Origin of the sequence: Ferrimonas marina (genome assembly GCF_900129905.1) — a bacterium.
Classification (GTDB): Bacteria; Pseudomonadota; Gammaproteobacteria; order Enterobacterales; family Shewanellaceae; genus Ferrimonas; species Ferrimonas marina.
Genome location: NZ_FQXG01000001.1, coordinates 397,617 through 454,689 on the forward strand (window position 1 = coordinate 397,617; position 57,073 = coordinate 454,689).

Consider the following 57,073-nt stretch of genomic DNA (forward strand, 5'->3'; position numbering starts at 1 on the left):
TACTCGCATGGCATTGCTTTACATAGTTTTTTGCCTTCATGTCGGCCGCATCATGCAGCCCGAAAGCGAAATTGTGGCGCAGATCAACACCGCGCAGGCCGTTGAACAAGTTTAGCGAGAGTCTGCGCCCTTGGCCGACGAAATCCTGTCTGAACCTGTCGCTCTAAGTCACGGTCGTGTCTGACCATTTTGTCCCTGTGCCAAGCAAGCTATAATGCGCCATTGCTTTTGATGTCTTGGATTGAATAGAACTACATGCAACGCACCGATCTGGTCTCCGTTTTAAAAGAGGCGTGGCAACTGACCCGTCAAGGTTTACAACCCGTGCTGGGCGCTTTCCTGGCGGCCATGGCCGTGGCCCTGCTGGTCACCTGGCTGGGACTGACCCTGGTGGCGTCCTGGTGGGACCTGGACCTGAACGACAGTGAATCGCTGATGGAGGCGATGCAGCCGCTGCAGTTGCTGTTGCTGGCGGTCATGGCACCCTTCGAGGCGGGACTTGCCTACCTGGGCTGGCGCCGAGCTACCGGTCAGGAGGCTCGCATCGGCATGGTGTTCAACGCCTGGTCGCTGGCGGCGCCGCTGGTGCTGATCGCTTTGGTGTCCAGCGTACTGGCCAACCTGGGTCTGTTCCTGCTGATCCTGCCTGGGATCTACGTGATGGCCGTGCTGAGCCAGGCCAACCTCTACTACCTGTTCCACCGCGGCTCGCCGATTAAGGCGATGATTGAGTCCGCCAAGGTGGTGCATAAGCACCTGCTGCTGGTGCTGCCGTTCTACGTGGTGATGTCACTGTTGCTGCTGGTCTCCCTGGTCCCCATGGGCCTGGGCCTGGTGATCACCATCCCGCTGTTCTTCTATGGTAAAGGGGTGCTGTTTAGAGAGCTGTTCCCCGAGTTGTCGCCGGCCGAAGAGACCCAGGCGCCGAGTCAAAGCGGTGAAAGCTTCGAGGCGTAACCATGAAAACTGGACGTGTTGGACGCTTTACCCTGTCGCTGGCGCTGGTCGCCGCTGGCTTACTGTTTATCCAGACCCAACAGGGCAGTCGTGAAGGGGCAGAGCTGAATCTGCCGCTGAAGAAGAACCCGCCGGTAAGCCATGCACCGAATTTCGCGAGCATTACCGACGTGACTGACAAGAAGGTCGCCTTCTTCGATTACCTGCGGCCGATGATCGAGGAGGAAAACCAGCGGATCCTGCTGCAGCGCTCCCTGGTGGAGGTGCTGTACGAGCGGTTGCAACAGGGCCAATCCCTGGATGAGACCGAGTTGAGCCTGTTGGGTAAGCTGGCCCAGGAATACCGGCTGGAGCTGCGCGCTGTCACCGAGCAGAGCCTGGTGGACCTGCTGGAGCGTATCGATGCCATCCCGGCGGAGATGGTGCTGGTGCAGGCTGCCAACGAGTCCGGCTGGGGTACCTCGCGCTTTGCCCTGGAGGGCAATAACTACTTCGGCCAGTGGTGCTTTACCCGCGGTTGTGGCCTGGTCCCCAACTCCCGAAGCAGTGGCCTCAACCACGAGGTGGCCCGCTTCGATTCGGCCCAGGCGTCGGTGGCCTCCTACCTGCGTAACCTCAATACCAATGCGGCCTACAAAGAGCTGCGTACCCTGCGTCGCTGGTACCGGGAAGCCAATCAACCCGTCACGGCGGAGGTGTTGATCCCCACCCTGGTGCGTTACTCCGAGCGCAAGGAGGAGTACGTGGCTGAACTGCTGCAGATGCTGGAAAACAATAAGGCGTATCTATAACCATGTGGTCTCGAGTTGTACTTTTGGGGCTGGCGCTTTTGCCGGCCCAGGCATTGGCATTGATGCTGGATTACGGCGGTTTTTACGACCGTATGCGGGTGGTCAACAAGAACGATTACCCGCTGGTGACCCTGGCGTTCTACCTCAATCACCGTGGCCAACCCGGCCCCTGCCAGATCCAAAGCGGCAGCCTTGTCCACAAGGATACGCGTCAGCCGGTGGTGATCACCCCGGATAACGAGATCCATCTGCCCTTTGATGCCCAACTGAAGACCGATAAGGCGGTGCTGGACCTGGTGGTGGAGCAGGAGGCCCAGTGCGACTTTGCCATGCAGCTGCGTTACGCCGATCCCACCCAGGCCCAGTTTGCCCAGGCTGAGCTGACCGCCCTGGTGGGCCAGTTTGATGATGTGCTCAAGCGCTTTGCCGGCTTTCCCTTTCGCTTCCTGCAGCCAGACGTGACTGGCGTGGTGATCGCCCTGGACCAACCGGAGGGCATCGAGGTGTCGCCGGCGCAGAGCCTCAACCGGGATGAACAGGGCAGGGTGGTACTGGATGCCGACAGCCTAAGCCAGCTGGAGTCCATTCGCTTTGCCGCACCGCCGCGCTGGATCAGCCCCTACATCGAACGGGATTAATCCCAATAAGCGCAATAACAAACAGCAATAAAAAACGCCGCCCCAAGGGGCGGCGTTTTTGTGCCTGGCCGATTACGGCTGGTAAACGTTGACCACTTCGATGGCCTGCTCGGCTTTATCCAGCTGCTTATCGAGCTGGATATGGCCGGAGTTGGCGACGTCGAGGAAGTCGAAGGCGGGTAGATCCGCCTCGGCAACAGAGCCCTCAAACTTGGCGTTGGGGTCGCGCTCCAGGCTGATAAAATCGAACTGCTCTCTGTCCACCATCTGCGACGGCGCAACGTTCTGCAGTGCGGTGAAGATGGTCTCGATACGACCGGGGTGCTGGCGGTCCCACTGATTCAGCATCTGCTTCACCTCCTTGCGCTTGAGGTTCTCCTGGGAGCCACACAGGTTGCAGGGGATGATGGGGAAGGCCTTGAGCTCGGCGTATTCGCTGATGTCCTTCTCGCGGCTGTAGGCCAGCGGACGGATCACCAGATTGGCACCGTCATCGGACAGCAGCTTGGGCGGCATCGCCTTGAGCTTGCCGCCATAGAACATGTTGAGGAACATGGTCTCGATGATGTCGTCGCGGTGGTGGCCCAGGGCGATCTTGGTGGCACCGATCTTCTGGGCAAAGCCATAAAGAGTGCCACGACGCAGGCGAGAACACAGCGAGCAGGTGGTCTTGCCCTCTGGGATCTTCTCCTTCACCACCGAGTAGGTGTCCTTTTCCAGGATGTGATAGGTCACGCCCAGGCTGTCCAGGTAGGCCGGCAGGATATCTTCCGGGAAGCCCGGCTGCTTCTGATCCAGGTTGACCGCCACCAGCTTGAAGTTCACCGGGGCGCGGTGTTGCAGGTTGAGCAGGATATCCAGCAGGGTGTAGCTGTCTTTACCACCGGACAGGCAGACCATCACCACGTCGCCCTCTTCGATCATCTTGTAATCTTCGATGGCACTGCCCACTTCACGGCGCAGCCGCTTCTGCAGTTTGTTAAGGCGTGTCTTCTGCTTTTGGCTCAGCTCTTCCACCCGGTTGCTCCTCACTGGCTAATACGATCAGGGGCGGCATTATTCCAGCCCCGGGCGTCAGGGTAAAGTCGCGGGCACAAAAATGGGGCCCGCAAGGGGCCCCGTTATTGGCACGGAGTTCGGCTAAAGCTCAGATCTTGATAGGAGACTCGAAGTCATCCGGCTTGTCCGCCAACAGGTCGCACTGGATCTGGTCAATGACGTGCTCGGCGGTGTTGCCAATCAGCGCCGCTGACAGGCCGGTACGACCAATGGTGCCGATCATCACAAGCTCGGTATCCAGCTCCTCCGCCAGCTCGGGGATCACATCCTCCGGCAGCCCTTCGAGCACATGACAGCGGTCGGCGGGGATCTCAAACTCCGCAGCCAGCTCCGCCACCTTGTCCTGATGGTGGCTCTTCAGGGACTCGTTGTAGGCGTGGGCATCGAAGTCCGGCAGCTCAATGGCGATATTCACCGGGGTGCCGGGGTAGCCGTTCACCAGGTGGATCTCGGCGTTGATCTTGGCCGCCAGTGCCTTGGCCTTGCGCAACAGCTTGCGGTTGAGGTTGAGGTGATCGTCGTCTTCTGCCGCCACGTTAACCGCCACCAGGATGCGACCATCGGTGGGCCACTCATCCGCCTTCACCAGCAGCACCGGCATCGGCGCTTTACGCAGCAGGTGCCAGTCGGTGGGGGTAAAGATCACCGACTTGAGCTTGTCGTGTTGATGGGTGCTTTTGATGATCAGGTTGCTTTCGCTGCGCAGGGCCTGCTCGATGATGCTTTCAAACGGCCGGTTGTGCCAGTTCACACTGGTGTCCACCTGGACACCCTGTTCCCGCAGCGGCACGGCCAGGGCCTCCAACTGGGTCTGGCGCTGCTTGATCAAGCCATTGCGCAGGTTTTCCCGGTCTTCCGCTGAGAGCAGCGAGGTCATCTCGTAGGAGAAGTCGAAGATATTGAGGGTCAAGGTCAGCTGGCCCCCGTTCTTTTTGGCCAGGAACGCGGCGCGTTCCAGCGCGGGCTGGGTTTCCCGCTCGGGATCGATCACCACCAGGATTCGTTGATACTCGCTCATAGTCCTCTCCTGTTTGCCGGGGGGCTCAGTTATGATCGTGGCAGAGCCTGCCAAAATTTCCTTGCTTGAGATCAGCTTCCTACCGCAAAGAAAAACGCCTGACCGAGGTCAGGCGTTGTTTCATCGTCCGATGCGGGCATTACCGGCCAGCTGGTTGAGCTGCTCGATGTCGGTAATGGCAATGTACTTACCCTTCACCTCAATCAGCCCCCCTTTCTGGAACCGACCCAGCAGGCGGCTGATGGTTTCGACGGTCAGCCCCAGGTAGTTGCCGATGTCGCCCCGGGTCATGGTGAGGCGATACTCCTTGCTGGAGAAGCCGCGGTTGCCGAAGCGCTCTGCCAGGTTGCTGAGGAAGGCGGCCAGGCGCTGCTCGGCGTTCTTCTTGGAGAGCAACAGGATCATCTCCTGGTCCCCCATGATCTCATTGCTCATCAGACGGAAGATCTGGTGGCGCAGTGAGGGCAGGGTGGCGGACAGCTTATCCAGGGTATCGAAGGGGATCTCACAGACCATGGAGGTCTCGAGTGCCTGCGAGAAGCTCTGATGGGTCTTGTTGTGGATGCCATCGAAGCCCACGACGTCACCGGCCAGATGGAACGCGGTGATCTGTTCCTCGCCGCTTTCGGTGATGGTGTAAGACTTGATGGAGCCGGAGCGGATGGCGTACAACGCCTTCAGGGGCTGGCCGGTTTGAAACAGCAGATCGCCCTTATGGATCGGGCGTTTACGCTCGATGATGGAGTCAAGTTTATCCAATTCACTGTTGCTCAGCGTAAACGGAATGCAGAGCTCCGACATGCTGCAGTTGTGACAGTGAATGGCGCAACCTTGGGTCATAGTGCCTTCCTTCTCGCCCGACGTTAGCGCCCGTTTCCGGGCTGCCCTTTCCTTAGATTAACACCCAATTGCAAAAGGGCTATAAAACTTGATTTAGCGCAATATATGACATTTGTGCGCCATAAGCAATCAACACAAATCCGCTAAAAATCTTGACCTTTTTGTTGTCCAACAACCGCTTAAGCTGGGTGGCTGCGGCCCCCATTGCCACCAGCGTGGGCAGGGTTCCCAGGCCGAATCCCGCCATGATCAATCCGCCCTGGACCGGGTCCGCCGCAGCCAGGGCCCAGGTCAGGGTGGAATAGACCAAGCCGCAGGGCAGCCAGCCCCACAAGGTACCCGCCAGGAACGCCTTGCCCGGGGTGTGCAGTGGCATCAGCCGTTGTGCCACCGGGGCAATCTTGTTCCACAGGGGTTTACCCGCACGCTCCAGCCACAGCAACCAGTGAGCCAGCCTGGCCACGTACAGCCCCATCAGGATGAGCATGATGCCGGCCAGCAGCTGCAGTGCACTGAGCAGGGGGTCCAAGGCAAACATCAGCACCAATGCTGAGGAGGCCGCCGCCACGGCGACCCCCATCAGGGTGTAGCTGCTGATCCGTCCCAGGTTATAGGCCAGCACAAAGGCCAGGCGCTGCTGCAATGACAGCACCCCTTGGCTGGGCAGGGCCTGGCTGAAGGCGCCGACCACGCCACCACACATCCCCAAACAGTGGGCACCGCCAAGCAGGCCCACCAGCATGGCGGCGTAGAAGTTGTAGTCGGTCACTTAGGGTCCTTGGGCGGGGTCTTATCGTCGTCGAACAGGATGGAGTAGCCCTCCCGGTCGAGGTCTTCGTACTGCCGGCTCTTGACCGACCAGAAGAACAGCGCCACCGCCAGACAGACAAAGAGGATAGCGATGGGGATCAGGATATAGATAATGCTCATCGTGGCACCTTCAAGAGTCTGAGGCTGTTGGCCACCACCACCAGCGAGCTGAGGGACATGCCGGCAGCGGCCAGGTAGGGCGGTACATGGCCGGTGACGGCCAGGGGCAGGATCAAGGCGTTATAGCCCAGGGAGATGGCCAGGTTCTGGCGGATCACCCGGTTGGTGAGCTTGGCGGTGTCGATCCCGGCCAGTACCGGAGCCAAGCGATCACCCAGCAGCACCAGGTCAGCGTGGCATTTGGCCAGGTCGGTACCGCTGCCCATGGCAACGGAGACGTTGGCACCGGCCAGTACCGGCCCATCGTTGATGCCATCACCGAACATCGCCACCACCTCACCCTGTTGCTGCTGCTCGCTGAGGTAGGCCAGCTTCTGCTCCGGGGTATGGTTGTAATGGGCATCGTCCAGGCCCAACTGCTCGGCCAGGGTAACGGCCTTGGGGTTGGGGTCACCGGACAGCATCTCGCAGCGTAAGCCGGCTTGCTTGAGGGTGGTGATGGTCTGCGCTGCATCGTCCCGTACCCGGTCGGTGAGGAAGAAGCTGGCGATCACCTGGCCATCCCGGGCCAGGTAGAGGCGATCAGCCGGCCGCTCCGGCGCATCGACAAAGCTGGGCTTACCGATCTTCAGCTCATGGCCGTCGATGATGCCGGATAGCCCTTTGCCGTTGTGCACCTTAACCTCGTTGGCCTGGAGGCGAACATCCCGATGGGGACGAAACGCCTGGGCGTAAGGGTGGGTCGAGTGGGCTTCCAGTGCGGCGGCCAGCGCCAACACCTGGGCTTCGCTCTGCTCCGGCTGCTCCAGCACCACCCGCTCCAGGCTGATCTTGCCTTCGGTCAGGGTGCCGGTCTTATCAAACAGCAGGGTGCTGATCTTGGGCAGTGCCTCAAGCACCCGGGCGCTTTTCACCAGCAGGCCCTGCTGCTGCAATCGATTGGTGCCGCAGGTGAGTGCCGCCGGGGTGGCCAGGGCCAGGGCGCAGGGGCAAGTTGCCACCAGCACCGACAGGGTGATCCAGAAGGCGTCTTCCGGTGCCAACTGCATCCAGGCCAGGTAGGTCATCAGGGCAATGAGCAATATACCGGGGACAAAGTAGCCGGCAACCCGATCGGCAAACTGGGCGATCTGGGGCTTGTTGGCCACCGCCGCCTCCTGCAGCCGCATCAGGGTGTGCAAGCGTTGCTGTGCCCCGACTTGCACCACTTCCAGCTCCAGGGTCTGGTCCAGGTTGACGGTACCGGCATAGAGCTCGGCCCCTTCGCCCTTGGTTACCGGCTCCTGTTCGCCGGTGAGCATCGACTCGTTGACCTGGCTTTGGCCTTCAACCACCCGCCCATCCACCGGAATGCGCTCACCCGCCAGGACGCGACAGCGCTGACCGATCTTGAGGCTGCGCGCCGCCACCTGGGTTACCTCTCCCTGTTGCACCAGCCAGGCGGTGGCCGGTACCAGCTTCTGCAGGTTGGAGGCACTCTCCGAGGCCTTGCGTCGGGCCCGTTGTTCGAACAGTCGACCCAGCAGCAGGAAGAAGGTGAACATGGAGATGGATTCGAAGAACACCTCGCCGGTGCCTTTCACCGTCGCCACGCAGCTGGCCACGTAGGCCAGCAGGATGGCGATGGAGACCGGCACGTCCATGTTGACCCGCAGGCTCATCAGGGCGCGCAGGGCACTGAAATAGAATGGCTGTGCCGAGTAGAGCACTACCGGGGTTGCAAAGATCAGGCTGACCCAGCGAAAGTAGTCGCGAAACTCGGTTTCCAGGTCATAGAAGTAGCCGGTGTAGAGGGCAACGGCGAGCATCATCACCTGCATGGTGGCCAGGCCCGCCAGGCCCACCCGCAGCAAAAACGCCTGGCTCTCCTTGGCGTTCTTGGTCTCTTGGGCATCCACCTGGAAGGGGGCAGCCTGGTAGCCGATGCTGGCCATGGCGGCGAGCAGATCCGACAGCTTTTGTTGGCTGCCATCCCAGCGCAGGATAGCGCGCTGGGTGGTGGTGTTGACGCTGATGTTGGCGACACCGGGCAAACGGGCCAGGTGCTTTTCAATCAGCCAGGCACAAGCGGCGCAACTGATCCCCTCAATGGAGAGCATCACCTCTTTCAGATCGCCCTTGGCGGCGACGAACTCCTGCTGCACCTCGTCCAGGTCGTAGGCGACCAGTGACGCCAGTTGCGGCGGGATCGCTTGCTGCTGGCCGGTCTCGGTGCGGTAGCGGTAATAATCGGTGAGACCCGCCGCCATGATGGCATCGGCCACCGCAGCGCAGCCGGGGCAGCACATCGCCTTGGCTTCGCCGTCAACGGTGGCGACAAAGTGGCTGCCCTCAGGAATGGGCTCGGCGCAGTGGAAACAGAGCGCGGCTTGCATGCGTGCTCCTTACTGCAACCAAAGGGTGTCTTCGGAGGGCAGGGTGAGTCGCCCCTGCAGGCGCCAGCTCTGATCAAAAGCGTCGATCTGCACCAGCCAGTTGCCGGTCAGGTCTTCTTCCCGCTGCAGGCGATAGATGCCGTGACCATCCTGGGTCAGCATGGTGACAAAGTCCCGCTCCGCCAGGGTAGCGTGGTGGAACTCCAGCTCAATGGCGGTACCGAGGGGATCACCGCCGTGTTGGCGGATGCGGATCTCGCCGTCAACCACGTCGACGGAGAAGCTGAGGCCAAGGTTCTTGGCGGCTCGGATACGGGAGAGATCCTGGTTGATGCCTTTGCCTTCCTTGTAGTAATCCTCAGACACCATGGAAAAGGGCGTGGTGGACGCCATGTAGAAGGTCGCCACCGATTTGATGACGGCGTACATGGGCAGGAGAATCAGGAACCAGGGCCAAAACTGCTTATACCATGGTTGTGGAGTCATTCTTTTTGTACCTTCCGTTGGGAGCAGTGTCTCATTCTACTTTGCGCTGTGATTGAGATCTATCTGGGGGCCGGTTGTGGCGGTCTGCTTGGCCACTTGTTGTACGAAATGCAACCACCCGCTAGTGCAACCCACCCGCTGCAGCGCTCGAACGTCGATTCTGCGCCGAAAAACAATAAGGCCCCGCAACAGCGGGGCCTTACAGAGAGTGTTTCGATAGCGAAACCGGCGATCAGTCGTTGCTGAGGCTGTAGACGTAGCTGCTGATCAGGTGAACCTTGTCCTCACCGAGGATGTCCTTCCAGGCCGGCATTACACCGCTGCGCCCGTTGATGATGGACTCGGCCACCGCACCACGGCTGCCGCCGTAGAGCCAGTTGCCGTCCTTCAGGTTCGGCGCGCCCAGCAGTTGGTTACCTTCACCGCCCATACCGTGACAAGCGAAACAGCCCTTCATGTAGCTGCCCTGGCCACGCACTGCAGCCTCCTTGTCGTGATCCCGGTTGGACAGGCTCAGCACGTACTCCACCAGGTCCGGCACCTCTTCGTCGGCGATCGGCAGGCCACCCTTGGGCGGCATAAAGCCGTTACGGCCGTTCATCAGGGTCAGCTTGATGGTGGCGGCATCGCCGCCGTACATCCAGGCGCCGTCGGTCAGGTCAGGGAAGCCCTTACCGCCCTTGGCGTCGGAGCCGTGGCACTGGGAACAGTTCTGCAGGAACAGGCGCTGGCCAATCTTCTTCGCTTCCTCGTCCAGCGCCAGATCCTCAATGGACTGGGCGGCGTAGGCGGCGAAGATGGGGCCAAACTGGGCGTCGGCCTGGGCCACTTCCCGGTCGTACTGAACCAGCATGGTGGCGCCGTCGCCCTTGGCCGCTTCGGCCGCAACGCGAGACTCCTCCAGGTTTAACACCTGCTTGTTGGCAGAGGTCCAGTTCAACAGCCCGGCGAAGTTGCCCATACCGGGATAGAGCGCCAGGTAGCCAACACCAAACACAATGGTGATGACGAACATGTAGCTCCACCACTTGGGTAGCGGGTTGTTGATCTCTTCAATGCCATCGAAGACGTGTCCCATCGACTCGCCTTCCTCTTTGCCCATCTTGTCCTTCTGACACCAGATCAGCAGGGCCCAACTGCCCGCCAGCACGGCAACAACGCAGAAGATGACGATGATGCTTAGAATGGTACTCATCCGTGTTTACTCCTTTACGGCGTCCTTTGCCTTTTCATCGTCTGCGAACACCAGGTTGGCGGCCTCATCAAACGACTTCTTGCGTCGTTTGGAGTAGGCCCAACCGATGATGCCAAACATGCATACCATCAACACGATGGTGTAGATGCCATGAAAGGTTCCGTAATCCATAGTTCAATCCTTATTTGAGCGCAGTGCCCAAAACCTGCAGGTAAGCGATCAGGGCATCCATCTCGGTCTTACCCACCACGCTTTCGGCGTCTTTCTTGATCGCTTCGTCGTCACCATAAGGTACGCCGAAGTTGTCACGGAAGATCGTCAGCTTGCGCACGGTGTGCTTGCCATCGAGCACGTTGTCCTCAAGCCAGGGGAAGCCCGGCATGTTGGACTCCGGCACAACGGCACGGGGATCGATCAGGTGAACCCGGTGCCACTCGTCGGAGTAGCGACCGCCGACCCGGGCCAGGTCCGGACCGGTACGCTTGGAGCCCCACAGGAAGGGGTGTTCCCAAACGCTTTCACCGGCCACGGAGTAGTGACCGTAGCGCTCGGTTTCAGCACGGAAGGGACGGATCATCTGGCTGTGGCAGTTGGCACAACCTTCGCGGATGTAGATATCACGGCCTTCCATCTGCAGCGCGGTGTAGGGCTTGAGGCCATCCACCGGCTGAGTGGTTTCGTCCTGGTAGATCAGCGGAACAATCTCAGCGATGCCACCAAAGCTGATGGCGATCACGGTGAAGATCGCCAGCAGACCGACGTTCTTTTCTACGATTTCGTGGGAGAATTTCATCCTGTCTGCTCCTTATGCGGCCTGAGGAGCGGGCTCTTCCGCCACGCTGGTTTTTGGTGCTGTGATGGTGCGATAGACGTTGTAGGCCATCAGGAACATCCCCAGCAGGAAGAAGCAGCCACCGATAAAGCGCACGAAGTAGAACGGGTAGGACGCAGACAGCGCTTCAACGAAGCTGTAGGTCAGGGTGCCGTCGGCATTCACCGCGCGCCACATCAGACCCTGCATCACACCGGAGATCCACATCGCCACGATGTACAGTACGGTACCGATGGTGGCCAACCAGAAGTGGGCGTTGATCAGCTTGATGGAGTACATCTGCTTCTGACCGAACAGGATCGGGATCAGGTGGTAAAGCGAACCGATGGAGACCATGGCTACCCAACCCAGGGCACCGGAGTGCACGTGACCAACAGTCCAGTCGGTGTAGTGGGACAGCGCGTTTACAGTCTTGATGGACATCATCGGGCCTTCGAAGGTGGACATACCGTAGAAGGAGAGGGAGACCACCAGGAAGCGCAGGATCGGGTCGGTACGCAGCTTATGCCAGGCACCGGACAGGGTCATGATGCCGTTAATCATGCCACCCCAGGAGGGGGCAAACAGCACCAATGACATCACCATCCCCAGCGACTGGGTCCAGTCGGGCAGGGCGGTGTAATGCAGGTGGTGCGGCCCGGCCCAGATGTAGAGGGAGATCAGGGCCCAGAAGTGGACGATGGAGAGGCGGTAGGAGTACACCGGCCGCTCGGCCTGTTTCGGCACAAAGTAGTACATCATCCCAAGGAAGCCTGCCGTTAGCAGGAAGCCCACCGCGTTATGCCCATACCACCATTGCACCATGGCATCCACGGCCCCGGCATAGATGGAATAGGACTTCCACATGTGCACCGGAACGGACATGGAGTTGACGATGTGCAGCACCGCCACGGTGATGATAAAGGCACCGAAGAACCAGTTGGCCACGTAGATGTGGCTGGTTTTACGCTTGATGATGGTGCCAAAGAACACCAGCGCGTAACTGACCCACACCACCGTAATGGCGATCTTAATGGGCCACTCCAGCTCGGCGTATTCCTTACTGGTGCTGATCCCCAGCGGCAGGGTAATGGCGGCAGCCAGAATGATCGCCTGCCAACCCCAGAAGGTGAAGCCAGCCAGCTTGTCGGAGAACAGCCGGGTCTGACAGGTCCGCTGTACCACGTAGTAAGAGGTGGCAAACAGCGCACTGGTGCCAAAGGCAAAGATCACGGCGTTGGTGTGTAGCGGACGGAGGCGGCTGTAAGTCAGCCAAGGGGTGTCGAAGTTCAAGGCGGGCCAGATCAGCTGGGCGGCGATCAACACCCCCACAGCCATGCCGACGATGCCCCAAACCACGGTCATAACGGCAAACTGGCGGACAACCTTGTAGTTGTAGTCAGCAGGCCCTTGAGAGGTTAGGTTCATAGTGTGCTTCCACTGCATTTTTGCTTTTTGTCACAGGGGCATCAACGTACACTGGGTACGGGATCACCCCGCCTGAAACGTGATACGCATCAAGGCACCGCCATGATACTTGAAGCCCATCAAAAAACCCAACCAAAAGGCCAACTGGATCTTTGATCCGGATCAAACCTTTGTGAAAGGGTTTGTGATGGGTCAAAAAACTCAATTGCTGAAAGATCAATAAGATGAGAAAAGCCCTCCTGCTGACTGCCGCGTTCGCTGTCACCGCCTGCCAACCCGATCTCACTCAAAAGGCCGAGCTCGCTGAGAAGGCTGAGCACCAACCAAATGGTAAAGCAGCAACGGGCCTGTGTGATTTTTACCAGGGTCCCTGTCCGGGCAGCGCCGATGGCAGCCTGGTAATGACTCCGGCCCACGCCCCCAGCGAACGGCCACTGTCATTGTCGCTCAATCTGCCGGACGGTGAGCAGGTGCAAAGTGCCCGTATCGAGGGCCGCGACATGTTTATGGGGGTGATCCCGGTGCGCTTCGATGACAGTGGCGAGGCGGAGGTGATCTACGGCAGCTGTGCCTCGGGTTACATGGTGTGGCGCCTCTGGGTGACCAGCGAAGATAAAGACGGCACCGAGATCACCCGCTATTTCGATTGGCTGGCGGACAGCACCAAGCCAGCGTCTTAATCGTTACCTCTGGCAGCGGCCAACGGCTGGTAGCGATAACATTGAGTAGTGCTAATGTGACTTCTCTCTGTTGCCCAATCCTTATCGTCCCAACCTCTTAAATGCCGGCACCGTCCTGGTGCAATCCGCTAAGACTGCGCAATCAACAGACTCTTCAATTCCTAACAAGCAGACAAGGCAATAGTGCAGGCCTGCTTTTGACACTCCGGCTACAAAACGCATAAAAACAGCGACTTATTGGAACTCGTGCCTTGTTGCCAGTGTTATTAAATTCCTTCTGGGCTGTCTGATAATTCGTCAAATGTTGCCGATAGGTTGCACTGCCCCATAGTGGCTGCTAGGTTGGCCACAGTGGTGCAAAGTTAACGCTAACATTCTAGGTGCAGTGGTGTTGGTGTGAAGCAGTAAGGGAACCACGGACACTAATAAGAACCCGGAGGATCAATGAAGATCGCAACCAAGCCGACTGCCCTGGCCATCGCTGTTGCCTCTACCTTGAGCTACGCCCCCGTAGCGGTGCAGGCCGAAGAAGAGCAAGCAGAAAACCCTGAAGTGATTGAGGTCCGCGGTATCCGCGGCAGTCTGTCACGAGCACAAGACATCAAACGCAGCTCTGACGGGGTGGTGGATGCCATCTCGGCGGAGGACATCGGTAAATTCCCCGACACCAACCTGGCGGAGTCGCTGCAGCGGATCACCGGTGTCTCCATCGACCGTAAGAACGGCGAAGGCAACCAGATCACCGTACGGGGTTTTGGCCCCAGCTTTAACCTGGTCACCCTCAATGGCCGCTCCATGCCGTTTGCCGACTCTCCAAAGCAGGAGGGGGCGGGCGGCACACAAAATCGCAGCTTCAACTTTGAGCAGATCGCCTCTGAATCCGTCAGCGGTGTGAATGTCTACAAGACCGGCAAGGCCAACATCGCCTCAGGCGGTATCGGTGCCACGGTGGACATCACCACCGCCAAACCCTTTGATTACGATGGCTTCAAGTCCGCCTTCAGCCTGAAAGGGATCCACGACTCCACGGTGGAGCAGGGTGATGACATCACCCCGGAGATCAGCGGCATGATCTCCTCCACCTTCCTGGATAATCGCTTGGGTGTTTTGGCGGCTTACTCCTACTCCGGCCGTGACAGCCGTCAGGAGATCATCGCCACCGACGGCTGGCTGTCGCAAACCGAGAACTGCGAGCTGGGCTTTACCACCAGCCTCTGTCAGGGCGGCAATGTTATCGACGACAGCGCCAACACCAACCGCTATGGCACCATCTGGCTGCCTCAGAACTACAACATGGACGTCAGTAACCATGAACGGGTTCGCCAAAACGCCCAGCTGGTGCTGCAGTTTGCCCCGACCGACAACCTGGTCGCCTCGGTGGACTACTTCTACAGCGAATATGAAGACACCATCGAGCGCTACCAGACCGCGCACTGGTTTGGGAACTGGGTGACTGGCGCCACCGATCAGAACGGCACCATCACCCGCATCGTTAACGGCGCCGGTGGTACTGACTTTATCGGCTACTACGATGAGCCCCGCACCGAGAACGATTCCGTCGGCTTGAACCTGGACTGGACCATCAACGACGCCTGGAGTGTGCGGCTCGATTACCATCACTCTGTCTCCCACGCTCAGCCGGATGGCAACCTCAGTGAGCAATCGATCCTGCTGACCAACGCCGACTTCTTCTGTGCCACCTACGAGCAGTGCTATGCCGGCCAGTTCACCGTGGATTATGGCCAGGGTACCGATCTGCCGGTGCTCAATGACCCGGCGCAGTGGGCGGCGGCAGGCTTTGATGGCTATGTGCACTACCTCTACGACGGCGCGGTGAAAACCCAGGATCCCTACGAGCTGGCCAGCATCGGCGGCAACCTGGTGATCGGCCGAGGTAACGAGGTGGAGAACACCATCGACCAGCTCAAGCTGGACTTTACCTGGGAAAACCTGGGCGGCGGCATGCTGGCCAGCGTCGACTTCGGTGCCAGCTACGTGGATTTCCAGTACGACACCACCTGGCGGATGAACATGACCACCCTGGGCCGTGCCTGGAACCCCAGCGTGGATCAGCTCAACCTGGTGGGTCGTGGTGACGTCGGCGGCGACTTCTCCGGCAGCAGCTCGCTATTTCCCTATTTTGTCGAGTTCGATGTCGGCAGCATGTACAACCAGATCCGCGATGAGTACGGCTTTACCTTCAATCCGGAGGTGTACAACAGCGTCAACGAGGAGACCACCGCGGCCTATGTGATGGCCAACCTGCAGGCGGACCTGTTGGATATGCCGCTGAACATCGTCGCCGGTCTGCGCTATGAGACCACCGACGTAACCGGTGAAACCCGTCAGGTGACCCCCTATGCCCTGCGCTACGAGAGCTTGACCGAGTTGCGCCCGCAGTTCGATGCGGAGCCGGTGTTCGGTGCCTCGTCTCTGGAGGGGGATTACGACTACCTGCTGCCCTCGCTGGATATCAGCTGGGAGGCGGTGGATGATCTGCTGCTGCGCTTCTCTGCCGGCCGCAGCCTGACCCGGACCGATCTGACCGCACTGCGTCCAGCAGTGAGCATCGCCAACTCCCGTCCGTCCGGCCCGTACCTGGCCTACCAGGGCAACGCCAACCTCAAGCCCTACGTCTCTGACAACTTGGACTTGTCGGTGGAGTGGTATTACGCCCCGGCCAGCTATGCGGCTGTCAGCTACTTCCATAAGTGGGTAGACAACTACATCTCCAACGAGACCACCACGGGCCTGCTCTACAACGCTGATGGCGTGGCCTATACCGATCCCTCCCAGGGTGACCTGGTTCCGGATGGCTCCAACGCCAATGGCTGTCCGGAGTCCGGTCTGGACGACCCCATCTGTGATGGCACCGTTGTGCCCAACTCGCCGGACATCACCTGGCAGATCACCACGCCGGTGAACAAGGAGTCTGCCGAGGTGTACGGGGTGGAACTGGCACTGCAGCATATGTTTGCCGATACCGGCTTCGGTGTTCAGGCCAACTACACCCTGGTGGATGGTGACGTGGACTACGACGTGGACAGCGTCGAGGAGCAAAACGCCCTGACTGGCTTGAGCGATTCCGCCAACCTGGTGGCCTTCTACGACAAGCACGGTTTCCAGGTGCGGTTGGCCTACAACTGGCGGGACAAGTTCCTGGCCGCCACCGACCAGCTGCGTGCTCCGAATGAGCCGGTGTTTACCGAGGAGTACGGCCAGCTGGATGCCAACGTCAGCTATGACATCACCGAGCACTTCACCGTGTTCCTGGAGGGTCTCAACCTGACCGACGAAACCTTCCGTCAGCACGGCCGCTACGAGAACCAGTTGGTGAGCGCGCAAACCTTCGGGCCGCGTTACACCTTCGGGGTACGCGCTACCTTCTAACGGCCAACTGGCTCAAAATGACAAAGCGCCAGCACCCATGTGCTGGCGCTTTTATCATTCTTTCGTTGACTGATTCCGTTGTCCGCGACAGACAAGAACTGCATAGCCAAATCCAAGCACCGCCAACACCAACACCAGGTGCTGCTCTGCACCAGAGTCGGCAAAGCCAGGCTCAGAGGCCAGCGTATAAAAGCTGGCGTTGATGGCGGCGTGCACCATGGCAACGCTCCAAAGATCCCCACGACTCCACCACCAAAGCGCACAAAGCAAACCATTGGCGCCGATCAGCAACAGCAAAAGCCAACCGGCCTGAGTCCCCAGTAAGGCAAACTTTGGCAGGTGCCAACCAGTCCAGATAACACCTGTGAAAATAAGCGCTTTAGCCGGTGTACTGGCTTGGCCGAAGTAGCGCAGCAGCCAGTGGCGCCAGCCTATCTCCTCCCACAGGGCGACCAGAAATAGCTGAGTCAGCCAAGTTTGCGTCAACAGCCAAAACCAATGGCTGTCGGCTGTCTGGCCGCCACAGCCAGACCCAATCCGGCGCAGAGGGGCAAACTGAGCAGAGAGAGCCAGGTCGCGCGGTTGCACTGAACTAAAGCTGAAAGCGAGAAGCCGGAAAGGGGAGTGAGCAGGGCTGCCAGGGTGGGGCCCAGTGCCACCAGTAGGGTGGTCACATGATTTGGTAATCCAAGCAGGCTGCCGCCAGCCCAGGCCAGCCAGCTGGCCCCGAAGGCGATGAGGCAAAACCTTGTTGGCGGGCGAGCGCCGAAGGGGAGGCGCATAAGACATTCCTTGATGGCGACAGGTTGATCCTAAGTCACCATCATGAATTGGCCTCAAGCCTTTGTAAAACAACCTAGTCTTTGTACAAAGCTACTGAGCCAGTGAGACCTGGGCATGCTGCCAGTTAGGCTGATCAATCTCCGCCAGCCAGCGCTTGAGGATCTCAGGTTGCGCTTCCACCCGGCTGTCGCCCCAGTAGCCTGAAGCATAAGGCGGTGCCCACAGGCCCTGGTCGTCCCAGCGTACGTTGATGTAAGCCACGGCACGGATCTGGGCCTGGTGCTCGGCGATATAGTCAAAGAAAGGCTGGTACCACAACTGCCAGATCTGCTCGGCACTGAGCGTATGGTTTGCCTTAGCAGCGGGTCCGTCGATTACCGGGCCAATGTTGGCACGGGTGAGCTCACGCAGATCAAAGCCCTGTGGGGCTGACTCGGCAATCATCACCGGCTTGTTCCGTGCCGCGGCAAAGGTCAGTAGCTCGTCCGCCAGGGCACGTTGGCTGGAGCTGCCGCCAAAGCCCTGTTGTTCCGGGGGCAGGAACCAGGACAGGCCGACCCAATCCACCACATCGTTGCCGGGGTACCAGCCATCCACCGCCTGGAAGCCGCCGTCGATCACCTCATCCGCCGGCGAGCTACTGCCTTGCCAGACGATATCCACGTTGTCAGCCTGGGCGCGAACCCCAATCGCAATACGGCGAAAGGCCGCTTTGTAACGTTCCTGGTTGGCATAACCAAGGTTCCAGCTGCCATCAAACTCGTAGCCAATGCGCAGCAGCACGGGCGAGGGGTGTTGAGCGATAAAGCGGCCGAGCTTGTCGATCTCAGCATCAAAATCCCCTCGGTCGATCTGCGCCAGGCCATCAGCCAGGTTGCCTTCATCCAGGCTCAAGCCCAGGGAGAGAAGTGAGCCGGGATACTGTTGAGACGTGATATAGGCGTTGGTTTGACCACCGCCCCAGTCGGCAAAGGCCTGGACGCCCTGTTCCTCGTTATCCCATCCCAGGCCGCCAAACACCTGGTTGTTGGCATCGCGCAGGGCATAGAAATTCAGATAGGTGGTGACTCCGCCGGGCATTGGGCAGCAGTTGCTGCCGCTATAGCCGGTAAGCGCATCCCAGTCTTGGCCTACCAGTAACCAGCGCTTACCCGGCTCCGGCATGGCTTTAAGTGGGACGTTTGGCTCTGCAGTGACGGTACAGGCGGCTTGAAAAAGCAATGCACTTAACAGCAGGGCACTCAACAGCAAGGCGCTTAATCGCAAGGCGGGGGTCTTCATGCCAATCCCCGCTGCTCCACCACCTCTTCGGTAGAAAAGCGATAGCGCATGTTGCAGTAGACGCAGACATCGGTGATGTCTTCTGGGGTACCCGCCGGTGCCGCTCGATAGTTGGTGGAGCTGCGATGTTGCTGGACCGGCTGTACCCGGTGCCAGGTGTGGCCGTGCAGCAGAACCAGGGTGCCGCGTTTTGGTCGCAGGGTCACCTGATCGGCAAAGTCTTGATCCGTGGGTCCGGCTGGGAGCTCACCCCGTCGATGGGAACCTGGCACCACCTGGGTGTAACCGCCGATGGCGTCGGTAATATCCGCGGTATAGACCAGACGATTGAGGTTAAAGTGCGCCTGGTCCTCCGGCGGGCAGTCCTGGTGCCAGGCCTGTCCCTTGCTCCCCGGCGGTGACCACATCACCATGCAGTATTGTGGGCCCCAACCCGACCCCAATATCGCCTCGGTCAGCTGGCTCAGACGCGGATCCTGACCCACCTCATCAAACAACTCCTGGCCCTCTCGCAAAGGGAACCAGGGCACCACTTCGACGTCAGATTTGTCCAGGAACTCTTGGTTAAACAGCACCTCTGGCCCGGCGTTAAAGTGTGTTTGGATGGCGCTGTCATAGCGGGCCATCAACTGGGGATCAAAGAAGTTCTCGATTACCAGGTAGCCCTGCTGCCAGAATCGTTTTGCCAATGCGTGATAATCCATGATCTTTCAGTCCTGTTTGCCTTGCCGGTCCAGTTGCTCATGCTGCACCCAGATGGCTGGGTTATGGATCTGCTCTAGCCAGCGCTGGCGGATCTCAGGGTTGGCCTGAACCCGACTGTCCCCCCAGTTGCCTTGTTGGCAATGCTGATCTCCTACTCGCAGCCCCTCGTCGCAGCGCCACATCGGTTGTGTTTCCCAGTGGGTATTGATGTAAGCCACCGCCCGAATGACGTCCTGGTTGGCGTAGATAAAGTCAAAGAAGGGCTGGTACCAGGCGTCCCAGATCTGCTGACCACTGAATGGGCGTTGCTGATTAAAGTGGATGTAGCTGCGGGTCTGAGCGCCGGTTCGATATGCCTGGGGCGCGGCTTCGGCGATCATCACCGGTTTGTCCCGCTCCCTGGCAAACGCCAGGATCTTCTCCTGAATGGCGGCGGGGTGATCCGGCGGCACAAAATCCCATTGACTCAAATCGCGATAGAACACCGACAGCGAGACCCAATCCACCACATCGTCTCCAGGATACCACTGGCTTAGATGCTCAGCCCGCCGGTGGTCGTATTGCGTCAGTACCTGGTCGCCCTCGGTGGGATCGGGCCAGGCCGCGGATTGCCATACGGTCACCACGTTGTCGGCGCCCGCCTGCTCCAGACGTTGATGCAAAAGACGGAACACCGCGGTGTAGCTGTCAGGTTCGTAGCAGTTCCACAAGCCATCAAATTCGTAGCCGATGCGCAGAAAAACCGGTCTTGGTGCCAAATCCTTGAGGTAGCTGACCAGGAAACCCACCGAGGTATCGTAACTGCCGTCGAGGATCCGTTGGGCATGGTCGACATCGTTGCAGCGGTCGAACGCCAGGCCAACGGCGAGTGCAGCGTTGGGGTGGGCCGATAGGGTTTGGCCAAAGTTGACGGTGCCGCTGCCAAAGTCGATAGCGTTGAGCAGGGTAGGGAAGCTTTGCTCCGGGTGCTCGTGCTTGAGGAAGGCATAGAGTGTCACGCCTTCCAGTGGGTCTTCCGGCATCGCTTCGGCGTACTTGGCGATGGTGTCGGAGTCCTGGCCAACGAACAGTAGGATCTTATCGTCCTGGGGGAGCAGGGGCGCTGCCATGGTGAGGCAGGGAATCAGCATCAGCATGGCGATGGCGTTCAATAGCCGTCGCCTGGTGTTGAGCTTGAAGGGTCTGGATTCGTTCACTGTCCGGTTCATGGCTCTTCACTGGGGTCACTCTGTGCGCCCTCTGTCCGCGGCGAGTTTGTGTTGGCGAACTAGCGTTGGCGCACTTGTGTTGGTCAAGGTGTGTTATCGCTATCATTGAGCAAAAAATTAGCAATGGCCCGGGCCGCTGTCAATGAATTGTTATTCGAGTTAACTCAAGGTTTCACCTTTTCCTTGATCCCCTCGCTGAGGGCGTGCCAAGTTAATGATAGCGATAACACCATTGGCGATATCATCAGTGCCGAAAACATCAATAGCGATGACACCGGTGGTGGCAACAAACGATAACAACGAGAAGCGACAATGAATGGACGGCTGGGCTACATCCTCTACCTCTCCCTGGTGGTGTCACTGGGCGGGTTTGTTTTTGGCTTTGATGCCTCGGTGATCTCCGGTGCCGTGGGCTTCGTCACCGCGGAGTTTTCCCTAACGCCTTTGACCCAAGGCCTGGTGGTGGGAGCGCCGACCCTGGGGGCGGTGATCTCCACGGTAGCCTCAGGTGCTTTGACCGATTGCTATGGTCGCAAGCGGATGCTGATTGCCATTGCCGCCCTGTACGTGGTGTCTGCGATGTTCTCTGCCTGGGCTTGGAACGTTCAGGTGTTGATCCTGGCACGCTTCATTGGCGGATTAGCCTTTGCCTCACTGGTATTGGCGCCGATGTACATCGGCGAGATCGCCCCCAGTGCCTGGCGCGGTAAGCTGATCGCCATCAACCAACTTAATATCGTTCTGGGCTTCTCCGCGGCCTACTTTGCCAACTACCTATTACTGCAGCTGGCGGACCAGCCACCGGCCTGGTTACCGGGCTTAGCCGAGGCGCCGTGGCGTTGGATGCTGGGGTTGGAGTTGCTGCCGGCCGTGCTGTTCCTGCTGCTGCTGTTTCGCATACCTGAAAGCCCTCGCTGGCTCTATACCTTAGGTCGCAAAGAGGAGGCTGAGGCGGTGCTGAATCGGTTGATGCCAGCGGATGAGGTGCAGCCCACCTTGGCCGGCTATCAGCAAGGCTGTTGTGCACCCCAGGGCTTGCGTCAGCGTTATCAGCAGCTGTTCAGTCCCAAGATTCGCTTTGTTTTGTTGCTGGGAATATTGGCGGGCATTACCCAACAGATCACCGGGGTCAATGCCATCTACTTCTATGCGCCGATGATCTTTGAGCAAAGCGGTGTGGGCACCGATGCGGCCTTTGCCCAGGCGGTGTGGATCGGCATCGTCAATGTGGTGTTTACCCTGGTCGCCATGTTGTGCATCGACCGTTGGGGCCGCCGACCACTGATGTTGAGCGGTCTGGTCCTGGTCGCCCTCAGCATGGCGCTGTGTGTTTACGGCTTTTCACAAGCCACTTTCAGTTTGACGACGCAGTCCCTACCGGCACTGGCAGAGATCGCGCCAGCGCAACAATTTACCCCCTTGCTGGGCGAGGTATTCCATTCGGATCTCGAGTTTAAGCGGGCGCTTGAACAGGTGTTGACGCCTCAGCAGGTGATAGAACACTCGGCGCTGTTGCTGCAACAGGCTACCACCATCAACGCGGCGCTGATCCTTACCGGGGTGCTGGGCTTTGTGGCGGCCTTTGCCATCTCATTAGGGCCGGTGATGTGGGTGCTGCTGGCGGAGATCTTCCCTAACCGTATTCGCGGTGTGGCGATTGGATTTGTCGGCTTAATCAACAGTGGTGTCAGCTTCCTGGTTCAGTTGCTGTTCCCCTGGCAACTGGATAACTTGGGAACCTCGGTGACCTTTGCCATCTACGGCGGCTTTGCGGTCATCGGCGGGATGCTATTCTATCGCTATCTGCCCGAGACCAAGGGGCAGAGCCTGGAACAGCTGGAACGGACGCTGGAGCGGCGCAAGCCTGAGGGCACGGAGCCCATGCAAGGAAGAGTGCATTATGGCAAGTAAGGGAGCAGGACAACAGTCAGGGACAATCCGCTGGGGGATCCTCGGTTGCGGCCGCATCGCCCATACCTTTGCCCAGGACATGGCGTGGGTAGAGGGCAGTGAGATCCTGGCCGCGGCCGCCAGGCAGGGTGACTCGGCACAGGCTTTCGCCCAGCAATACGGCATTCCCGTCAGCTACCAGGGCTACGATGCGCTATGTCAGGATCCCGAGATCGATGCCATCTACGTCGCCACCCCGCACAGCCATCATCTGCACCACGCCGAACAAGCCCTGGCAGCGGGCAAAGCGGTATTGTGTGAAAAGCCCCTGACAGTGAACCTGTCGCAGAGTCAGACCTTAATTCAAGCCGTTAAGAGTCACCAAGGCTATCTGATGGAGGGGATGTGGACTTACTTTCTGCCCGCCATACAACAAGCCAAGCAGTGGGTAGAGCAGGGGCGTATTGGCCGGCTGCTGCAGATCAAAGCAGACTTCGGCTATCCCATGATTTATGACCCGCAAGGTCGTGCCTATAATCCGCAGCTAGGTGGTGGCGCGGTGCTGGATATGGGGATCTATCCCCTTGCCCTGGCCTGGCTCTTCTGCCCCGAGATGCCGGAGACCATTCACCAGCTGCAACACCACGCCGCAACCGGGGTAGAGGATGAGCTGCTTTGCCTGTTGCGCTTCCCTCAATACCAGGTCGATGCCGTACTGGGCACCTCCTTTCGCGCCAAACTGCCCAACGTCGCTTACTTGATAGGGGATAAAGGGCAGATCGCCATCGAGGATTTTTGGCGTGCACCAAGATGCGCCCTGTACCACCAGGACGAACTGGTTGAGCAGTTCGAGGATGGGCGCCAAGGCAGCGGCTTTGAGTTTCAGATCGCCGCGGTGAATCGGGACCTGTGTGAAGGGCGGCTAGAGAATCGTACCGTGCCTCACCAGACCAGCCTGGCGCTGGCTCAACTGATGGACCGGCTGCTCAACCGGCCAGCGGCAAGCTAAGCCTCTTTCCTTCTCCGGTAGTTATCCAAACCCAGCCCGGTTGAGCCATTTCACTTTAAGCCAGTTAATTTAAGCCAGTTAAAAAAAGCCCGATGATTCCTCCTTCTGGAACCAACGGGCTTTTTGTTTCGTGCGCTTTTGTTGAACCAGTTTAGGCAACCTGGCTTTGCTGCTCGCGGTAGTCCTTGGGGGTCATCCCCAGGTCCTTCTTGAACACGTTATAGAGGTACTGCACCGAGGGGTAGCCGGACAGCCGGGCGATCTCCGCCGTGGCCAGCTTGCCCTCATCGAGCAGTGACTTGGCGCGCTCCAGTCGAGTGTGGTGCAGGGCAAAATGGATGGAATGGCCGCACACCGCCTTAAAGCGCCGCTCCAGGTTGGAGCGGGATATCCCGACAAAGTCGCAGACCTGCTCACTCTTCACTCCTTTACAGGCGTGATGGCGGATATAGTGCAGCGCCTGCATCACGTAGGGGTCCGACAGCGGCTGGTAATCGCTGGAGGCGCGCTCGAGCACCGCATCGGGCCCGACCAGGGGATGATCCTTGGCCAGCGGTAGCCCCTGCATCTGGCGGTGCAGCATACGAGCAGCGAGGTAGCCCATCTGTTGGCAGCCCTGGCGCACACTGGAGAGCGGGGTACGGACCAGGGATTGCACCATCTCCTCGTCATCGATGCCGATGATCGCGATCTGCTCCGGCACCAGCAGGTTGAGTCGTTCGCACAGTTGCAGCAGGTGACGGGCCCGGGCATCGGTGACCGCCAGTACGCCGGTGCCTCGGGGCAGGTTTTGCAGCCAGTCCGCCAGCCGATTCTGGCTGTAGTGCCAGCGGTCTCCGGCAGTAGGCTCACCGCGGAACACGGTACAGCTGAATCCTTCGCTGCGAACCCGCTCTACAAAGGCAAGTTCCCGTTCATGGGCCCAGCGACAGCGCTCAGCCGGAGGCAGGCCATAGAAGGCGAAATACTGCAGACCCTTGGCCTTAAGGTGCTGGTAGGCCGCCTCGACCACCGCCACATTGTCGGAGGCCACATAGGGCTGCTCGGGGTACTGCGCAGGGTCATGGTAGGAGCCGCCGAAGCCCACCACCGGAATGGTCACACCCGCCAGGGAGCGGGCGATCTCCGGGTCGTCCATATCGGCGATGATGCCGTCCACCGCCCAGGCGTGCACATTATTGAGTCGGCAGCGGAAATCCTCTTCGATGTAGAGGTCCCAACTGCACTGGGCCAGTCGCAGATAATCGCCGATCCCCTGGATCAATTGACGGTCGAAGGTCTTGTTGGCATTCACCAGCAAACTGATTGAAAAGTCTTGTTTCGGCATCGTGCCTCGCGCTCTTATCAATTCCCATTACAACGTTAACAGATCTCATAATTGTTAGCGATACCATCGCATGCCAGAGTGTAGTCAAACCAATAACGACACGATGAAGCTATGTACTTGGGTATTGATCTGGGCACCTCCAGCGTGAAGGTGATCCTCTGGACCCCGGAAGAGGGTGTGATACAGCAAGATTGCCAGCCGCTGACGGTTCAGCGCCCGCACCCCTTGTGGTCTGAGCAGGACCCGCTGCAATGGTGGCAGGCCCTGGATAGCACCATGCTGGCGCTCAAATCCCGCGGTGCCCTGGGGATGGTCAAGGCCATTGGTCTCAGTGGTCAGATGCACGGTGCCACCTTGCTGGATGCAGAGGGTGAGGTGATCCGCCCGGCCATTCTTTGGAACGACGGCCGCAGTGCGGTGCAGTGCGAAGAGTTGGAGCAGCAGGTACCGCAGGCACGTCAGATCACCGGCAATATGGTGATGCCCGGCTTTACCGCCCCCAAGCTGCGTTGGCTCTGGCAGCAGGAGCCTGAGAGCTTCCGCCGGGTCCACAAGGTACTGCTGCCCAAGGATTACCTGCGCTTTCGCTTAACAGGGGAGTTTGCCTCCGACATGTCCGACTCCGCCGGTACCGCCTGGATGGATACCGCCAGTCGCAGCTGGAACAAGGCGATGCTGGAGGCCTGTGGCCTGAGCGAAGCCGCCATGCCTGAGTTGTTCGAGGGCAACCAGATCACCGGCTACCTCAGTGCCAGCCTGGCTCAGCGTTGGGGCATGAAGACAGTACCCGTAGCTGCTGGCGGCGGTGATAACGCCGCCGGTGCCATTGGTGTGGGTTTGACCGAACCGGGCCAGGCGATGCTCTCGCTGGGCACCTCCGGGGTTTACTTTGCCGTCAGTGACGGCTTTAAGGCCAACACCGACGATGCGGTGCACAGCTTCTGTCACGCCTTGCCGGATCGCTGGCACCTGATGTCGGTGATGCTCAGCGCGGCCTCTTGCCTGAGCTGGCTGCAGCAGATCTCCGGCGCAGATTCTGTAGCCCATCTGCTGGCGGAGATGGAGGCCACTCCAGCTAGCCAAACCACCCCATTGTTCCTGCCTTACCTGTCCGGTGAGCGCACGCCCCACAACGATCCCAACGCCGCCGGTGTGTTTTTCGGCCTGCGCCACGATACCCGGCGTGCCGATATGACCCGCGCCGTACTGGAAGGGATCGGTTATGGCCTGGCGGATGGGGCAGAGGCCCTGCACAAGACCGGACTGGAGCCCAGCCAGATCAACCTGATCGGCGGTGGGGTGCGCAACGCGTATTGGCGCCAGCTGCTGGCGGATCAGATCGGCAAGCCGATGGTGTATCGCAAGGGGGGAGACGTTGGCCCAGCCCTGGGGGCCGCCCGGCTGGCCTGTCTGGCAATGAATCCCGACACCCCCATCAGCGACATCTGCCCACAGCCATTAAGCCTGAGTCTGCATCAGCCGGACCAGGCCGAGTACCAGCGCCACCAGGAGCGACGCAGTCGCTTTAACCGGCTTTATCACCAACTGGAAAACCTTTTCTAGTCGACCTTGCTGCGTCGACCACCAAACAACCGAGAGCGGAGTAAACCATGACCCAATACTTTGACCTAGACGCCCCGATCCAGTTTGAAGGGCCCGAGAGCGACAACCCGTTGGCGTTTCGCCACTACAACGCCAACGAGGTGGTGCTTGGTAAGACCATGAAGGAGCACCTGCGCTTTGGTGCCTGTTACTGGCATAACTTCTGCTGGAACGGCTTTGATGTGTTTGGTGAAGGCACCTTTGACCGTGCTTGGCACAAGGGCGGTTCGCCGATGGAGCTGGCCAAGCTGAAAGCCGACGCGGCGTTTGAGTTCTTCTCCAAGCTGACCATCCCGTTCTACTCCTTCCACGACATCGATGCGATCCCGGAAGGCAACTCCATCCAGGAGTACGTCAACAACTTCGCCGAGATGGAGGAGGTGCTGGCGCGTAAACAGGAAGAGACCGGCACCAAGCTGCTTTGGGGCACTGCCAACGTATTCTCCAACAAGCGCTTTATGTCTGGTGCGGCCACCAACCCGGATCCGGAGGTGTTTGCCTATGCCGCCACCCAGATCTGCTCTGCCATGAGCGCGACCCACCGCCTCGGTGGCCAGAACTACGTACTGTGGGGCGGCCGTGAAGGCTATGAAACTCTGCTTAACACCGACTTGCGCCAGGAGCGAGAGCAGTACGCCCGGATGCTGCAGTTGGCGGTGGAGCATAAGCATAAGATTGGCTTTAAAGGCACCTTGCTGATTGAGCCCAAGCCCCAGGAGCCGACTAAGCACCAGTACGACTATGACACCGCCACGGTCTACGGCTTCCTCAAGCAGTACGGTCTGGAGAACGAGTTCAAGGTGAACATCGAAGCCAACCACGCAACGCTGTCCGGTCACTCGTTCCAACACGAGGTGGCCACCGCGGTGTCACTGGGGATGTTCGGCAGCATAGACGCCAACCGGGGCGACCCGCAGTTGGGCTGGGATACCGACCAGTTCCCCAACAGTGTCGAGGAGATGGCCCTGGTGATCTATGAAATCCTCAAAGGCGGCGGCTTCACCACAGGCGGCTTCCTGTTCGACACCAAGCTGCGTAGACAAAGCATCGACCCGATGGATCTGTTCCACGGCCACATTGGTGGCATGGACACCCTGGCCGCAGCGCTGAAGAAGGCGGCGGTGCTGCTGGAGCAAGAGACGCTGTCCAAGTTGGTAGCCCAGCGCTATGCCGGTTGGGACCAGGAGCTGGGACGTCAGATCCTGTCCGGTCAGCACAGCCTGGAAAGCCTCAAGCAGTATGCCCTGCAGCACAAATTGGATCCCAAACCGATCTCCGGTGCCCAGGAAATGCTGGAGAACCGGGTAAACCGCATCCTGTTTTAAGTTCTCTCCTCTGTAGTCACATGGTTATGTGTTTCGCCGGTCTTAGGACCGGCTTTTTTGTATTCCGAATTCGGCCCAAACTGTTGTCAGTGCAGAAATTTGTTACAGTGAGCCAAAGTGACGCAAGGCACTGACCGTGAAACTGTTTTAACCGCAAGGGATGGCATGACCAAACAAACGACAATCCAGGACGTGGCCAAGCTGGCCGGGGTCTCCGCGATGACAGTATCTCGAGTGCTTAATGGCACCAGTAAGGTTGCTGAGGCCACCCGGGAGCGGGTGTTGGCGGCGGTGAAACAACTGGATTACCGGCCCAACGTGTCGGCTCGGCGATTGGCGGGCTCACGCAGCTTTATGATTGGCCTGATGTACGACAACCCCTCCGAAGGCTATGTCAGTCGTTTCCTGCTCGGAGCGCTTAAGCACTGTCGGCAACGGGGCTATCACCTGATCGTCGAGCATTGTGGTGAGCAGGAGGGCAGCCCGGTGGAGCGGTTGCAACAACTGCTGGCGGAGGTGCGGGTGGACAGCCTGATCCTGTTGCCGCCGTTGTGTGACGACAACTCCCTGCTAGCGGAGCTCAAATCCCGCAAGCTGCCCTTTGTCCGCATTGCGCCGGACCGGGATCTCACCGCAGGCCCGTTCGTCTGCATGGACGATTACGAAGCCGCCTTTACCCTGACATCCCACCTGATTGAGCGGGGCCACAAGGCGATCGGCCACATCATTGGCCATCCCAACCAGGGCGCGTCGCGCCTGCGTTACCAGGGCTACCTGGACGCCATGCGCTCACATGGGCTCGAGACCCCACCGCAATTCATTAAGCAGGGCTTCTTTACCTACCGCTCTGGGATGGAAGCGGCGCAGGAGCTGCTGGGACTGGAGCAGCCACCCAGCGCCATCTTCGCCAGTAACGATGACATGGCAGCGGCGGTGGTGGCGGAAGCCCATCGCCGCGGATTGGCGGTGCCGGAGTCGCTCTCCGTGGTGGGATTCGATGACACCCAGATTGCTACCGCGATCTGGCCTCAACTGACCACGGTACGCCAGCCCATCACCGAGATGGCAGAGCAGGCGGTGGAGTTGCTTGCCGGCAATCATTATCCCAACAGCGATAGCCTTTCGGAGCTGCGCCATGTACTGGAGTTTGCCCTGATAGAGCGAGACTCCAGCGGGCAACACGACAAGGATTGAACCGCCCTTAACCAACAAGTTGCAACCTGGGCTTTACATTTACCTGTTTGACTGAGATGTTAGCGATAACAATCTCGGAGTTTCAAGCATGATGGATGTGATAGAAAGCGCCCGTAACGGCGTCGTCCTCGGTAAGATCGAGGGTTGCCATGGGCTATGAGGTAACCCACCTGTTTGCTGGCCAGTGTCAGTTGGCAGAGGGGGTGATCTGGCAGCCGAAGTCGCACTCGCTGATGTGGGTCGACATCTACGGCAACCAGGTGCATCAGCTGTCGCTGCCGGCAAAGGAACACCGTACCTGGTCGGTCGGGGAATACCCCTCCTCGATTCTACCCAGTGCCGATGGCCGAATGCTGCTGACTCAACGTAAGGGGCTCAACTGGTTTCGACCTGAGCAGGGCAGCCTGGAACCCATCTTTAGCCCGGAAGCCGGCCTGCCTGCCAATCGCTACAACGATGCCCAGATCGATCCCCGGGGACGGCTTTGGGCCGGAACCATGGCCATCGACGCCGACGCGCCCAGTGGCCGGCTCTATCGCTACAGCCCCGGTGGTGCCTGGCGCCAGATGGAATCCGACTTCTTTATCTCCAACGGCCCGGTGTTCAGCCCCTGCGGACGGGTACTCTATTACGCTGACAGCCTGGCTCGCACCGTTTACCACTACGAGCTGGACCGCAACTGTGACCCGATCTCCGAACGCCGCCACTTTATCACCCTGCCTGAAGGGGAGGGCGTGCCTGACGGCATGACCTGTGACATCCAGGGCAACCTGTGGATCTGTCACTTCGATGGTGGCGGCATCAGCCGCTATAGCCCCAGTGGTCAGCGTATCGGCTGGATCGATCTGCCGGTAAGCAAGGTCGCCAGTTGCACCTTTGGGGGCTCCAACATGAGCACCCTGTTTATCACCACCGCCCAGGTTGGCCTGAGCCCGGAGGCATTGGCCCAACAACCGCTGGCCGGTGATCTGTTCTGCATCGAAACCGATACCCAGGGCCAGCCCCAACACCGCTTTGCCCAGGCCACCAGCCGCAGCTAGCGCACCAGGAAAGGACTCCAACCATGCTAACAATCAAAGAGAAAGTGGGTTACGGCCTGGGCGACACCGGCAGTAACATCGTGTTCCAGGTGGTGCTCTCCTTTATGGTGTACTTCTACACCGACGTGTACGGCCTCTCCGCAGCAACCGTGGGCACCCTGATGCTGGCAGTACGGCTGTTTGACGCTGTGACCGATCCTCTGATGGGCGGCATCGCCGACCGCACCCGAACCCGCTTTGGCCGTTACCGCCCCTACCTGTTGATCATCAGCATCCCCTACGGGGTACTGGCGGTGATGACCTTTACCACCCCGGAGTTGGGGGAGCAGGGCAAGGTGGTGTACGCCTACGTCACCTACGCGGCGCTGATGACCGTCTATACCGCGATCAATATCCCGTACTCTGCGCTGGGCGGCGTGATCACCGATGACCCCCAGGAACGGGCATCAGTGCAGTCTTACCGCTTTGCCATGGCGATGGCCGGCGGTGCCCTGGTCAGTGCCGCCACCATGCCGCTGGTGCAGATGCTTGGCCAGGGTGACGCTGCCCGGGGCTTTCAGCTGGCGCTGGGATTCCTTGCCACCGTGGCGGTGCTCTGTTTCTGGGGCTGCTTCTTCCTGACCCGAGAGCGGGTTGAACCAGAGCAGAAGCCCAGCAGCGTGAGTGGCGATCTGCGCAGTCTGCTCAGTAACGACCAGTTTCTCTGGGTGGCGCTGATCACCTTCGCCATGCTGGTGCTGGTGGCGATGCGCAGTGCGGTAGCGCCGTATTACGTGGAGTATTATCTGGGCAGGCCAGAGCTGATCACCGCCTTTATCACCACTGGAATGGCCAGTGCGTTGGCTGGAGCGCTGTTCACCAACCTGGTGGTGCGCAAGCTATGTAAGCTGCGGCTGCTGCGCTGGGCCAACGTGGGGCTGATCCTGTTTCACCTGGCGCTGTTCTTTGTGCCCCAGGATGGCCTCTACCTGGCCTTTGTCCTGTTCGGTGCCGCCAACTTCTGCCAGATGATCATCGTTCCGCTGATGTTCTCCATGGTGGCGGACACCGCCGATTATGGTGCGAAGAAAAGCGGTAAGAAGATCATGGCGATGAGCTACTCGGCCCACCTGCTGGTGATCAAGTTGGGCTTGGCGGTGGGCGGCGCACTGACCGGTTGGCTGCTGGGCTATTACGGCTACGTGGCCAACACCGCTCAAAGCGATCACGCCCTGACCGGCATCCTGGTGATTTTCGCGCTCTCGTCGGCCCTGTGTGGCGTGGTGATTGCTCTAGTGCTGCCGCGCTATCGCCTCAACCGCGAGGCCCTGGCCAGGATCCACCAGGATGACCAAGACTCATCGAAAACGGCAATGGCATCATAGTTTTGCCGTGCTCTCACATTGGGGCACACTGGCTTGGTTAGCCCAAGGATAGGAGCCCCGCATGCCCAGCCCAACCCAATACGTTCTGACCCTGCATTGTCCCGATCGCCTGGGGGTGATGGCCCGATATTCCGGCTGTCTGTATGAGCATGGGGCCTTTATCACCGAGGTGAACCACTTCAGTGATCCGCAAACCGAGCGCTTCTTCTCCCGCACCCTGTTTGATGACCGCAATATGGGATGCAGCTTCGAGAAGTTTGTCTCTGACTTTGAAACCCTGGCCGAATCCCTGGAGATGACCTTCGAGCTGCGACCACTGCAGCGCAAGCCGCGCCTGTTGATTGCGGTTTCCAAGGATGACCACTGCCTCAATATGCTGCTGACTAAGTGGCAATCCGGTGTGTTGCCGGTGGAGATCGTCGGGGTGGTCTCCAACCACGATGTGTTGCGGCCCATCGTGGAGTGGTACGGCATCCCTTACCATCACCTGCCCATCAGCGCCGACACCAAGCCCGAGCAGGAAGCCCAAATGATGGCACTGTTCGAACGCTGCGAAGCGGACTACCTGATCCTGGCGCGCTACATGCAAATCCTCTCCGATGATCTGTGCCAGCGTCTTAATGGCCGGGCCATCAACATTCACCACAGCTTCTTGCCCAGCTTTAAAGGCGCGCGTCCCTATCACCAGGCCCACCAACGGGGCGTTAAGGTTATCGGTGCTACTGCCCACTTTGTTACCCCGGATCTGGATGAGGGGCCGATCATCTGCCAGGAGGTAAAGCCGGTGGATCACCGCGACAGCGTCGAGCGCATGGTCCACATCGGCCATGACATCGAGGCGATCACCTTGGCCGATGCGGTGCGCCTGGTGGCGGAGCAACGGGTGGTGCTCAACGGCGCCCGCACCGTGATCCTGTAACGCTGGGCACGGACTGTTTCGGCCTCAGATTTCGGTCTTAGCTTTCGGCTGAAATGTATCGGTAAAAGGTTTCTGCCAACGTGTATCGACCAAGGTGCAATGGGTCTTCCCCCCATGGATGGGGCTACACTGGAGGCACAAACAACAGCGACACAAGAGTAGGGCAGCGATGAGCGCGGACATAGGGGTAATTGGCCTGGCAGTCATGGGCCAAAACCTGATCCTCAATATGAATGACCACGGCATCAAGGTGGTGGCCTTCAATCGTACCGTCTCCAAGGTAGATGACTTTCTCAATGGGCCTGCCAAGGGCACCCATATCCAGGGCGCCCGTTCCCTGCAGGAACTGGTCGACAAGCTGGCAACGCCGCGCAAGGTGATGTTGATGGTGCGGGCCGGCGCCGTGGTGGACGACTTCATCGCCCAGTTGGTGCCGCTGTTATCCCCCGGCGACATCATCATCGACGGCGGCAACACCAACTTCCCCGATACCAACCGTCGGGTCGCGGCGCTGAGAGAGCAGGGGATCCACTTCGTTGGTACTGGCGTGTCCGGCGGCGAAGAGGGCGCACGTTTTGGCCCCTCGTTGATGCCCGGCGGCGCGCCGGAAGCCTGGCCCCACATTAAACCCATCTTCCAGGGCATTGCCGCCAAGGCACCGGTAAGCGCGGACGGCAAGGGCGGTGAACCCTGCTGCGACTGGGTTGGCCGGGATGGCGCTGGCCACTTTGTAAAGATGGTGCACAACGGCATCGAATACGGCGACATGCAGCTGATTGCCGAGGTGTACCACTTTATGAAGGTGGCGCTGGGGATGGACCACGAGCAGATGCACCAGGCCTTTGACTCCTGGCGCAGCACCGAGCTGGACAGCTACCTGGTGGACATCACCACCGATATCCTGGCGTTCAAGGACGACGACGGCGAGCCCCTGGTGGAGAAGATCCTCGATAGCGCAGGGCAGAAGGGCACCGGCAAGTGGACCGGCATCAACGCGCTTGATTTGGGGATCCCGCTGACCCTGATCACCGAGTCGGTGTTTGCCCGTTGTCTGTCGAGCCTGAAAGCTGAACGGTTACAGGCCGAATCTGCCTTTGGCCGCAGCATTGAGGCGGTTCAAGGGGACCAAGGCCAGTGGGTTGAGGCGCTGCGCCAGGCCCTGCTGGCCTCCAAGATCATCTCCTATGCCCAGGGCTTTATGCTGATGAGAGAAGCCTCCAATGAGCACGGCTGGGAGCTGAATTATGGTAACGTCGCCATGATGTGGCGTGGTGGCTGCATCATCCGCTCCGCCTTTTTGGGCAACATTCGCGATGCCTTTGAGCAGGACAGTGAGCTGCAGTTCCTCGGGCTGGACCCGTACTTCAAAAACATTCTGGAAAGCTGTTTGCCGGCCTGGCGCAAGGTGGCAGCCAAGTCGTTAGAGATTGGCCTGCCGATGCCTTGCACCACCTCGGCCCTGGCGTTCCTCGATGGCTTCACCTTAGGCCAGGTACCGGCCAATCTAATCCAGGCGCAACGGGACTACTTTGGCGCGCATACCTACGAACGGATCGACCGGCCCCGGGGCGAGTTCTTCCACACCAATTGGACCGGCACCGGCGGCGATACCGCCTCCACCACCTACGATGTTTGACAGCCAATGGCGGGGTTCACCCGCCACTGACCTTGCCTGTAGTCTGGTAGACAATCTTCACTCTGTAGTTTCAGCAAAGCCAAAAAAAAGAACATGGTTAGACAAAGTGCCTTTTAAGACTACCGCGGCAACGCCACGTCGATTCCACCCAGGCTGCGGCTGAAGCGCTTAGGCCATCGCCCTGAAAGCAGTTGGGCCTTATCTAAACTACGCTTTTACTCCAGTTCACCCGTGAGATGAGCCTACTGGCAGGGTTGTTGCGGTACGGCGCATCTGACTATCGCATCGTTGATCGTCAACCTGGTCGGGGCCCGACACCACATCGCCTGGCCTGACGAGTGAGGCAGCACATGGCACAACAACCGCAAGGGGAGCCGGCAGAACAGGCAACTGTCACGCCTGCCCGCCATCGGCACACACTGGCAATCCTGGTTGCCGTAGTCCTGTTGATCGCCTGGTATCTTGCATCAGAACGGATTACCCCCTATTCCGCCAATGCCCGCAGTAAGGCATATGAAATCAAGGTCGTACCGGACATATCGGGATACGTTGATACCGTTCAGGTGAAAAAGCATCAACAGGTGGCGGCCGGGGATACCTTATTTACCATGGAGAAGCGTCGCTTTGAGCTTGCCGTTACCCAGGCCGAAGCAAACCTGGCTCTGGCGGGTCAACAGGTGGGCTCTGATACTGCCGAGGTTGCTTCTGCCACCGCCGGTTTAACGGAAGCGCGAAGCCGCCTGGATGAAGCCAAAAAGCAAGCTGCTCGTATTTTGACATTGGAAGAAAAGGGCATCGTTGCTAAGGCGCAGGGAGATGAAGCGCGGGCGCAGGTCGAGATGTTGACCGCACAGTTGGGCGTGGCGGAGTCCAAACTGGAGCAGGCAAAGCAACTGTTGGGCACCGATGGGCTATCGAACCCAAGAGTGCAGTTGGCCCAGGCCAGGCTGGAGCAAGCCATGCTGGATCTTTCCCGGACGGAGCTGAAATCGCCGTCCGAGGGCTACGTTGGCTCACTCAAGCTTGATCGAGGCAGCTTTGCCCAGGCCGGCCAGCCGGTGATGACCTTTCTCTCTACCACGGACATCTGGATCGAAGCCTATATGACCGAGAACAACCTGGCTCACATCGAGCCGGGCGATTCTGTTGAAGTGGCCTTTGATGGTTTGCCAGGAGAGATCTATAAAGGCGAGGTAAAAAGCATTGCGGTCGGTGTCTCTACCGGCAAGGTGACCGCGCCCGGTGAGCTGGCCGAGGCAGAAAAGGCCAAGGGCTGGCTGCGCAGCCCACAACGTTTTGCCGTGGTCATCGCGCTCAAGGAGTATCCGCAGCCAGATAACCCCTGGCATGGCCCACGCCACAATGGTCAGGCGGATGTGGTGATCTTTACCGGCGACAACCTGCTTTGGAACGGTTTGGCCAAGCTCTGGATCCGCTTGATGAGCATCTTGTCCTATCTCTACTAACCAGGGTCGATCAGATGGCTTCAATATCGCCTTCAACGGAAGCCCCTAGCCGCCGGGCCGCCAGATTGGCCTTTGGCGGGGCGCTGGCGTTGCTGTTTACCCAATTGTTTCCTTGGAAGCTGTCTTATGTTTGCCCGTTAGTCTGCGTCATGCTGTTGCAGGAGGCTAAACCACTGTCACTACGACTAGGTGCTCAAATCCTTGGATGGGCGGCGTTATGGTTGTTTGGGGCCAATGTGCTTTACCAACTGCTGACCCCAATGCCAGCCTTGCTGCTTCTCGCTGCTGCCGGCGGGCTATTGGTTTTGTTTCGCTGGACACTGACCAGCGGAGTCCATCTACTGGCGGTCGTTGCCGGGGTGCTTAGCACCACGGTGATGCCAATCATGGCGGTGCTGGAGCCGAGCTTTGGTTGGCTTAGTGGGGCCGCCATGTGGCTGAACTTCCTGATGGCGATGCTGTTTGCCTGGTTGGCGTTTACGGTTATCCCGGTGAAGCTTCGAGGCGCGGTTAGCCATGGCCAGACGCAGTCCCTATCCGTTGAGGTGCAGCGGCAAGCCGCTAACACCATGACCTTGACGTTGTTACCGCTGGTTTGGTTTGCCGTCATGTCCGGCCTGACTAACATCCTGATCCCTATCTTTGCTGCGTTCTTTGCTATGGAACTGGGCAGTGCCGGCTCTTATCAGCAAGGGAAGAAGATGTTGATAGCCAACCTGGTGATGGGGGGAGGGGGCACGGTTCTGTTCTACGAACTGATGGTCATCTTTCCGCACCCGGTTGCCCTGGCTCTCGCCGCCGCGTTTGTGCTGCTGTTCTGGGCTCGAAGGATCTTTTACCCAGGGCCAACTGCTGATTACTGGTCTTCGGGCTTGAATGGCTTTGTCGTGCTCATCGGCTCTGCCTTGTATTACGAAGACGTCAGCACCGTGGGTGACCTGATAAAACGGCTCAGCCAGATATTCCTAGCGGCACTGTATGTCTGGCTGATGTACCGCGTAGTGGAGATGGGCCGTTACTATCGCCACTGCCTGACGGCAAGCCGGGACGGATGAACCTGTATGTTTCACTTTGACTGGCAGCGATTTAATTGGCAACTCGGGGCGATATTCGCAATCGGTGTCGTAACGGTATCGTTGCTATTGACTGCCCTTGGTGCCCCGGCCATGGTTGCCGGCTTTAGTGCCTTGTTGGCCTGGCTACCTATTGTCATGGCCGATGGAGTGTCTCTGAAACAGCGGCTGTGGGGGCTGCTGCTGTTTGCGGCCTTGGGGCCGTTACTGCTTTGGCTCTATATCCAGTTCGACCCATTCAGCCTGGCGCACTACGCTGCCATCGCGCTGGTAACCCTGCTTGGCTACCTGTGTCTTTGCTTCGGCACCCATCTGTTTCTGCTGGCGTGGGGAGGGGTGTATTGGTTTCTGCTGTTGCCCTTATTTGTCGAATCACCTCAGGATACCTGGGCAGTAAGCCTGGCCTACATTGCCGGTGTTTCGCTGGTGTTGCTGATAAACCTGGTCAAGCCACTGCTAAGCCGGCCTGCTGATACCCCGGTACCATCAGCAAACGAAAGCTTGCCAATTGGGCAGGTCTTTCTCTTTGCCTGTCTTGTGGCACTTAGCATTGTGATTGGTCTCTGGCTGGGCAAGAGCTGGCTTACCGTGGACCCAACCCTGGTAGCCAATGCCACCCTAAACATGATTAGCCCCAGCCTACGCCAGACCTGGCAAGGAGGGGTAGAGCGCTTGATACTGGGGCTGGTGGCCATAGTAAGCGGGTTTTACCTGGGCTGGTGGTTTCCCCAGGTAGAAGTCGCCTGGTTGGTTACGGTAATCAGCGCCTTTCTTGCCCTTGGCTGTCTGTTCGTCAATATCAATCTTACTGTCGCCATGGTCTTCTTCCTGCTGTCCTATACCTGGGGCAGCCTGGGTACTGAAGCGGCCCACAGAATTGCCAACGAGAAACTATTGGCTGAGTTACTCGGCGTTGCAATCGCCCTGGTGGCCATTGGCACCCTGGCCTGGTATCAGCGTAACAGGGGCAAATGACCCCCCCTGTATCGAGCAGGACAGATAACCTTGCCGTTGAGGAGACGACATGTACCAACAACTGGCTGTCTTAACGCTCCTGCTGTTTTGCTACAGTGTCGTGGCTGCTCGTGTGGAAAAGAGCCTCATCTCAGGGCCAATGCTGTTCGTTTTCGCGGGAGTGCTTTGCGGGCCCGTTGGATTGCAGTGGTTTTCCGGAGATGCTACCCAAACCGAGCTTCGGGTTATCGCGGATCTTACCCTGGCACTGATCCTCTTTATTGATGCAGCCAATGCCAACCTGGCAACCCTCAGACGGAGTTATCACATTCCAGGGCGGATGTTGCTGCTGGGGCTTCCAGGTGTTCTTCTTACAGGATTCGCGCTGGCATTGTGGGTATTTGACCAGATGTCAGTGTACGAAGCGGCCATCCTGGCAACCATACTGGCAGCGACGGATGCTGCTTTGGGGAAGGCGGTCGTCAGCAACAGCAAGGTGCCGGAAACACTCCGGGAGGGGCTGAATGCCGAAAGCGGTTTGAACGACGGGCTGTGCGTCCCAATCTTGCTGGTGCTGATAGCGCTTGCACAGGGGCGGGGCGAGGAGGGGGGTGATCTATTGGCAATTACCCTGGTGGCCCAGGAGCTTGGCATTGGTTTACTTATCGGTGTGGGACTAACCTTGCTGGCCGCGGCCATGATGAGGTTTTGCTACCGGCGAGGTTGGGTTACCAAGGTTTGGTTGCACATCTCCGTGGTCGCCATTGCCGTGGGGATCTTTTCGGTGGCTCAGTCACTGCACGGAAGCGGATACATCGCGGCCTTCACCGGTGGCCTACTCTTCGGTCACCTAATGAAGGAGCACACCCATGATCTGCTGCTCGCCGCGGAATCCGATGGGGAAACCCTGGCCCTGGTCACCTGGTTTGTGTTTGGCCTAGCGGTAGTGGGTCAGGTACTCCCGCTGTTCAACGCGCAAATCGTTCTCTACTCCCTGTTGAGCCTGACGGTGATCAGGGTGTTGCCTATCTTCCTCTCTTTATCGGGAAGCGGCCTCACGCCGGCAAGCCGACTGTTTCTGGCCTGGTTTGGTCCCAGGGGGCTCGCGTCCATCGTTTTCGCCATCATCGTCCTCAACGCAGGCCTGGAGGGTGGTGAGACCATTGCCATCGTGGTGGTCTGTACTGTGTTGATGAGCCTTATCGCCCACGGATTGTCTGCCAATCCATTGGTTCACCGGCTAAGCGACTACCTTAGCAAGCGAGAGAACGCCTCATAATACTCGCTCCACTGATAGCCAGCCAGGGGCAAAGCACTCGACACTTGATGATTTAGCCCGTTAATCATCCCTCAATGGCAAGTAAGCAAAAGGCGGCATTTGACCGCCTTTTCTCTGCATATGCCATCACATTAGGCGGCAATCTCTTCTGGCAACGCCTTCCGGTTTTCCAGCAAAGAATGGGGCAGGGCAGCGGCGCGGATGATCCTGGGGCCTATCTCCTGGAAGCGGCCGTTTTGATCGGCAACCCACAGGTTAAGGTCAAACTTGTCATCCCAAGCTTGCTCCAGTGGTGAACTGGTAACTTTGACGAAATGCCATTCTGGCCTCTTCATCCAGGTACAGGCAATGGGCTTGCCAAAACGCTTCGCAATCGTCGAAATGACGTTTGGCTTCCTTGCGTTGGCGACGTTTGCTGCTTTCTCTCAGAAGCTGCAGGGTTTGATACCACATGTGGTAAGCCTGCTGATGCGCCTTCATCCGTTCGGTTAAAACCTCGCTGCTCATCTGGCTGAGGTTGCCCAGGCGCTCAACGATGTGGCCGTTCTCCCGATTGAGCAGTTGCAGCCCACGCTGAGTTTCCAGGGTCAGCGCATCCAGTTCATGGCGTTGCGCCAATTGGTTGAAGCGATGCTCCAGAAAGGACTTTAGATAAATACCGATGCTTACCACCAGGGTAATAACGATACAGAGAAGGAGAACCAAGGTGGTCCCCAGTTGCGATTCAACCATGCTACGGCTCCGGTGTGTTCAGTGGTCTCTAGCGTTCGCCAATCGATGTCTTGCTGATCGATAAAGCGGAGGTGGGACAGTCCAACAGGGACAGATTGCAAAACCGTGGCATTGAGGTTTCGATAAGGTGTTCGGACGCGACGGTGAGACTGAGCAAGCAAACCTGCATCAGCAATGGTGAAGAAACCACCGTTACCAGCGTACAGGGATGGGGGCCATGACATTGAAAGATTTGATAAATACCTTATTTACCATAATACACATTGTGCGCATTACTGTATTAGATAGCGATTAGAGAGGCAGCCAGAGTGTCTTTGCCGTTATTGAGGCGTTTGCTGGGGCTTCATCAAAGATAAACGTGTTCTCCAGGCTCTTGCTTGATTCTGGTTAAGCGCCTTTAACACCTGTACGGAAAACAGACCCATGATTGTGCTGTCTGTTTGTCCTTTCCGAATGAGCTCAGGCAACGCTGCGGTTTTGCCAGTCACCGCGATTTGCTTTGATGTTGGCATTGCACCTGCGGTGACCTGGATGCCAAGCGTCACGCTCACGATTACGGTAAGTATCACGCTATGAATTGTGCCGAGCCTCTAGAACGATTCCCCGTATCTGCCGCAACTCACCGCATCGCCCAGTGGTAATTCAAGAGAACTTGGCGGCTGATACTCCAGCGAGCGCATCCGGGAAAAACAATTGAAGCTGCCGCCAGGTATTCGAGCTCTGCTGGTCATGGCTGATCTGTTAGCTCCTTTTGTTTTAGGTCTGGGCTTGAGCTTTCCAAGTCAGCACATGCACTTGAGCTGGTCTTTGTCGCCGTACCCATGGATTGCGCAGCCTCCGATTATGTTCTCGGACTTGTCCACAGCGAATCAAACAGCACTCGACGCTACGCGCTACTGGCCCTCAATCCCGACTTTCCTATAAGTCGGGGTTGGCCGGACTCGGCCTCAGATGAGTGATCCCACAGTTACCAGTCTCAGCTCTTCAAACCAGTTGTTCTTAACTTTGAATGACTAGAATTGGGTAAACTGTATAAATATACAGTTATCGCTTGTCTGTGACTTTCATGGCTTTTACCATATTTATATCAGACACTTAAGAGCCAAACCATGGAAAGCCTCGAACAGCCGCCCTACCTTCCCTACTTCGAATCCCTCGAGCATTTCCAGCAAGGTTGTGCCCTGGTGAACCAGCATGTGGCCGGGCTCAGTGCCTTGGGTGTGCAGGATGCGGGCTACCTGTATGAGCTGTGCATCGCTTATCTCGACGAGCTCAAAACCAGCCCCAACAATTTCAAGTCTGCCCGTTCTGAGATCACCACCTTCCTGATCTGGTGCTGGGATATTGAGGGTTTGCCGTTGTCGGAGGTAACCCGCAACGACATGAATCGCTTCCTGGACTGGTGTGCCAGTCCACCTGAGGCGTTGATCAGCAACAGTCAGCGGGCCCACTTTGTCTGGCACAAGGGCTTATCCATGCGGGTGCCCAACCCGCTGTGGCGCCCCTTTGTGAACCGGTTGCCCAAGGGGGTGAGTGCCACCGCAGCCCTGCCCTACAGTCGTAAGGCCTCGGCCACCAAGAACCAGTTGGCGGTGCTCTCCTCCTTTTACCAGTTTCTCAATGACGAGGAGTATTGCGACCGTAATCCCGCTGCACTGGCGATGCGGCGTAGCCGTTTTAGGGAGAACCGCTCCCCACTGCAGTGGCATGAGGGTGAGCAGGAGATCAAGGCGCTTAATCCGCTACAGCTGGCCACCTTGTTTAAGGCGGCAGACCAGCTGGCCGAAGCAGACCCGGCTCGACATGAGCGTACCCGCTTCCTGATCACCTTGCTGTTCTCCACCTATGCCCGCATCTCCGAGGTGGCCGCCCGGCCGGGCTATTCCCCCGTGATGGCACAGATCCGGCGGGACAAGAATGGTGAAACCTGGGGCTTTTACATCCCCATGTCGAAGAACGGCAAGGCACGAACCGTAGCTGTAAGCGATGCGCTGCTGGAGGCTCTTAAGCGTTATCGTACCCACCTGGAGCTCAGCGAGCTACCGGCGCCCAATGAAACCCTGCCACTGCTGGTGCGTCAGCGCACTGCGCAACATGGTCGGGATGCCCAGACCCTCAATGCCAACCTGGGTGAGAACGCCATCCGCGATGAGGTTGAACGGGTTTACCAGCATGCGGCGCAGCTGCTGATAGACGCTGGCCGTACCCACGATGCGGCAGAGCTTCGAACCATGACCGTACACTCATTGAGACACACCGGGATCAGCGCCGATCTGGAGAAAGGCCGCTCGCTGCATCATGTGATGGCCGATGCCGGCCACCAGGACATCGGTATTACCTCACGCTACATCACCGCCTCCTTTGTGGAGAAGTACGAGAGTGCCAGGCACAAGGGATTGGAGAACTGAACAGCCCAAAGCCATTACCACATGTGGTAAACAAGTTGGTAAGCGCAACCAGCTGGGCTTGGATTGCTGTGCAATCCACCGGCTTTGGTACAGTGCACAGCCAGGTTGCTGTGATTATCACCAACGGCGTCTGCTGGCCGTTTCTTTCTCCATTACCACATGTGACAATGCGTTAGATAACAAGGGACTAAAATACCCAGACTGAGATCGAACATGCCTAAAGCCCTGCCCCTGGACTGCCAGTTTGTCCAATTTTTGCTGACCCGCTCTGACCCCTTCCTGGTGCGCTATGCCAGCCTTTCTCAGCCACAACAGTGGCGGCGGAGGGTCGAGGAGCAACAACTGCCCCATTGGCAGGAGCTGGAGTTTCATGATCCGGAGATGCTGTCGCAACAGATACAGCAGTTTGTGGAGCTGACCTTTGGCGCGGGCCGGCTGCCGATGCTAAGGCGGCGGTATGCCACCGAACGCCACCGCCAGGGCAAGCAAACCCGCAGTGTGGAGTTAAGTAACGAGCTAGTCGAGCGGCTGGAAAAGATAAAAGCCAGCCAAGGGCTGCCCAGTTTTACGGCAGCCATCGAGTGGCTGGAAGCGCAAACCGCCGTTAGATAGGTACGTCCCGGTCCATGGCGTCTTCCACTGTATCGTGACTGCCGGATTGGGCCTCACGTTGCTCAAAGAAGTCCACCAGGGCTTCCGGGCTGTCCATATGCAATACGTCTGTCTTATCGTCCAAGCGGTACAGATCGTATTTGCCGGAGTGCGGCTCCGGCGTGCTCAAGCCATAACCCAACAGGGCTGCGCGCTTGGCGTAGAGGTTGAATTTCAGACCCATGTTTCCTCCCAGGGTGCTGTCCCTTCCTCCAGTGTAATGCCTGTCGGCCAAATCGCGATGGATAGCGGTCCTATCCTTGATCTGCCTTCTCAGCTTTTGGGCCTAACAACACAAAGCCGCGACTTTGCGCGGCTTGTGATCGGTTCTATTTGCTGGCCCAAACAGAACTAGCTGAACGCCTGCAACCCGGTTTGCGCCCGCCCCAGGATCAAGCCGTGGACATCGTAGGTGCCCTCGTAGGTGTTGACGGTTTCCAGGTTGATCATATGGCGGATAACATGAAACTCATCGGCGATGCCGTTACCGCCGTGCATGTCCCGGGCCATGCGGGCGATATCCAGCGACTTACCGCAGTTGTTGCGTTTAACCAGTGAGATCATGGTGGGATCCCAGCCGCCCTGGTCAATCAACTGCCCGACTCGTAGTGACGCTTGCAGGCCTAAAGCGATCTCGGTCTGCATATTGGCCAGCTTGGTCTGGAATAGCTGGGTCTGGGCCAGTGGCCTGCCAAACTGCTTCCGGTCCAGGCCGTACTGGCGTGCTGCATGCCAGCAGAACTCCGCCGCCCCCAGCGCACCCCAGGAGATCCCGTAGCGGGCCATGTTCAGGCAACTAAACGGCCCCTTCAGGCCACGGACTTCGGGGAACATGTTCTCTTCGGGGATGAACACATTATCCATCACGATCTCGCCGGTGATGGAGCTGCGCAGGGACAGCTTGCCCTCGATCTTGGGCGCGCTGAGGCCTGCCATCCCCTTCTCCAGCACAAAGCCGCAGATCTGGCCGCCCTCGGCCTCGTTCTTAGCCCACACCACAAACACATCGGCGATGGGCGAGTTGGTGATCCACATCTTGGAGCCGGTCAGGCGGTAGCCGCCATCCACCTTCTTGGCGCGGGTGGCCATGCTGGCCGGGTCTGAGCCAGAGTCTGGTTCGGTCAGGCCGAAACAGCCGATCCATTCACCGGTGGAGAGCTTGGGCAGGTACTTCTGTTTTTGCGCCTCGGTGCCGAATTGGTAGATTGGATGCATCACCAGCGAGGATTGCACGCTCATAGCGCTGCGGTAGCCGCTGTCGACCCGTTCCACCTCGCGGGCAATCAGGCCATAGCTGATGTAGTTAATACCGCTGCAACCGTAGCCGTCGATGGTGGCGCCAAGCAGCCCCATTTCGCCAAACTGGCGCATGATGTCAGGGTCAAAATGCTCGTTGCGATTGGCCATCAGGATCCCCGGCATCAGGGCCGCCTGACAAAACTCTCGGGCGCTGTTGCGGATCATCCGTTCGTCTTCGCTGAGCTGCTGATCCAGCAGCAAGATGTCGTCCCAATTCGCTAAATGTGATGCCACCTGTTACCGTCCTTTTGGCTTGCTTAACGCCGTCGAGGCGTTGTCGATAATGTGTCGGATAACCCTGTCAGACAGGGTCCTCTGCGTCTGATTCAGGGTCAATAGCTATGCGCCGTTGTACCAGTGCGTTGTCCTGGCCCAGTACCGGTGGGGCGCGGTGGTACTGGATAGGTGTGTCGGAGAACACCACAGGGTTACCTACCTGTGGGACGCTGCCCACGGAAGCATGAGGTAAGGAGAACTGAAGCTCTCGATGTTTTACCTGGGGCTCCTCGAACACGCGATCCAGTGTGTTGATTGGGCCACAAGGCACCGCCGCATCTGCAAAACCGGTTAGCCAGTAATCCATCCCTTGCTGTTTGAGGCGCTCGGCCAGCCTGGCGACTAACGCCTGCCGGTTCTCAACACGCGCCGCGTTGGTGGCAAAGCACGGGTCTTCAGCCCACTCGGGCCGTCCAACGATGCGACAACACTCGGCAAACTGACGGTCGTTACCGACGGCCAGCAGGAGATGCCCATCCTTTGCAGCAAACGCTTGATAAGGGACGATATTGGGGTGCGCGGTGCCCATTCTTTGCGGGACATCACCGCTGACCAGGAAGTTACTGGCCTGGTTTGCCAGCCAGGCCACCTGGGTATCCAATAGCGCCAGGTCGATGTGTTGGCCCTGGCCACTTTGCTGTCGGTGGTGAAGCGCTGCCAGGATCGCTGAGACGGCATACATACCGGTCATCAGATCGGCCACCGCCACACCCACCTTCTGGGGCCCACCATCCGCACTATCCGCACTATCCGGCGCGCCGGTTAAGCTCATTAAGCCGCCCATCGCCTGGATCATCGCATCGTAGCCGGCCCGTTCGGCGTCAGGGCCGGATTGGCCAAAGCCGGTTATGGAGCAGTAGATCAGCGCTGGATTGAGCGCTTTCAGGCTTTCGTAATCCAAGCCGTACTTGGCGAGCCCGCCGACTTTGTAATTCTCCACCAGGATGTCGCTTTGGGTTACAAGACGGCGGATCTGCTGCTGGCCGGCCTCACTGGTGATATCCAGTTCGCAGGAGTGCTTACCGCGATTGGCGCAGAGAAAATAGGCGGACTCCCGAGCGCCATCGGCCCCCTCGACAAAAGGTGGCCCCCAATGGCGGGTATCGTCACCCTGCCCTGGCCGCTCTATCTTAATCACCTCGGCACCGTAGTCAGCCAACACCTGGGTGGCCCAGGGGCCAGCAAGTATCCGGCTAAGATCCAATACCTTTACACCGTTCAATGGTCCTGACATCAAAAGCTCCCAAAGCTAAGGACGCGAAGCCGTAGCTAAGCCCAATCGCCATCTCTTCAAACTCGTCCAATCGGTAGATCAAGCAGGCCTATCATCCTTAGGTCACCGACGAACTCAGAAGTGGCACAAAGTGGCACCACTGAAGCAATCTCTACCTTGTCTTCATTGCCAGTGCAGCCTGACTGATATGGTTTTCGGCTTGGCTTTTACCAGCGTCGCTCTCTCGTCCTGTATCCCAAGAAAAGAGTCAAAATTACATTATGTAAAATGAAGCATCCTTGTGGGTCGTAGCCCACACAAGGCTGTTTTAAAAAAGAAAAATTTGCGCGTTTTCTATCCTGACCTATCCAAGCTAACAATATGCTGCGCGTTTGTCAGCGTTATCAGTTTGAGTCCCCTGCGAAGCAATTGGGCCCGAACCTTGTATCAAGAACCAGCTGACTGAGCCTCTCAATGGGCTACTCATCAGATCATACAACGGGTCACTCAATAAAAGGTGCCATGCCGCTGTTGCACTACGCTTCGCAGGTGGTCACCGGAAGTTTCTCGGTGTATGTGTATAAGCGTTCCCTTCACCCCTTCCGGTGACGACGGGAAGCCCTGACAAGGCTCAGTTTCCCTTTATCCTGGAAGGTGTCTCATGAAGTCACTCACCCTGTGTTTACTGCTGCTGTCCTTCTTTGCTTTTGCCGACGATCCGCCCTTTAGAGGCTGTGAGGCCATTGGCTGCGCTGGAAAACTTGAGCGTATCTACGTTGATCCTGAAGGCAACGTCCGGTTATTGCCGCCCGTATACAAGGAGTCCGACCCCAGCATGGTTAACTGCAACCTGAACGAAGACACCTACTTCGTCCTGCAGCGTGACCATCCTGGCTTTGAGGAGATCTATACCCTGTTGATCTTCGCCATGGACGATAACGAAGAGGTGTTTGTCCGTATCGAAACCGGTACCGACAACTGCCAGGTGCGCTACGCCGTGGTTTACGAATAGCCCTCTCCGCCCGGCCTCGGGCCGGGCATCCATATAATTAGATCAACTAATTGCCGTTAGTTGATCTAATGTCTTAGCTGACATATCATCTGCAACCTGTTGCTTTAGCTCTGTTTATTGATGTCCGTTGAGCTCACCCTGCCGACCCGTTCCCAGCTGCCGACCCAGTTCACCGCCCAGGTGGATAAAGCTGATCTGGATCGTCTCTCACAGTTTCACCGTGCCCGGTTCGCCGAGAAAACCTGGCAGGCGCGACAGTCGGATCTGCGTCAGTACCTTATCTGGTGCCAGGCCCACGGGGTTGAGCTTATGCACGCCACCGCTGCGGATGTCTGTTTGTGGCTCAGCCACTTGGCCAGTGATAACTGTCTTAATCGACTGCGTTATCAACCAACCAGCAACACCTCTGTGCTCTATGCTGGCAAGGCGTTGGCTCAACGCTCCATTCGACGCAGGCTGTCCAGCCTGAAATGGTTTTACGACCAGAAAGGCCAGGACAATCCCGTCCGCTCCGCCATGGTCGAACAGCAACTGGCGGGGATCGTCCGTACCCTGCCCTCCCAGGCTCGGCGGGCCCCGGGCCTGTTGGCACCGGATTTGGCCGAGTTGCTCGATGGCATCGAAGAGACCCAATTTGTCGATCTCAGGGATAAGCTGATCCTCTCCCTGGGCTTTGCCGGTGCACTGCGGGTCAGTGATCTGGCCAACCTGACGGTGGACTCAGTGCAGCTGCATCGACGCGGTCTGCTGCTTAAGTTCGAGCAGCGAAAACGCAAAAACCAGTTCTCCCAACTGGCACTGCTTGCCGGCAAAGACCCCCGCCGCTGCCCAAAGCGGCTATTTGAGGACTACCTCCAACGCCTACCCAATAGAAACGGGCCGCTTCTGGTGCGGGCAAACCGCAACGGCGCGCCGTTAACGACCGCGCTGCACCCCAGTTCCATCGCCAGAATCATCGAGAAACGCGGCGCAGCAGCCCTTTCAGATCTGCGCTTCACCGGCCACAGCCTGAGACGGGGCTTTATCGACTCTGCCCTGGGTAATGGCGCGCCACTGAGTGAGGTGATGAAGATATCCGGCCACCAGGACCCGAAAACCCTGATGCTCTACCTCAATGACATCGGCGATTTTGCTGATCATCCCGCCAATGGCCTCTACTAAGCTGCCTCAATGTTGGCGTACCTCAGTTCTTGCTATGGCGGCTCTTTAGATACACCCTGTGGTATGTAGGCAACATCGTTGTTGAGGCTATTACTAGTCGAGACCAACTGATACCTGGTTATTAACAGATAGCGGCAGAAGTCAGCCCATAGGATTTGACCGTCCAACTAGGCTTAAGGCAGTAAACCCAAGCGGTCGAGCCCTGCCACTAATGGGCCAGCCATACTGAGATGTCGTAAAACCTGTGGCACGACAGAGGCTTTATCTCCGTAGTACGGCACTGCTGCCCTACCCCATGTGGTATATTCACCCTTTTGAAATTTTTGGAGAAAGCCCCGTTGCAAGCTCTACGCCTTGAGGCTAAACAACTGATCCCTGACTTTAGCGCGGCCAATGCCCCGGTAGACACTGCGCCCATGGCGCCCTGGTTGCTGGGACAACAACGATGCCAGCAAGCCTGGCAATTGTTCCAACGCTGCCCGGGACAGCACCTGTTTCTCTCAAGCTTCAGCGGTTTTGATCCAGAATCCCTGCTGGAATCCCTGTACCAGGCCAATCCCCTTGTTGAAGCACCGGGCTACCTGGTGGCTGAACAGCTGGAGAGCCAGCAGCGCCTGAGCAAGGTACCGGCCGACCAATGGCAGGGGGAAAGTGACCAGCGCACCCTGCTGCTGGAGCTCGGTGGCATTCGTTTTGTTGATCAGCCCCTGTCACGCAAGACCTTATTGGGCACTATCGATAAGGAGGGGCACTACCACCCGGGCCTGTTGGCCAGCTGCGAGGTGCTGGTGATCCCAGCCGAAGGGCTGATGGACAAGCCATCTCGCTGGTTGCTGATCAAGGAAGCGATCAAGCGCGGCTACCTGGCGTTCAGCGGCAGCGCAGTGCGCATCCCGCTCACCTGCAAGCTGGTGGTGCTGGGAGACGCCCTGGCCTACGACGCGCTCAACGCCTTTGACCCCGAGTTTGCAGACCACGTACCGCTGTTGGCCGAGGCCCAGCCGGAGTGGTTCGTCGACAACAGTGAAGACCTGCCGCAGTGGCTCAGCTGTGCCTCTGCCACCGCACAGGCGTACGCCGAACGCAACCTGACCCCCTGTGGCCAAACACAGCTGGCCCAGTACGCCAGTCGCCTGTGTGAGCACCAGAACCGCCTCTCGCTGGCCTGGCACCAGTTGGGCCAACTGTTGGCGCAATGCGAGGGAGAGGAGGAGATCTCTGCCGCTCACATCAAGGCCGCACTGCAGGCCCAGAGTCATCGCCACAACAGCGTAGAGATCTACGCCCAACGTAACGTCGAGGAGGCCCTGGTTCGGGTAGATACCCAGGGTGACAAGATTGGTCAGATCAATGGCTTAACCGTGGTGGATTACTTCGGTCACAGCTATGGCGAGCCGGCCCGCATCACCGTTTCCGTGCACTACGGCGATGGTGAGGTCGCGGACATCGAGCGCAAATCGGAGCTGGGTGGCAACATCCACGCCAAGGGGATGATGATCCTCTCTGCCTGTCTTTACCGCCTGTTCGGTCAGGACGAGCCGCTGCACCTCAGCGCCAACATCGTGTTTGAGCAATCCTACCAGACCATTGATGGCGACAGTGCCTCCCTGGCCGAGTACTGCTGCCTGATGTCCACCATTGCCGACGTGCCGGTAAAACAATCGCTTGCGCTGACCGGCGCCATCGACCAGTTCGGCAATGTGCAGGCCATCGGCGGCATCAATGAGAAGATCGAGGGATTCTTTCACCTGTGCCGTTACCGCGGCCTGACCGGCGACCAGGGGGTGATCCTGCCCAGCGCCAACCTGCTGCAGCTGAACCTGTCTGACGAGGTGGTCGAGGCGGTCAACAAGGGGGAGTTCCATCTCTATCATGTTGATAATGCAGAAGATGCCTTGGCGCTGCTGACCGGCAAAGCGATCGGGGAAGCCGATAAAGAGGGGCGTTATCCGGAGGAGAGCCTGTACGGTTTGGTGCAGGACCGGCTGGATCTGATGGCCGGCAACACACCGCCACCGCCGGGCCTGCTGGTCCGACTTCTGTCAAAACTGCGCCGAGACAGCTGATCGGAGTTGTTTGGCGTACACCTGTTCGCTAACCTGTCGCCAACTCTTAAAGACAGGATGGATACCCTATGCAAGCGGCAGAACAGCTTACCGTACGTGCCAACAGTTTTGACAAAGAAGACCTGATCCGCAGTGGCCACGGTGCGCTGTTTCAACCCACCTCTCCGCGGTTGCCGAAGGACAACATGCTGATGCTGGATCGCATCACCCACATCAGCGAAACCGGCGGCAACTTCGGCAAGGGCGAACTGGTGGCCGAACTGGATATCGACCCGTCACTGTGGTTCTTCGACTGCCACTTCGAGTCCGATCCGGTGATGCCGGGCTGCCTGGGCCTGGACGCCATGTGGCAACTGGTGGGCTTCTTCCTGGCCTGGGAAGGCGCCGAAGGCAAAGGCCGTGCCCTGGGTGTGGGCGAGGTGAAGTTTACCGGCCAGATCCTGCCGACCAACAAGAAGGTGACCTACCACATCCATATTAAGCGGACGATCCATCGTAAGCTGATCATGGGTCTGGCGGATGCCACCATCTGTGTGGATGGTCGTGAGATCTATACCGCCACCGATCTTAAGGTGGGTGTATTCCAGGACACCTCCAGCTTCTAAGCACCGCCTTAAAAGCGGGCTGAAGCCAGAAAGCACAACGCCGCGTCGAGAGACGCGGCGTTTTTGTATCCTTTACTGAGAGAACAACGCCCTCACAAGGGAGGGCGACAGGGATTACTTGGTAAAGAGTCCGGTGGTCCGTCCGTCAATTGCTTCTCGCCAGCCACCCAGCCACTGCATCTTCGAGTCTACAGTTTGATAGGGGCAATTCTCTTTCGACTTGCCGGAGAGGCCGGCCTGGAAACCGCGGGAAAAGGCCCGCTCCAATTTGTCCCGTTTTTGTCGCTTCATTGGCATTCCATCCCTTTAGTAGTGATGTTGCTTTCTCTTTCAGGCACTGGGCCTAAATCAATATTTGCGTGTTTCCATTCTGAGATCAACCGATAGGCAGCACAAAAAAACGGCATTCAGGTTAAGTCTATGAGTAGCTTGGGTTACTTTTTTATGAAAAAAGGGGGCCGCTTGGGCCCCCTTTTATGCTAGGTCGCTGCTTGACTAAGCGTGCAATTTGCGACGGATCCAGGCCAGCGGCGCCAGGCCCAGCAACCAGGCCCAGCCGAAGCCAGCACCCTGACGCTCGTTGGGCGGCACGTTCAGGCCATCATCCAGCGGCAGCGGACACATCTCGGTGGCGCTGGTGGTCTTCAGCACCACAGAGCGCGGCACCTGGTCGGTGGAGGGATCGCCCCCGGCGGTCAGCTCAACCACCGGCTTGCCATTCTCCAGCACGATGCGGCTGGTTTGACCGATGACGTTGCCGTCCTCGTCGGTCACGTCCACCAGCTCGGTCTTCAGACGCGGCAGTTCCACCAGGGCGGTACCGACAATGGTGCCGTCCTCGGCGATGTGGTTGGCGTCCACCAGGATGATGTCGGCCTCATACTCCACCGGAGTAGAGAAGCTTTCGGTATCGCGCACAATGTACTTGGTGTAAACCGGCTCGTTGTTCTCATCCAGTGACTCTTCGTAGCCACGGGAGCGGCAGGTCAGCAGCTCGTTGAGGTTAACGAAATTGTCGTTAGGCTGGTCGTACAGGAAGGCACGAACACGACGCGGCAGGTTGCGTACCCGATCCACCTCGATGTTACCCACCACCAGGCCATTGTTGTTGATGGCCCGTGCACGGGAGGAGAGATCCGACTGGTCATCAAAGAAGTCGTTGGGCTCGAAGAAGGTCAGCTCCTCGCCCTCCTCGTTCAGATCCACCACGCCAAACTTGTAGCGGGTGTAGCCGGAGATAAAGCGCTGCACTACCCCGATGGCGATGCCGTTGTCGTTAACGTCATAGAGGATCGACTGCCCTACCCGCTCGGTATCGAGGAAGGTCGGGCCCACGTAGCGCACCTCGTCCTGCGGGGTCCAGAACATCGCCCACAGACCGCTGTTGATAAGGTCGTTGTCGTCGTTACGTACCCGGTTGCCGCGACCCACCACGTAGCCGGCGTTGTTCACCGCCAGGGCCTGGGTGGTGTAGATGTTGGAGTCGTCCTCATCCGGGGTGAATCCCAGCGGCAGAGCGCGGGACATGTCGGTGTTGACGGTCATCTCAGTGCCGGAGTCCAGCTCCCAACGGTAAGCGCGGCTTTGGTAGCTCAGCTGGGCGTTGTTCTGCAGGCTCTGAATACAGGTGTCCAGCGGCACCGGCTCCAGCTCGCTCTCCTCCTCGTCGTCTTCCGGCGGATCGAACTGGTCATAACAGCTCTGCAAACGCTCGATGGCGATCTCGGACAGCTCGGTGGTGGCGTAACCTACCACACTGCCGTTGTCGTTGACGCCGGAGGCCACACTGATGCCACCAATGGTGACCGGGTCCTGCACCGTGGATTCCTCATCCGGGCTGAAGCTGGTCAGCGACGGCGGCAGCAACACCACACCGTTGCCGGTGGGAGTAACGGTCTGAACGAAGCCGCGGTTTTCAAACTCACGGAAGAAGAAGAACTCGTCGTCGTCGTAGTTCTCGTCCTCGTCGATGTCGTCTTCGTCATCCGGGGTGGGATTAAAGTTGGGGTTGGCTTCCTGCTGCTGCAGTGCACTGGTGCTTCCGATCCGCACCAGGGAGCCGAAGAAGTTGTCGCTGGCGCCAAAGTAGAACGCATTGGTGCGCGGCACGTCATCGTCTTCCGGTTCCGGGTTCAACACCGGCGGCTTGTCTTCCAGCAGGCCCACGTACAGCGGCTCAAAGCCGTTGGCCACATCGTGCTCGAACAGGAAGTTGTTGCCGACGAACTCACGGCGGATGGAGTTGGCGGTAACACCACTCTCCGGCAGGATGGCGTCGACCACATCATCGATGATGTTGTCGTCGTCATCCCCTTCGCCGGCGGTGGCGTCGTTGATCCCCTTGGAGATGGCAATGGCGGTATCGCCACTGACCGCCGCACCGTAGCCGTTGCGGGTGTTCTCCAGGGTACCCCGGACCGAGAACATCTCGTCCAGGTTAACAATCTCGTAGGTCGGCCAGACCGTTTGTTCGGCGGCGACCGTGGTGGTGTAACCCATGCTCAGTGTGGCTGCAACGGCAACCGCAACACGACGAGCCGGGTAAGGCAATTGGCTCATACTTTCCCCTTAAGCCTGATCGGACATCGCTTCGAGTTCTTCCCAGCGTTCCAGATCCCGTTCCAATTCTTGTTCTTTGTCCGCCAGTTGAGCCAGAACGTCGCTGCTCTTCTGGGGATCCTGGTCGAAAAAGCCAGGTTCAGCGATGGCAGCCTGTAGGGCGTCTATCTCTGCTTCCAGCGCTTCCAGCTTGGCCGGTAACGCGTCCAGCTCCCGTTGAAGCTTGTAGGATAGCTTCTTCGGCTTGCTAACAGAAGGGGCAGTTGCCGCCTTCGGTTCGGCCACAGCGACGGTTTCCTCAGCGGTTTCCACCTCACGGTAGAACTGGGCTCCCAGGTTTACCGCATCCTGGTAGCCACCCACGTACTCGCTCCAGCCGCCCTGGCCGGTAAACCACCAGGTGGAGGTGACGGTATTGTCGATAAACTCCCGGTCGTGGGACACCAGCAACAAGGTACCTTCAAACTCCGCCAGTTTGGCTTCCAGCAGTTCGAGGGTTTCGACATCGAGATCGTTGGTGGGTTCATCCATAACCAAAAGATTTGCTGGCCTTAAGAACAACTTAGCCAACAAGAGTCGATTCTTTTCACCGCCGGACAGGGAGCTGACCGGGCTGCGCGCCCGGGCCGGTGAGAACAGGAAGTCCTGCAGGTAGCCCAGCACGTGGCGATCGCGGCCGGCTACCATCACGGTGTCCTTGCCGTCACCGACGTTGTCCTGCACGGTTTTGTCCGGGTCCAGGGCGATGCGGTGCTGATCAAAGTAGGCCACCTCCAGCTTGGTACCCAGTCGGACACTGCCCTCCTGCGCCTCCAGCTGACCGAGCAGCAACTTGATCAGGGTAGACTTGCCACAGCCGTTGGGGCCCACCAGGGCGATACGATCGCCGCGCATCAGCGATTTGGTCAGGCCCTTAACGATGCGCTGCTCGCCCCAGCTGTAGCTCAGGTTCTTCACCTCGCACACCAGCTTGCCGGAGCGTTCGGCCTGGTTCATCGACATGTTGGCGTTGCCCTGACGGGTGATACGCTCGGAGCGCTCACGACGCATCGCCTTGAGGGCGCGGACCCGCCCTTCGTTGCGGGTGCGGCGGGCTTTAATGCCCTGACGGATCCAGGTCTCCTCCTTGGCCAGCTTGCGGTCAAACTCCGCCGCCTGCTCCTCCTCGACCCGCAGCGCTTCCTCCTTGCTCACCAGGTACTGTGCGTAGTTGCCCGGGAAGGAGAGGATCTGGCCGCGGTCGAGGTCCACGATGCGGGTTGCCATCTTGCGGATGAAACCACGGTCGTGGCTGATAAAGATGATCGAGCCTTCGAAGCCCATTAGCAGGGTTTCCAGCCACTCGATGGCATCGATGTCCAGGTGGTTGGTGGGCTCATCCAGCAGCAGCACGTCCGGTGCCTGAACCAGGGCCCGGGCCAGCGCGGCGCGGCGCTGCCAGCCACCACTGAGCGCCGACATCATCTGCTCGCCATCCAGCTCCAGGTGACTCAGGGTTTGCTGGATGCGGGTCTCAAACTGCCAACCCTGGTGATGATCCATCGCCTCCTGGGCGCGGGCCATGCGGGCCAGGTGGCGTTCGCTAGGATCCTGCTCCACCTGCTTGGCGGCGTGCTCGTACTCTTCGATCACCTGCCCTACCTGGGCCAGACCCTGGGCAACGTAGTGGAACACGGTGCCATCCTGGCCCCGTGGCGGATCCTGCGGCAGGTAGGCGATCTTGGTGTCGCTGTTGATCCCCAGGTTGCCGTCGTCCAGCTCCTGCAGACCGGCCAGCACCTTCATCAGGCTGGATTTGCCGGCGCCGTTGCGGCCTACCAGACAGACCCGCTCGCGCGGCTCCAAAACGAAATCGGCGTTATCCAGCAAGGGGATGTGACCAAAGGCCAACTGCGCTTGCTGCAAACGGATCAGGCTCATACTGCGGCGTCCTCTAAAAACTGCTTGAGGCTGTCCAGGTCAAAGGGCCAGCCCAACTCGGCCCCGTCGGCGCGACGCACCACGGGGATCCGGATCCCATACTGTTCCACCCACTCCGGGCGGGTGACGATATCTTCCATCTTGACCGGCTGGCCTGCCTGGGCCAGTAGGTCGGCGGCCTGCTCACACAGGTGGCAGCCGTCGGTGTGAAACAGCACGACCTCAGACATGGCGCACCAGCCAGGCGTTGTGGATGTGCTTGTTGCGGGCAAAATCCGGCGAGCGGGTCTTGTCACTGATGTTGCTGGCCTCCAGCCCCAACTCGGCCATGCCATCCAGGTCCAGCTTAAAGTGGCGCTTGTTGTTGGAGAACAGGATGGTGCCGCCGGGGCGCAGCAGGCGCTTGAGCTGGGTCATCAGCCACAGGTGATCGCGCTGCACATCGAAGCTCTGCTCCATCTTCTTGGAGTTGGAGAAGGTGGGCGGGTCGATGAAGATCAGGTCGTACTGGTGTTCGCAGGACTCCAGCCAGGCCAGGCAATCTGCGCGTAAGAAGCGATGCTCCTTGCCACGCAGGCGGTTAACGGAAAAGTTGTCCTCGGCCCAGCGCAGGTAGGTCTTGGACATGTCCACCGTGGTGGTGGACTTGGCACCGCCCAGCGCCGCATGGACAGAAGCGGTACCGGTGTATGCAAACAGGTTGAGGAAGTCCGCCCCCTGGGCGTGCTCCTGCAGGTAGCGGCGGGCCAGGCGGTGATCGAGGAACAGGCCGGTGTCCAGGTAGTCGGTCAGGTTGACCAGGAAGGTGGCACCGTACTCGCGCACCTTGAGCTGGTTGCCCTGCTCGCCCATGCGCTGGTACTGGGCACTGCCCTTCTGCTGCTGGCGGGTCTTGAGCACGATCTTCTCCGGATCCACCTCCATCACCTGGGGCAGATGCAGCAGCACGTCAATCAGCCGCTGCTGAGCCTTTTGCGGTGCCACGGACTTGGGCGCAGCGTACTCCTGCACCACCACCCAATCCTGGTAGCGATCCACCGCTACGTTGTAGTCCGGCAGATCCGCATCGTAGACCCGATAGCACTGGATATCGTCGGCCTTGACCCACTTGGCCAGGCCCTTGAGGTTCTTTCGCAGACGGTTGGCGAAGTCTTCGCCGAACACCCGACCACTGCCGCCCTCGCCGATCTGGTAATTGGCCAGGATCACTTCCATGGCACCGTTATAAAGTTTGTACTGCTTATCGGCCTTCAGGCGCAGCGCCGACAACAGCATCGGTTCGCTGCACAGCATGCTGACCCGCCAGTTGGCCCATTGGGCCTTGAGCTGCTGGCCCATACCGGCGTAGAGGTGCAGCAGCGACGGCAGCTGACCCAGACGCTCACCGTAGGGCGGGTTACAGACTAGGAATCCGGCCATGGCCGGCGGCGCTGGCATCTCGGTGGCATCGCCGCCCTCGAACTGGATCAGGTGATCGACACCGGCCTGGAAGGCGTTGTCCTTGGCCAACGCCAGCACCCGGCGGTTGATGTCACGGCCGATAAAGCGGGTTTTGCAGCGCTCCAGGCCACGACGGGAGCGCACCTGCGCTTCGGTCAGGATCGACTGCCAAAGCTCGGCCTGATGGCCGGCCCAGGCATCAAAGCCCCAGCGCTTACGCTGCAATAGCGGTGCGGTGTCACTGGCGATCAGCGCCGCTTCGATCAGCAGGGTGCCGGAGCCGCAGAAGGGATCAATCAGGGGTAGATCGGTGTGCTGGGTCCAACCGGAGCGGATCAAGACCGCCGCAGCCAGGTTTTCCCGCAGCGGCGCACGGCCGGTGTCTAGGCGGTAGCCGCGCTGGTGCATGGCGGCGCCACTGAGGTTGATACCCACCAGCAAGGTGTCGGCGCGCAGGGCACAATCGATGCGGATATCGGGGCGTTGTTTGTCCACCGAGGGGCGCTGGCCGCTCTCCTCCACAAAGGCATCAACGATGGCGTCTTTCACCTTAAGGGCGCCGAACTGGCTGTTACGGATCTCGCGGTTACCGCCGTGAAAGTCCACCACGAAGGCAGACTGGGAGCTGAACACGGCGGGCCAGTACAGCCCCTTCACGCCGTCGTACATCTGCTCTGCCGTCTTGGCCTGAACCTGGCCCAGCACCCGAACCACGCGACTGGCCAGGCGACTCCACAGGCAGATCCGATAGGCGGTTTCCAGCTCCGCCTCAAAGTGAACCACAGCCTGGCCTTCCCGTACCTCGGAGGCCCCCAGGGCGTTCAGTTCATCCACCAACAGGTATTCCAGCCCCTTGGGGACGGCCGCGTAATAGCGCTTCATGATAATTCGCTCGATTGACTGGCAAACCCCCATTATACCGGGTTTTTGCCAGCCATATTCCCCTGTTGGGAAAATCCAGCGACTTTGCTCAGGCTTTAACCACCGCTGCCCGTTTTCACCTGTTGCGGCGGCAGATCATGCCAGGCCTCACCCCGCTTGGCCCGGTCAAAGCCCTCGTCAAACAGCACCCGCATAT

Annotated in this window: 52 protein-coding genes (1 of these 52 running past the window's edge); 26 read left to right on the plus strand and 26 right to left on the minus strand. The window is 58.8% G+C overall.

All coding sequences use genetic code 11. The features are described 5' to 3' along the window. Positions 1-255 precede the first annotated feature (255 nt). From BUC04_RS01845 to BUC04_RS01855, 3 genes are read left to right on the plus strand one after another with little or no spacing between them, the layout of a single operon-like run. Positions 256-957 (plus strand): hypothetical protein, encoded by a 702-nt coding sequence (locus BUC04_RS01845; protein ID WP_067654568.1) that lies wholly within the window; start codon positions 256-258, stop codon positions 955-957. 2 nt (positions 958-959) lie between these two features. Beyond that, positions 960-1,748: a glucosaminidase domain-containing protein gene (locus BUC04_RS01850; protein ID WP_067654569.1), complete on the plus strand. Its 789-nt coding sequence runs from the start codon at positions 960-962 to the stop codon at positions 1,746-1,748. A 2-nt stretch (positions 1,749-1,750) separates the two neighbouring features. Further along, positions 1,751-2,386 (plus strand): DUF2987 domain-containing protein, encoded by a 636-nt coding sequence (locus BUC04_RS01855; protein WP_082766531.1) that lies wholly within the window; start codon positions 1,751-1,753, stop codon positions 2,384-2,386. A gap of 72 nt (positions 2,387-2,458) precedes the next feature. Here the strand turns inward: BUC04_RS01855 and ttcA are convergent, their stop codons facing one another. The 11 genes from ttcA to ccoN all read right to left on the minus strand — a co-directional run bounded on the left by ttcA (position 2,459) and on the right by ccoN (position 12,528). After that, a complete protein-coding gene (gene ttcA, locus BUC04_RS01860) occupies positions 2,459-3,403 on the minus strand; it encodes a tRNA 2-thiocytidine(32) synthetase TtcA (protein WP_143165498.1) in 945 nt (314 codons plus the stop codon). A gap of 130 nt (positions 3,404-3,533) precedes the next feature. Further along, positions 3,534-4,463: a universal stress protein UspE gene (gene uspE / locus BUC04_RS01865; RefSeq protein ID WP_067654575.1), complete on the minus strand. Its 930-nt coding sequence runs from the start codon at positions 4,461-4,463 to the stop codon at positions 3,534-3,536. 120 nt (positions 4,464-4,583) lie between these two features. After that, a complete protein-coding gene (locus BUC04_RS01870; RefSeq protein ID WP_067654577.1) occupies positions 4,584-5,303 on the minus strand; it encodes an FNR family transcription factor in 720 nt (239 codons plus the stop codon). Positions 5,304-5,382: 79 nt separating this feature from the next. Beyond that, positions 5,383-6,045 carry a sulfite exporter TauE/SafE family protein gene (locus BUC04_RS01875; protein WP_143165526.1) on the minus strand — a complete coding sequence of 221 codons (663 nt, stop codon included), beginning with the start codon at positions 6,043-6,045 and terminating at the stop codon, positions 5,383-5,385. A 23-nt stretch (positions 6,046-6,068) separates the two neighbouring features. Beyond that, positions 6,069-6,233, minus strand: a complete 165-nt coding sequence (gene ccoS, locus BUC04_RS01880; RefSeq protein ID WP_067654581.1) for a cbb3-type cytochrome oxidase assembly protein CcoS — start codon at positions 6,231-6,233, stop codon at positions 6,069-6,071. After that, complete coding sequence (locus tag BUC04_RS01885; RefSeq protein WP_067654583.1) at positions 6,230-8,608, minus strand: heavy metal translocating P-type ATPase; 2,379 nt, start codon at positions 8,606-8,608, stop codon at positions 6,230-6,232. Before BUC04_RS01885 ends, ccoS begins: the two co-directional genes overlap by 4 nt. A gap of 9 nt (positions 8,609-8,617) precedes the next feature. Beyond that, entirely contained in the window at positions 8,618-9,094 is a 477-nt protein-coding gene (locus BUC04_RS01890; RefSeq protein ID WP_067654585.1) for a FixH family protein, read from the minus strand. Positions 9,095-9,326: 232 nt separating this feature from the next. Beyond that, positions 9,327-10,289 carry a cbb3-type cytochrome c oxidase N-terminal domain-containing protein gene (locus tag BUC04_RS01895; protein ID WP_067654587.1) on the minus strand — a complete coding sequence of 321 codons (963 nt, stop codon included), beginning with the start codon at positions 10,287-10,289 and terminating at the stop codon, positions 9,327-9,329. A 6-nt stretch (positions 10,290-10,295) separates the two neighbouring features. Continuing rightward, positions 10,296-10,460 (minus strand): cbb3-type cytochrome oxidase subunit 3, encoded by a 165-nt coding sequence (locus BUC04_RS01900; protein WP_067654589.1) that lies wholly within the window; start codon positions 10,458-10,460, stop codon positions 10,296-10,298. A gap of 10 nt (positions 10,461-10,470) precedes the next feature. Then, the gene (ccoO, locus tag BUC04_RS01905) at positions 10,471-11,082 is read right to left on the minus strand and encodes a cytochrome-c oxidase, cbb3-type subunit II (protein WP_067654591.1); all 612 of its coding nucleotides are present in this window, start codon (positions 11,080-11,082) and stop codon (positions 10,471-10,473) included. Positions 11,083-11,094: 12 nt separating this feature from the next. After that, positions 11,095-12,528, minus strand: coding sequence for a cytochrome-c oxidase, cbb3-type subunit I (gene ccoN, locus BUC04_RS01910; protein ID WP_067654593.1), 1,434 nt, complete (start codon positions 12,526-12,528; stop codon positions 11,095-11,097). Positions 12,529-12,752: 224 nt separating this feature from the next. On the opposite strand from ccoN, the gene BUC04_RS01915 reads away from it, so the two are divergent. Together BUC04_RS01915 and BUC04_RS01920 are read left to right on the plus strand one after the other, a co-directional pair. Next, positions 12,753-13,208 (plus strand): hypothetical protein, encoded by a 456-nt coding sequence (locus BUC04_RS01915; RefSeq protein WP_067654595.1) that lies wholly within the window; start codon positions 12,753-12,755, stop codon positions 13,206-13,208. A gap of 444 nt (positions 13,209-13,652) precedes the next feature. Next, complete coding sequence (locus tag BUC04_RS01920) at positions 13,653-16,598, plus strand: TonB-dependent receptor (RefSeq protein ID WP_067654597.1); 2,946 nt, start codon at positions 13,653-13,655, stop codon at positions 16,596-16,598. 54 nt (positions 16,599-16,652) lie between these two features. Here BUC04_RS01920 and BUC04_RS23830 read toward each other — a convergent pair whose 3' ends face one another. The 4 genes from BUC04_RS23830 to BUC04_RS01945 form a co-directional block, all read right to left on the minus strand. Next, a complete protein-coding gene (locus BUC04_RS23830; RefSeq protein ID WP_067654599.1) occupies positions 16,653-17,084 on the minus strand; it encodes a CPBP family intramembrane glutamic endopeptidase in 432 nt (143 codons plus the stop codon). A gap of 387 nt (positions 17,085-17,471) precedes the next feature. Then, the gene (locus BUC04_RS01935; protein WP_067654603.1) at positions 17,472-18,662 is read right to left on the minus strand and encodes a glycoside hydrolase family 26 protein; all 1,191 of its coding nucleotides are present in this window, start codon (positions 18,660-18,662) and stop codon (positions 17,472-17,474) included. Continuing rightward, positions 18,659-19,366, minus strand: a complete 708-nt coding sequence (locus BUC04_RS01940; RefSeq protein WP_067654605.1) for a phytanoyl-CoA dioxygenase family protein — start codon at positions 19,364-19,366, stop codon at positions 18,659-18,661. Before BUC04_RS01940 ends, BUC04_RS01935 begins: the two co-directional genes overlap by 4 nt. Positions 19,367-19,372: 6 nt before the next feature. After that, positions 19,373-20,575 (minus strand): glycoside hydrolase family 26 protein, encoded by a 1,203-nt coding sequence (locus tag BUC04_RS01945; RefSeq protein WP_143165500.1) that lies wholly within the window; start codon positions 20,573-20,575, stop codon positions 19,373-19,375. A gap of 105 nt (positions 20,576-20,680) precedes the next feature. Between BUC04_RS01945 and BUC04_RS23835 the strand changes: the two genes are divergently transcribed. Genes BUC04_RS23835 through BUC04_RS01955 form a run of 3 tightly spaced genes read left to right on the plus strand, consistent with a single transcriptional unit; the run spans position 20,681 to position 23,474 of the window. Then, positions 20,681-20,872, plus strand: a complete 192-nt coding sequence (locus BUC04_RS23835) for a hypothetical protein (RefSeq protein ID WP_159437646.1) — start codon at positions 20,681-20,683, stop codon at positions 20,870-20,872. A gap of 15 nt (positions 20,873-20,887) precedes the next feature. Further along, entirely contained in the window at positions 20,888-22,486 is a 1,599-nt protein-coding gene (locus BUC04_RS01950; protein ID WP_067654609.1) for an MFS transporter, read from the plus strand. Further along, entirely contained in the window at positions 22,476-23,474 is a 999-nt protein-coding gene (locus tag BUC04_RS01955; RefSeq protein WP_067654611.1) for a Gfo/Idh/MocA family protein, read from the plus strand. Before BUC04_RS01950 ends, BUC04_RS01955 begins: the two co-directional genes overlap by 11 nt. A gap of 151 nt (positions 23,475-23,625) precedes the next feature. Here BUC04_RS01955 and BUC04_RS01960 read toward each other — a convergent pair whose 3' ends face one another. Next, positions 23,626-24,801, minus strand: a complete 1,176-nt coding sequence (locus BUC04_RS01960; protein WP_067654613.1) for a XylR family transcriptional regulator — start codon at positions 24,799-24,801, stop codon at positions 23,626-23,628. A gap of 111 nt (positions 24,802-24,912) precedes the next feature. Here BUC04_RS01960 and xylB point away from each other — a divergent pair, with 111 nt between their 5' ends. The 12 genes from xylB to BUC04_RS02020 all read left to right on the plus strand — a co-directional run bounded on the left by xylB (position 24,913) and on the right by BUC04_RS02020 (position 38,949). Then, a complete protein-coding gene (xylB, locus tag BUC04_RS01965) occupies positions 24,913-26,364 on the plus strand; it encodes a xylulokinase (RefSeq protein WP_067654615.1) in 1,452 nt (483 codons plus the stop codon). Positions 26,365-26,411: 47 nt separating this feature from the next. Next, on the plus strand, positions 26,412-27,728 hold the full coding sequence (gene xylA, locus BUC04_RS01970) for a xylose isomerase (protein ID WP_067654617.1): 1,317 nt from the start codon (positions 26,412-26,414) through the stop codon (positions 27,726-27,728). A gap of 165 nt (positions 27,729-27,893) precedes the next feature. After that, positions 27,894-28,922, plus strand: coding sequence for a LacI family DNA-binding transcriptional regulator (locus BUC04_RS01975; RefSeq protein WP_067654619.1), 1,029 nt, complete (start codon positions 27,894-27,896; stop codon positions 28,920-28,922). Positions 28,923-29,071: 149 nt separating this feature from the next. Then, positions 29,072-29,962 carry an SMP-30/gluconolactonase/LRE family protein gene (locus tag BUC04_RS01980; protein ID WP_067654621.1) on the plus strand — a complete coding sequence of 297 codons (891 nt, stop codon included), beginning with the start codon at positions 29,072-29,074 and terminating at the stop codon, positions 29,960-29,962. 23 nt (positions 29,963-29,985) lie between these two features. Next, positions 29,986-31,326, plus strand: coding sequence for a glycoside-pentoside-hexuronide (GPH):cation symporter (locus tag BUC04_RS01985; protein WP_067654623.1), 1,341 nt, complete (start codon positions 29,986-29,988; stop codon positions 31,324-31,326). A gap of 61 nt (positions 31,327-31,387) precedes the next feature. Beyond that, positions 31,388-32,245: a formyltetrahydrofolate deformylase gene (gene purU, locus BUC04_RS01990; protein ID WP_067654625.1), complete on the plus strand. Its 858-nt coding sequence runs from the start codon at positions 31,388-31,390 to the stop codon at positions 32,243-32,245. Between the two features lie 169 nt (positions 32,246-32,414). Next, positions 32,415-33,881, plus strand: coding sequence for a decarboxylating NADP(+)-dependent phosphogluconate dehydrogenase (gene gnd / locus BUC04_RS01995; RefSeq protein ID WP_067654627.1), 1,467 nt, complete (start codon positions 32,415-32,417; stop codon positions 33,879-33,881). A gap of 350 nt (positions 33,882-34,231) precedes the next feature. Continuing rightward, positions 34,232-35,347, plus strand: a complete 1,116-nt coding sequence (locus BUC04_RS02000; protein WP_073325516.1) for an HlyD family secretion protein — start codon at positions 34,232-34,234, stop codon at positions 35,345-35,347. A gap of 14 nt (positions 35,348-35,361) precedes the next feature. Beyond that, the gene (locus tag BUC04_RS02005) at positions 35,362-36,402 is read left to right on the plus strand and encodes a DUF2955 domain-containing protein (protein ID WP_082766533.1); all 1,041 of its coding nucleotides are present in this window, start codon (positions 35,362-35,364) and stop codon (positions 36,400-36,402) included. Between the two features lie 6 nt (positions 36,403-36,408). Beyond that, the gene (locus tag BUC04_RS02010) at positions 36,409-37,395 is read left to right on the plus strand and encodes a hypothetical protein (protein WP_067654633.1); all 987 of its coding nucleotides are present in this window, start codon (positions 36,409-36,411) and stop codon (positions 37,393-37,395) included. Between the two features lie 49 nt (positions 37,396-37,444). Beyond that, positions 37,445-38,653: a cation:proton antiporter gene (locus BUC04_RS02015; protein ID WP_067654635.1), complete on the plus strand. Its 1,209-nt coding sequence runs from the start codon at positions 37,445-37,447 to the stop codon at positions 38,651-38,653. Between the two features lie 74 nt (positions 38,654-38,727). Next, the gene (locus BUC04_RS02020; protein ID WP_067654637.1) at positions 38,728-38,949 is read left to right on the plus strand and encodes a hypothetical protein; all 222 of its coding nucleotides are present in this window, start codon (positions 38,728-38,730) and stop codon (positions 38,947-38,949) included. Here BUC04_RS02020 and BUC04_RS02025 read toward each other — a convergent pair. Next, positions 38,924-39,385 carry a hypothetical protein gene (locus BUC04_RS02025; RefSeq protein WP_067654641.1) on the minus strand — a complete coding sequence of 154 codons (462 nt, stop codon included), beginning with the start codon at positions 39,383-39,385 and terminating at the stop codon, positions 38,924-38,926. The genes BUC04_RS02020 and BUC04_RS02025 overlap by 26 nt on opposite strands. 1,109 nt (positions 39,386-40,494) lie before the next feature. Between BUC04_RS02025 and BUC04_RS02030 the strand changes: the two genes are divergently transcribed. Continuing rightward, complete coding sequence (locus BUC04_RS02030) at positions 40,495-41,793, plus strand: tyrosine-type recombinase/integrase (RefSeq protein ID WP_067654644.1); 1,299 nt, start codon at positions 40,495-40,497, stop codon at positions 41,791-41,793. A gap of 213 nt (positions 41,794-42,006) precedes the next feature. Then, positions 42,007-42,405 (plus strand): hypothetical protein, encoded by a 399-nt coding sequence (locus tag BUC04_RS02035; protein WP_067654647.1) that lies wholly within the window; start codon positions 42,007-42,009, stop codon positions 42,403-42,405. Here the strand turns inward: BUC04_RS02035 and BUC04_RS02040 are convergent. The 3 genes from BUC04_RS02040 to BUC04_RS02050 form a co-directional block, all read right to left on the minus strand. Continuing rightward, positions 42,398-42,628, minus strand: a complete 231-nt coding sequence (locus BUC04_RS02040; RefSeq protein WP_067654650.1) for a hypothetical protein — start codon at positions 42,626-42,628, stop codon at positions 42,398-42,400. The two genes, BUC04_RS02035 and BUC04_RS02040, sit on opposite strands and share 8 nt — an antisense overlap. Before the next feature lie 167 nt (positions 42,629-42,795). Then, complete coding sequence (locus BUC04_RS02045) at positions 42,796-43,977, minus strand: acyl-CoA dehydrogenase (protein ID WP_067654653.1); 1,182 nt, start codon at positions 43,975-43,977, stop codon at positions 42,796-42,798. A gap of 67 nt (positions 43,978-44,044) precedes the next feature. Further along, positions 44,045-45,253, minus strand: coding sequence for a CaiB/BaiF CoA transferase family protein (locus BUC04_RS02050; RefSeq protein WP_067654656.1), 1,209 nt, complete (start codon positions 45,251-45,253; stop codon positions 44,045-44,047). A 640-nt stretch (positions 45,254-45,893) separates the two neighbouring features. Between BUC04_RS02050 and BUC04_RS02055 the strand changes: the two genes are divergently transcribed. The 4 genes from BUC04_RS02055 (at position 45,894) to fabA (ending at position 50,076) form a co-directional block, all read left to right on the plus strand. Continuing rightward, positions 45,894-46,244 carry a hypothetical protein gene (locus BUC04_RS02055; RefSeq protein WP_067654659.1) on the plus strand — a complete coding sequence of 117 codons (351 nt, stop codon included), beginning with the start codon at positions 45,894-45,896 and terminating at the stop codon, positions 46,242-46,244. A gap of 120 nt (positions 46,245-46,364) precedes the next feature. Continuing rightward, positions 46,365-47,405, plus strand: coding sequence for a tyrosine-type recombinase/integrase (locus tag BUC04_RS02060; protein ID WP_067654662.1), 1,041 nt, complete (start codon positions 46,365-46,367; stop codon positions 47,403-47,405). A gap of 338 nt (positions 47,406-47,743) precedes the next feature. Next, a complete protein-coding gene (locus BUC04_RS02065; RefSeq protein ID WP_067654665.1) occupies positions 47,744-49,471 on the plus strand; it encodes a S16 family serine protease in 1,728 nt (575 codons plus the stop codon). A 68-nt stretch (positions 49,472-49,539) separates the two neighbouring features. Then, a complete protein-coding gene (gene fabA, locus BUC04_RS02070) occupies positions 49,540-50,076 on the plus strand; it encodes a bifunctional 3-hydroxydecanoyl-ACP dehydratase/trans-2-decenoyl-ACP isomerase (RefSeq protein ID WP_067654668.1) in 537 nt (178 codons plus the stop codon). A gap of 114 nt (positions 50,077-50,190) precedes the next feature. Here fabA and rmf read toward each other — a convergent pair whose 3' ends face one another. From rmf to BUC04_RS02100, 6 genes are all read right to left on the minus strand, one after another. After that, complete coding sequence (gene rmf / locus BUC04_RS02075; RefSeq protein WP_067654671.1) at positions 50,191-50,367, minus strand: ribosome modulation factor; 177 nt, start codon at positions 50,365-50,367, stop codon at positions 50,191-50,193. 204 nt (positions 50,368-50,571) lie between these two features. After that, a complete protein-coding gene (locus tag BUC04_RS02080; protein ID WP_067654674.1) occupies positions 50,572-52,635 on the minus strand; it encodes a DUF3466 family protein in 2,064 nt (687 codons plus the stop codon). A gap of 9 nt (positions 52,636-52,644) precedes the next feature. Further along, entirely contained in the window at positions 52,645-54,555 is a 1,911-nt protein-coding gene (gene uup, locus BUC04_RS02085) for an ATP-binding cassette ATPase Uup (protein ID WP_067654677.1), read from the minus strand. Beyond that, on the minus strand, positions 54,552-54,785 hold the full coding sequence (locus BUC04_RS02090; protein WP_067654680.1) for a glutaredoxin family protein: 234 nt from the start codon (positions 54,783-54,785) through the stop codon (positions 54,552-54,554). Before BUC04_RS02090 ends, uup begins: the two co-directional genes overlap by 4 nt. Then, positions 54,778-56,877 (minus strand): bifunctional 23S rRNA (guanine(2069)-N(7))-methyltransferase RlmK/23S rRNA (guanine(2445)-N(2))-methyltransferase RlmL, encoded by a 2,100-nt coding sequence (gene rlmKL, locus BUC04_RS02095; RefSeq protein WP_067654683.1) that lies wholly within the window; start codon positions 56,875-56,877, stop codon positions 54,778-54,780. The genes BUC04_RS02090 and rlmKL overlap by 8 nt, the downstream gene beginning before the upstream one ends. A gap of 95 nt (positions 56,878-56,972) precedes the next feature. Next, positions 56,973-57,073 carry the final stretch of a patatin-like phospholipase family protein gene (locus BUC04_RS02100; RefSeq protein ID WP_067654686.1) on the minus strand. Its footprint extends 1,087 nt past the window's final position, so only the last 101 of its 1,188 coding nucleotides appear in the window; its start codon lies off the right edge, out of view; the stop codon is at positions 56,973-56,975.

What these genes read in the sequence shown, in the direction of transcription:
- BUC04_RS01845 (WP_067654568.1), top strand. Translation starts at nt 256, where the DNA reads ATGCAACGCACCGATCTGGTCTCCGTTTTAAAAGAGGCGTGGCAACTG.
- BUC04_RS01850 (WP_067654569.1), top strand. Translation starts at nt 960, where the DNA reads ATGAAAACTGGACGTGTTGGACGCTTTACCCTGTCGCTGGCGCTGGTC.
- BUC04_RS01855 (WP_082766531.1), top strand. Translation starts at nt 1,751, where the DNA reads ATGTGGTCTCGAGTTGTACTTTTGGGGCTGGCGCTTTTGCCGGCCCAG.
- uspE (WP_067654575.1), bottom strand. Translation starts at nt 4,463, where the DNA reads ATGAGCGAGTATCAACGAATCCTGGTGGTGATCGATCCCGAGCGGGAA.
- BUC04_RS01870 (WP_067654577.1), bottom strand. Translation starts at nt 5,303, where the DNA reads ATGACCCAAGGTTGCGCCATTCACTGTCACAACTGCAGCATGTCGGAG.
- BUC04_RS01875 (WP_143165526.1), bottom strand. Translation starts at nt 6,045, where the DNA reads ATGCTGGTGGGCCTGCTTGGCGGTGCCCACTGTTTGGGGATGTGTGGT.
- ccoS (WP_067654581.1), bottom strand. Translation starts at nt 6,233, where the DNA reads ATGAGCATTATCTATATCCTGATCCCCATCGCTATCCTCTTTGTCTGT.
- BUC04_RS01885 (WP_067654583.1), bottom strand. Translation starts at nt 8,608, where the DNA reads ATGCAAGCCGCGCTCTGTTTCCACTGCGCCGAGCCCATTCCTGAGGGC.
- BUC04_RS01890 (WP_067654585.1), bottom strand. Translation starts at nt 9,094, where the DNA reads ATGACTCCACAACCATGGTATAAGCAGTTTTGGCCCTGGTTCCTGATT.
- BUC04_RS01895 (WP_067654587.1), bottom strand. Translation starts at nt 10,289, where the DNA reads ATGAGTACCATTCTAAGCATCATCGTCATCTTCTGCGTTGTTGCCGTG.
- BUC04_RS01900 (WP_067654589.1), bottom strand. Translation starts at nt 10,460, where the DNA reads ATGGATTACGGAACCTTTCATGGCATCTACACCATCGTGTTGATGGTA.
- ccoO (WP_067654591.1), bottom strand. Translation starts at nt 11,082, where the DNA reads ATGAAATTCTCCCACGAAATCGTAGAAAAGAACGTCGGTCTGCTGGCG.
- ccoN (WP_067654593.1), bottom strand. Translation starts at nt 12,528, where the DNA reads ATGAACCTAACCTCTCAAGGGCCTGCTGACTACAACTACAAGGTTGTC.
- BUC04_RS01915 (WP_067654595.1), top strand. Translation starts at nt 12,753, where the DNA reads ATGAGAAAAGCCCTCCTGCTGACTGCCGCGTTCGCTGTCACCGCCTGC.
- BUC04_RS01920 (WP_067654597.1), top strand. Translation starts at nt 13,653, where the DNA reads ATGAAGATCGCAACCAAGCCGACTGCCCTGGCCATCGCTGTTGCCTCT.
- BUC04_RS01935 (WP_067654603.1), bottom strand. Translation starts at nt 18,662, where the DNA reads ATGAAGACCCCCGCCTTGCGATTAAGCGCCTTGCTGTTGAGTGCCCTG.
- BUC04_RS01940 (WP_067654605.1), bottom strand. Translation starts at nt 19,366, where the DNA reads ATGGATTATCACGCATTGGCAAAACGATTCTGGCAGCAGGGCTACCTG.
- BUC04_RS01945 (WP_143165500.1), bottom strand. Translation starts at nt 20,575, where the DNA reads ATGAACCGGACAGTGAACGAATCCAGACCCTTCAAGCTCAACACCAGG.
- BUC04_RS01950 (WP_067654609.1), top strand. Translation starts at nt 20,888, where the DNA reads ATGAATGGACGGCTGGGCTACATCCTCTACCTCTCCCTGGTGGTGTCA.
- BUC04_RS01955 (WP_067654611.1), top strand. Translation starts at nt 22,476, where the DNA reads ATGGCAAGTAAGGGAGCAGGACAACAGTCAGGGACAATCCGCTGGGGG.
- BUC04_RS01960 (WP_067654613.1), bottom strand. Translation starts at nt 24,801, where the DNA reads ATGCCGAAACAAGACTTTTCAATCAGTTTGCTGGTGAATGCCAACAAG.
- xylB (WP_067654615.1), top strand. Translation starts at nt 24,913, where the DNA reads ATGTACTTGGGTATTGATCTGGGCACCTCCAGCGTGAAGGTGATCCTC.
- xylA (WP_067654617.1), top strand. Translation starts at nt 26,412, where the DNA reads ATGACCCAATACTTTGACCTAGACGCCCCGATCCAGTTTGAAGGGCCC.
- BUC04_RS01975 (WP_067654619.1), top strand. Translation starts at nt 27,894, where the DNA reads ATGACCAAACAAACGACAATCCAGGACGTGGCCAAGCTGGCCGGGGTC.
- BUC04_RS01980 (WP_067654621.1), top strand. Translation starts at nt 29,072, where the DNA reads ATGGGCTATGAGGTAACCCACCTGTTTGCTGGCCAGTGTCAGTTGGCA.
- BUC04_RS01985 (WP_067654623.1), top strand. Translation starts at nt 29,986, where the DNA reads ATGCTAACAATCAAAGAGAAAGTGGGTTACGGCCTGGGCGACACCGGC.
- purU (WP_067654625.1), top strand. Translation starts at nt 31,388, where the DNA reads ATGCCCAGCCCAACCCAATACGTTCTGACCCTGCATTGTCCCGATCGC.
- gnd (WP_067654627.1), top strand. Translation starts at nt 32,415, where the DNA reads ATGAGCGCGGACATAGGGGTAATTGGCCTGGCAGTCATGGGCCAAAAC.
- BUC04_RS02000 (WP_073325516.1), top strand. Translation starts at nt 34,232, where the DNA reads ATGGCACAACAACCGCAAGGGGAGCCGGCAGAACAGGCAACTGTCACG.
- BUC04_RS02005 (WP_082766533.1), top strand. Translation starts at nt 35,362, where the DNA reads ATGGCTTCAATATCGCCTTCAACGGAAGCCCCTAGCCGCCGGGCCGCC.
- BUC04_RS02010 (WP_067654633.1), top strand. Translation starts at nt 36,409, where the DNA reads ATGTTTCACTTTGACTGGCAGCGATTTAATTGGCAACTCGGGGCGATA.
- BUC04_RS02015 (WP_067654635.1), top strand. Translation starts at nt 37,445, where the DNA reads ATGTACCAACAACTGGCTGTCTTAACGCTCCTGCTGTTTTGCTACAGT.
- BUC04_RS02020 (WP_067654637.1), top strand. Translation starts at nt 38,728, where the DNA reads ATGGCAAGTAAGCAAAAGGCGGCATTTGACCGCCTTTTCTCTGCATAT.
- BUC04_RS02025 (WP_067654641.1), bottom strand. Translation starts at nt 39,385, where the DNA reads ATGGTTGAATCGCAACTGGGGACCACCTTGGTTCTCCTTCTCTGTATC.
- BUC04_RS02030 (WP_067654644.1), top strand. Translation starts at nt 40,495, where the DNA reads ATGGAAAGCCTCGAACAGCCGCCCTACCTTCCCTACTTCGAATCCCTC.
- BUC04_RS02035 (WP_067654647.1), top strand. Translation starts at nt 42,007, where the DNA reads ATGCCTAAAGCCCTGCCCCTGGACTGCCAGTTTGTCCAATTTTTGCTG.
- BUC04_RS02040 (WP_067654650.1), bottom strand. Translation starts at nt 42,628, where the DNA reads ATGGGTCTGAAATTCAACCTCTACGCCAAGCGCGCAGCCCTGTTGGGT.
- BUC04_RS02050 (WP_067654656.1), bottom strand. Translation starts at nt 45,253, where the DNA reads ATGTCAGGACCATTGAACGGTGTAAAGGTATTGGATCTTAGCCGGATA.
- BUC04_RS02055 (WP_067654659.1), top strand. Translation starts at nt 45,894, where the DNA reads ATGAAGTCACTCACCCTGTGTTTACTGCTGCTGTCCTTCTTTGCTTTT.
- BUC04_RS02060 (WP_067654662.1), top strand. Translation starts at nt 46,365, where the DNA reads ATGTCCGTTGAGCTCACCCTGCCGACCCGTTCCCAGCTGCCGACCCAG.
- fabA (WP_067654668.1), top strand. Translation starts at nt 49,540, where the DNA reads ATGCAAGCGGCAGAACAGCTTACCGTACGTGCCAACAGTTTTGACAAA.
- rmf (WP_067654671.1), bottom strand. Translation starts at nt 50,367, where the DNA reads ATGAAGCGACAAAAACGGGACAAATTGGAGCGGGCCTTTTCCCGCGGT.
- BUC04_RS02080 (WP_067654674.1), bottom strand. Translation starts at nt 52,635, where the DNA reads ATGAGCCAATTGCCTTACCCGGCTCGTCGTGTTGCGGTTGCCGTTGCA.
- uup (WP_067654677.1), bottom strand. Translation starts at nt 54,555, where the DNA reads ATGAGCCTGATCCGTTTGCAGCAAGCGCAGTTGGCCTTTGGTCACATC.
- BUC04_RS02090 (WP_067654680.1), bottom strand. Translation starts at nt 54,785, where the DNA reads ATGTCTGAGGTCGTGCTGTTTCACACCGACGGCTGCCACCTGTGTGAG.
- rlmKL (WP_067654683.1), bottom strand. Translation starts at nt 56,877, where the DNA reads ATGAAGCGCTATTACGCGGCCGTCCCCAAGGGGCTGGAATACCTGTTG.